At 71.7% G+C, this 56,220-nt stretch carries 57 protein-coding genes and 1 pseudogene; 22 read left to right on the top strand and 36 right to left on the bottom strand.

Annotated features, from left to right (window positions below):
• Positions 1-346: 346 nt before the first annotated feature.
• The 12 genes from tyrS to argC all read right to left on the bottom strand — a co-directional run bounded on the left by tyrS (position 347) and on the right by argC (position 13,300).
• Positions 347-1,618, bottom strand: coding sequence for a tyrosine--tRNA ligase (tyrS, locus tag ABEB12_RS40300; RefSeq protein WP_185060744.1), 1,272 nt, complete (start codon positions 1,616-1,618; stop codon positions 347-349).
• 30 nt (positions 1,619-1,648) lie between these two features.
• Positions 1,649-2,641, bottom strand: a complete 993-nt coding sequence (locus ABEB12_RS40295; RefSeq protein WP_185060743.1) for an ABC transporter substrate-binding protein — start codon at positions 2,639-2,641, stop codon at positions 1,649-1,651.
• 24 nt (positions 2,642-2,665) lie between these two features.
• Positions 2,666-3,325: a DNA-3-methyladenine glycosylase gene (locus ABEB12_RS40290; protein ID WP_185060742.1), complete on the bottom strand. Its 660-nt coding sequence runs from the start codon at positions 3,323-3,325 to the stop codon at positions 2,666-2,668.
• On the bottom strand, positions 3,322-4,602 hold the full coding sequence (locus tag ABEB12_RS40285) for an aminotransferase class I/II-fold pyridoxal phosphate-dependent enzyme (RefSeq protein ID WP_425572320.1): 1,281 nt from the start codon (positions 4,600-4,602) through the stop codon (positions 3,322-3,324). Before ABEB12_RS40285 ends, ABEB12_RS40290 begins: the two co-directional genes overlap by 4 nt.
• 6 nt (positions 4,603-4,608) lie before the next feature.
• Positions 4,609-6,063: an argininosuccinate lyase gene (argH, locus tag ABEB12_RS40280; protein ID WP_185060741.1), complete on the bottom strand. Its 1,455-nt coding sequence runs from the start codon at positions 6,061-6,063 to the stop codon at positions 4,609-4,611.
• Positions 6,063-7,502: an argininosuccinate synthase gene (gene argG / locus ABEB12_RS40275; protein ID WP_185060740.1), complete on the bottom strand. Its 1,440-nt coding sequence runs from the start codon at positions 7,500-7,502 to the stop codon at positions 6,063-6,065. Before argG ends, argH begins: the two co-directional genes overlap by 1 nt.
• Entirely contained in the window at positions 7,499-8,014 is a 516-nt protein-coding gene (locus ABEB12_RS40270) for an arginine repressor (RefSeq protein ID WP_185060739.1), read from the bottom strand. The genes argG and ABEB12_RS40270 overlap by 4 nt, the downstream gene beginning before the upstream one ends.
• Entirely contained in the window at positions 8,011-8,994 is a 984-nt protein-coding gene (argF, locus tag ABEB12_RS40265) for an ornithine carbamoyltransferase (RefSeq protein ID WP_185060738.1), read from the bottom strand. Before argF ends, ABEB12_RS40270 begins: the two co-directional genes overlap by 4 nt.
• Positions 8,987-10,168, bottom strand: a complete 1,182-nt coding sequence (locus ABEB12_RS40260) for an acetylornithine transaminase (RefSeq protein ID WP_185060737.1) — start codon at positions 10,166-10,168, stop codon at positions 8,987-8,989. Before ABEB12_RS40260 ends, argF begins: the two co-directional genes overlap by 8 nt.
• Entirely contained in the window at positions 10,165-11,034 is an 870-nt protein-coding gene (gene argB, locus ABEB12_RS40255) for an acetylglutamate kinase (protein WP_221498113.1), read from the bottom strand. Before argB ends, ABEB12_RS40260 begins: the two co-directional genes overlap by 4 nt.
• An 83-nt stretch (positions 11,035-11,117) precedes the next feature.
• Positions 11,118-12,278, bottom strand: a complete 1,161-nt coding sequence (gene argJ / locus ABEB12_RS40250) for a bifunctional glutamate N-acetyltransferase/amino-acid acetyltransferase ArgJ (protein WP_185060736.1) — start codon at positions 12,276-12,278, stop codon at positions 11,118-11,120.
• Positions 12,275-13,300: an N-acetyl-gamma-glutamyl-phosphate reductase gene (gene argC / locus ABEB12_RS40245; RefSeq protein ID WP_185060735.1), complete on the bottom strand. Its 1,026-nt coding sequence runs from the start codon at positions 13,298-13,300 to the stop codon at positions 12,275-12,277. The genes argJ and argC overlap by 4 nt, the downstream gene beginning before the upstream one ends.
• Positions 13,301-13,391: 91 nt before the next feature.
• Between argC and ABEB12_RS40240 the strand changes: the two genes are divergently transcribed.
• Positions 13,392-14,099: a DNA alkylation repair protein gene (locus ABEB12_RS40240; protein ID WP_425572321.1), complete on the top strand. Its 708-nt coding sequence runs from the start codon at positions 13,392-13,394 to the stop codon at positions 14,097-14,099.
• A gap of 249 nt (positions 14,100-14,348) precedes the next feature.
• Here the strand turns inward: ABEB12_RS40240 and ABEB12_RS40235 are convergent, their stop codons facing one another.
• The 4 genes from ABEB12_RS40235 to ABEB12_RS40220 are packed head-to-tail and all read right to left on the bottom strand — an operon-like array spanning position 14,349 to position 19,078.
• Entirely contained in the window at positions 14,349-15,926 is a 1,578-nt protein-coding gene (locus ABEB12_RS40235; RefSeq protein ID WP_185060734.1) for an AMP-binding protein, read from the bottom strand.
• The gene (locus ABEB12_RS40230) at positions 15,923-16,789 is read right to left on the bottom strand and encodes an amidohydrolase family protein (RefSeq protein WP_185060733.1); all 867 of its coding nucleotides are present in this window, start codon (positions 16,787-16,789) and stop codon (positions 15,923-15,925) included. Before ABEB12_RS40230 ends, ABEB12_RS40235 begins: the two co-directional genes overlap by 4 nt.
• On the bottom strand, positions 16,782-18,065 hold the full coding sequence (locus tag ABEB12_RS40225) for an MFS transporter (protein ID WP_185060732.1): 1,284 nt from the start codon (positions 18,063-18,065) through the stop codon (positions 16,782-16,784). The genes ABEB12_RS40230 and ABEB12_RS40225 overlap by 8 nt, the downstream gene beginning before the upstream one ends.
• A complete protein-coding gene (locus tag ABEB12_RS40220) occupies positions 18,062-19,078 on the bottom strand; it encodes a phosphotriesterase family protein (RefSeq protein ID WP_185060731.1) in 1,017 nt (338 codons plus the stop codon). Before ABEB12_RS40220 ends, ABEB12_RS40225 begins: the two co-directional genes overlap by 4 nt.
• Before the next feature lie 88 nt (positions 19,079-19,166).
• On the opposite strand from ABEB12_RS40220, the gene ABEB12_RS40215 reads away from it, so the two are divergent.
• From ABEB12_RS40215 to ABEB12_RS40200, 4 genes are read left to right on the top strand one after another with little or no spacing between them, the layout of a single operon-like run.
• Positions 19,167-19,799 (top strand): TetR family transcriptional regulator, encoded by a 633-nt coding sequence (locus ABEB12_RS40215; RefSeq protein ID WP_185060730.1) that lies wholly within the window; start codon positions 19,167-19,169, stop codon positions 19,797-19,799.
• Positions 19,800-19,834: 35 nt separating this feature from the next.
• Complete coding sequence (locus ABEB12_RS40210; RefSeq protein ID WP_185060729.1) at positions 19,835-20,587, top strand: SDR family oxidoreductase; 753 nt, start codon at positions 19,835-19,837, stop codon at positions 20,585-20,587.
• Positions 20,588-20,645: 58 nt separating this feature from the next.
• Entirely contained in the window at positions 20,646-21,233 is a 588-nt protein-coding gene (locus ABEB12_RS40205; RefSeq protein ID WP_185060728.1) for a hypothetical protein, read from the top strand.
• A 4-nt stretch (positions 21,234-21,237) separates the two neighbouring features.
• Positions 21,238-21,597, top strand: a complete 360-nt coding sequence (locus tag ABEB12_RS40200; RefSeq protein WP_185060727.1) for a MerR family transcriptional regulator — start codon at positions 21,238-21,240, stop codon at positions 21,595-21,597.
• Positions 21,598-21,610: 13 nt separating this feature from the next.
• Here the strand turns inward: ABEB12_RS40200 and coaA are convergent, their stop codons facing one another.
• The 3 genes from coaA to ABEB12_RS40185 are packed head-to-tail and all read right to left on the bottom strand — an operon-like array spanning position 21,611 to position 24,774.
• Complete coding sequence (gene coaA / locus ABEB12_RS40195; protein WP_185060726.1) at positions 21,611-22,630, bottom strand: type I pantothenate kinase; 1,020 nt, start codon at positions 22,628-22,630, stop codon at positions 21,611-21,613.
• Entirely contained in the window at positions 22,627-23,364 is a 738-nt protein-coding gene (locus tag ABEB12_RS40190; RefSeq protein WP_185060725.1) for an SDR family NAD(P)-dependent oxidoreductase, read from the bottom strand. The genes coaA and ABEB12_RS40190 overlap by 4 nt, the downstream gene beginning before the upstream one ends.
• A 9-nt stretch (positions 23,365-23,373) precedes the next feature.
• Positions 23,374-24,774, bottom strand: a complete 1,401-nt coding sequence (locus tag ABEB12_RS40185) for an MFS transporter (protein WP_221497684.1) — start codon at positions 24,772-24,774, stop codon at positions 23,374-23,376.
• A gap of 91 nt (positions 24,775-24,865) precedes the next feature.
• Here ABEB12_RS40185 and ABEB12_RS40180 point away from each other — a divergent pair, with 91 nt between their 5' ends.
• Genes ABEB12_RS40180 through ABEB12_RS40170 form a run of 3 tightly spaced genes read left to right on the top strand, consistent with a single transcriptional unit; the run spans position 24,866 to position 26,361 of the window.
• Positions 24,866-25,126 (top strand): type II toxin-antitoxin system prevent-host-death family antitoxin, encoded by a 261-nt coding sequence (locus tag ABEB12_RS40180; RefSeq protein ID WP_185060724.1) that lies wholly within the window; start codon positions 24,866-24,868, stop codon positions 25,124-25,126.
• Complete coding sequence (locus ABEB12_RS40175; protein WP_221497683.1) at positions 25,123-25,545, top strand: PIN domain-containing protein; 423 nt, start codon at positions 25,123-25,125, stop codon at positions 25,543-25,545. The genes ABEB12_RS40180 and ABEB12_RS40175 overlap by 4 nt, the downstream gene beginning before the upstream one ends.
• Positions 25,546-25,593: 48 nt before the next feature.
• The gene (locus ABEB12_RS40170) at positions 25,594-26,361 is read left to right on the top strand and encodes an ArsR/SmtB family transcription factor (RefSeq protein WP_345703567.1); all 768 of its coding nucleotides are present in this window, start codon (positions 25,594-25,596) and stop codon (positions 26,359-26,361) included.
• Here the strand turns inward: ABEB12_RS40170 and ABEB12_RS40165 are convergent.
• The 4 genes from ABEB12_RS40165 to ABEB12_RS40150 form a co-directional block, all read right to left on the bottom strand.
• Entirely contained in the window at positions 26,358-26,738 is a 381-nt protein-coding gene (locus ABEB12_RS40165) for a hypothetical protein (RefSeq protein ID WP_185060722.1), read from the bottom strand. The two genes, ABEB12_RS40170 and ABEB12_RS40165, sit on opposite strands and share 4 nt — an antisense overlap.
• Positions 26,735-26,980, bottom strand: coding sequence for a ribbon-helix-helix domain-containing protein (locus ABEB12_RS40160; protein WP_345703566.1), 246 nt, complete (start codon positions 26,978-26,980; stop codon positions 26,735-26,737). The genes ABEB12_RS40165 and ABEB12_RS40160 overlap by 4 nt, the downstream gene beginning before the upstream one ends.
• Positions 26,981-27,191: 211 nt before the next feature.
• On the bottom strand, positions 27,192-27,365 hold the full coding sequence (locus tag ABEB12_RS40155) for a hypothetical protein (RefSeq protein WP_185060721.1): 174 nt from the start codon (positions 27,363-27,365) through the stop codon (positions 27,192-27,194).
• On the bottom strand, positions 27,362-27,619 hold the full coding sequence (locus ABEB12_RS40150) for a hypothetical protein (RefSeq protein ID WP_185061418.1): 258 nt from the start codon (positions 27,617-27,619) through the stop codon (positions 27,362-27,364). The genes ABEB12_RS40155 and ABEB12_RS40150 overlap by 4 nt, the downstream gene beginning before the upstream one ends.
• 4 nt (positions 27,620-27,623) lie before the next feature.
• On the opposite strand from ABEB12_RS40150, the pseudogene ABEB12_RS40145 reads away from it, so the two are divergent.
• From ABEB12_RS40145 to ABEB12_RS40130, 4 genes and pseudogenes are all read left to right on the top strand, one after another.
• Positions 27,624-28,085 (top strand): annotated as a pseudogene (locus tag ABEB12_RS40145) (LuxR C-terminal-related transcriptional regulator); the annotation flags it as partial.
• Between the two features lie 164 nt (positions 28,086-28,249).
• Positions 28,250-29,587, top strand: a complete 1,338-nt coding sequence (locus ABEB12_RS40140; RefSeq protein WP_185060719.1) for a CNNM domain-containing protein — start codon at positions 28,250-28,252, stop codon at positions 29,585-29,587.
• Positions 29,587-30,618 (top strand): CNNM domain-containing protein, encoded by a 1,032-nt coding sequence (locus tag ABEB12_RS40135; RefSeq protein ID WP_185060718.1) that lies wholly within the window; start codon positions 29,587-29,589, stop codon positions 30,616-30,618. The genes ABEB12_RS40140 and ABEB12_RS40135 overlap by 1 nt, the downstream gene beginning before the upstream one ends.
• Before the next feature lie 70 nt (positions 30,619-30,688).
• Positions 30,689-31,552 carry a 3-methyladenine DNA glycosylase gene (locus ABEB12_RS40130; RefSeq protein WP_425572319.1) on the top strand — a complete coding sequence of 288 codons (864 nt, stop codon included), beginning with the start codon at positions 30,689-30,691 and terminating at the stop codon, positions 31,550-31,552.
• Here the strand turns inward: ABEB12_RS40130 and ABEB12_RS40125 are convergent.
• From ABEB12_RS40125 to ABEB12_RS40110, 4 genes are all read right to left on the bottom strand, one after another.
• Positions 31,542-33,044 carry an Nramp family divalent metal transporter gene (locus ABEB12_RS40125; protein WP_185060717.1) on the bottom strand — a complete coding sequence of 501 codons (1,503 nt, stop codon included), beginning with the start codon at positions 33,042-33,044 and terminating at the stop codon, positions 31,542-31,544. The genes ABEB12_RS40130 and ABEB12_RS40125 overlap by 11 nt on opposite strands.
• A gap of 98 nt (positions 33,045-33,142) precedes the next feature.
• Entirely contained in the window at positions 33,143-33,679 is a 537-nt protein-coding gene (locus ABEB12_RS40120) for a Uma2 family endonuclease (protein ID WP_185060716.1), read from the bottom strand.
• Between the two features lie 31 nt (positions 33,680-33,710).
• Positions 33,711-34,382, bottom strand: coding sequence for a dihydrofolate reductase family protein (locus tag ABEB12_RS40115; protein WP_185060715.1), 672 nt, complete (start codon positions 34,380-34,382; stop codon positions 33,711-33,713).
• A 10-nt stretch (positions 34,383-34,392) separates the two neighbouring features.
• A complete protein-coding gene (locus tag ABEB12_RS40110) occupies positions 34,393-34,734 on the bottom strand; it encodes a MerR family transcriptional regulator (RefSeq protein ID WP_185060714.1) in 342 nt (113 codons plus the stop codon).
• A gap of 58 nt (positions 34,735-34,792) precedes the next feature.
• On the opposite strand from ABEB12_RS40110, the gene ABEB12_RS40105 reads away from it, so the two are divergent.
• Entirely contained in the window at positions 34,793-35,566 is a 774-nt protein-coding gene (locus tag ABEB12_RS40105) for an alpha/beta fold hydrolase (protein ID WP_185060713.1), read from the top strand.
• Between the two features lies 1 nt (position 35,567).
• A complete protein-coding gene (locus tag ABEB12_RS40100; protein WP_185060712.1) occupies positions 35,568-36,386 on the top strand; it encodes a TIGR03619 family F420-dependent LLM class oxidoreductase in 819 nt (272 codons plus the stop codon).
• 23 nt (positions 36,387-36,409) lie between these two features.
• Here ABEB12_RS40100 and ABEB12_RS40095 read toward each other — a convergent pair whose 3' ends face one another.
• The 8 genes from ABEB12_RS40095 to ABEB12_RS40060 form a co-directional block, all read right to left on the bottom strand.
• Complete coding sequence (locus ABEB12_RS40095; RefSeq protein ID WP_185060711.1) at positions 36,410-37,141, bottom strand: oxygen-binding di-iron domain-containing protein; 732 nt, start codon at positions 37,139-37,141, stop codon at positions 36,410-36,412.
• Positions 37,142-37,152: 11 nt separating this feature from the next.
• A complete protein-coding gene (locus ABEB12_RS40090) occupies positions 37,153-38,109 on the bottom strand; it encodes a hypothetical protein (RefSeq protein ID WP_185060710.1) in 957 nt (318 codons plus the stop codon).
• A gap of 125 nt (positions 38,110-38,234) precedes the next feature.
• Positions 38,235-38,816: a MerR family transcriptional regulator gene (locus tag ABEB12_RS40085; RefSeq protein WP_185060709.1), complete on the bottom strand. Its 582-nt coding sequence runs from the start codon at positions 38,814-38,816 to the stop codon at positions 38,235-38,237.
• 66 nt (positions 38,817-38,882) lie between these two features.
• Entirely contained in the window at positions 38,883-39,356 is a 474-nt protein-coding gene (locus ABEB12_RS40080; protein WP_028921066.1) for a bifunctional nuclease family protein, read from the bottom strand.
• A gap of 163 nt (positions 39,357-39,519) precedes the next feature.
• The gene (gene ftsR, locus ABEB12_RS40075; RefSeq protein ID WP_185060708.1) at positions 39,520-40,242 is read right to left on the bottom strand and encodes a transcriptional regulator FtsR; all 723 of its coding nucleotides are present in this window, start codon (positions 40,240-40,242) and stop codon (positions 39,520-39,522) included.
• Positions 40,239-40,706, bottom strand: a complete 468-nt coding sequence (gene garA, locus ABEB12_RS40070; RefSeq protein WP_185060707.1) for a glycogen accumulation regulator GarA — start codon at positions 40,704-40,706, stop codon at positions 40,239-40,241. The genes ftsR and garA overlap by 4 nt, the downstream gene beginning before the upstream one ends.
• A gap of 83 nt (positions 40,707-40,789) precedes the next feature.
• Positions 40,790-41,179, bottom strand: a complete 390-nt coding sequence (gene gcvH, locus ABEB12_RS40065; RefSeq protein WP_185060706.1) for a glycine cleavage system protein GcvH — start codon at positions 41,177-41,179, stop codon at positions 40,790-40,792.
• Positions 41,176-41,790 carry a CDP-alcohol phosphatidyltransferase family protein gene (locus tag ABEB12_RS40060; protein ID WP_185061374.1) on the bottom strand — a complete coding sequence of 205 codons (615 nt, stop codon included), beginning with the start codon at positions 41,788-41,790 and terminating at the stop codon, positions 41,176-41,178. The genes gcvH and ABEB12_RS40060 overlap by 4 nt, the downstream gene beginning before the upstream one ends.
• A 93-nt stretch (positions 41,791-41,883) precedes the next feature.
• Between ABEB12_RS40060 and ABEB12_RS40055 the strand changes: the two genes are divergently transcribed.
• The 3 genes from ABEB12_RS40055 (at position 41,884) to ABEB12_RS40045 (ending at position 45,403) form a co-directional block, all read left to right on the top strand.
• The gene (locus ABEB12_RS40055; protein WP_185060705.1) at positions 41,884-42,387 is read left to right on the top strand and encodes an OsmC family protein; all 504 of its coding nucleotides are present in this window, start codon (positions 41,884-41,886) and stop codon (positions 42,385-42,387) included.
• A complete protein-coding gene (locus ABEB12_RS40050) occupies positions 42,384-43,763 on the top strand; it encodes an FAD-linked oxidase C-terminal domain-containing protein (protein WP_185060704.1) in 1,380 nt (459 codons plus the stop codon). The genes ABEB12_RS40055 and ABEB12_RS40050 overlap by 4 nt, the downstream gene beginning before the upstream one ends.
• Positions 43,764-43,825: 62 nt before the next feature.
• On the top strand, positions 43,826-45,403 hold the full coding sequence (locus ABEB12_RS40045) for an acetolactate synthase large subunit (protein WP_185060703.1): 1,578 nt from the start codon (positions 43,826-43,828) through the stop codon (positions 45,401-45,403).
• Positions 45,404-45,760: 357 nt separating this feature from the next.
• Here ABEB12_RS40045 and ABEB12_RS40040 read toward each other — a convergent pair whose 3' ends face one another.
• Positions 45,761-48,106 carry a glycoside hydrolase family 65 protein gene (locus tag ABEB12_RS40040; RefSeq protein ID WP_345703565.1) on the bottom strand — a complete coding sequence of 782 codons (2,346 nt, stop codon included), beginning with the start codon at positions 48,104-48,106 and terminating at the stop codon, positions 45,761-45,763.
• 422 nt (positions 48,107-48,528) lie between these two features.
• Here ABEB12_RS40040 and ABEB12_RS40035 point away from each other — a divergent pair, with 422 nt between their 5' ends.
• The 5 genes from ABEB12_RS40035 (at position 48,529) to ABEB12_RS40015 (ending at position 55,747) form a co-directional block, all read left to right on the top strand.
• Positions 48,529-49,479 carry an MEDS domain-containing protein gene (locus tag ABEB12_RS40035; RefSeq protein ID WP_345703564.1) on the top strand — a complete coding sequence of 317 codons (951 nt, stop codon included), beginning with the start codon at positions 48,529-48,531 and terminating at the stop codon, positions 49,477-49,479.
• Entirely contained in the window at positions 49,476-50,444 is a 969-nt protein-coding gene (locus tag ABEB12_RS40030; protein WP_185060701.1) for an ATP-binding protein, read from the top strand. The genes ABEB12_RS40035 and ABEB12_RS40030 overlap by 4 nt, the downstream gene beginning before the upstream one ends.
• 372 nt (positions 50,445-50,816) lie before the next feature.
• On the top strand, positions 50,817-51,530 hold the full coding sequence (locus tag ABEB12_RS40025) for a BTAD domain-containing putative transcriptional regulator (RefSeq protein WP_185060700.1): 714 nt from the start codon (positions 50,817-50,819) through the stop codon (positions 51,528-51,530).
• Between the two features lie 64 nt (positions 51,531-51,594).
• Positions 51,595-53,205, top strand: a complete 1,611-nt coding sequence (locus ABEB12_RS40020; RefSeq protein ID WP_221497681.1) for an adenylate/guanylate cyclase domain-containing protein — start codon at positions 51,595-51,597, stop codon at positions 53,203-53,205.
• Positions 53,206-53,233: 28 nt separating this feature from the next.
• On the top strand, positions 53,234-55,747 hold the full coding sequence (locus ABEB12_RS40015) for a DUF3516 domain-containing protein (protein ID WP_185060699.1): 2,514 nt from the start codon (positions 53,234-53,236) through the stop codon (positions 55,745-55,747).
• Positions 55,748-56,220: the final 473 nt, after the last annotated feature.

Raw genomic sequence — 56,220 nt, 5'->3', positions numbered from 1 at the left:
CACCACAAAAGATGCGTCAAAAAGTTCAGCACACTGTTGAGTTCTCAAAAGACATCCACACACCAGACCGGTTAGCCGCCAGGCTACCTGTTCCGGGGCAACTCCCCAACCTTACACAGTCCGGGTCTCGGTCGCAACCGATCGTCCTGAGTTTTTCTTCGGGGTTTTGTCTCCTACTGCGGTTCGCGGCTGGAGGACCGGGTCTTTCTGGTCTTCCGTGCGCCCCGCTCGGCGACGAGGAGAAAGTTACAGACCGCGCCAAGCCAAAGTCAAATCGCCTCGCCACTAACTCGCCGAACGGCAAAACCGCAGGTCACGGATGCGACGAACGGTCGGTCGGGCGTGTCTAGCCGATCTCCACCGCGGCGGTGTGACGCTTGCCTCTCCGCACAACCAGCCAGCGTCCGTGCAAAAGGTCGGCGGCGGAGGGGGTCCAGTCTTCATCCGCGACCTTCACGTTGTTCACGTAAGCGCCACCCTCGCCCACGGTCCGCCGGGCGGCGGAGTTGCTCGGCGCCAATCCGGTCTCCACCAGCAACCGCACGATCGTCGGCCCGTCGGCCAGCGACGCGGAGGCCGACGGGATCTCGGCCAGCGCGGCCCGCAACGTGCCGGCGTCCAGGGATCCCAGCTCGGCCCGGCCGAACAAGGCCCGGCTGGCCTGCACCACCCGCTCCGTCTCCGTCGCGCCGTGCACCAGGGTGGTCAGCTCCTCGGCCAGCCGTTGTTGCGCGGCGCGGGCCTGTGGCCGGGTCGCGGTCAGCTGATCCAGCTCATCCAGCTCCGGGCGGCTCAGGAAGGTGAAAAGCCGCAGGTACCGGCCCACGTCGGCGTCCGCGACGTTCACGAAGTACTGGTACCAGGCGTAGGGCGAGGTCATCTCCGGATCCAGCCAGACACTGCCGCCGCCGGTGGACTTGCCGAACTTGCGCCCCTCGGCGTCGGTGACCAGCGGCGTGGTGAGCGCGTGCACCGACTCGGCCTCCACCCGGCGCACCAGGTCGACCCCGCCGACGATGTTGCCCCACTGGTCGGACCCGCCGATCTGCAACCGGCAGCCGTGCTTGCGGAACAGCTGCAGGTAGTCGTGCGACTGCAGCAGCAGGTAGCTGAACTCGGTGTAGGACATGCCGTCGCCGTCCAGGCGGCGTTTCACCGTCTCCCGGCCCAGCATGGTGTTCACCGAGAAGTGCTTGCCCACGTCGCGCAGGAAGTCCAGCACGCCCATCGGGCCGGTCCAGTCCAGGTTGTTCACCACGACCGCGCCGGTCGGGGAATCCTCGAAGTGCACGAACCGCTCCAGCTGGCCCCGGATCCGGTCGGCCCACTCGCCCACCGTGCCGGCCGCGTTCAGCGTGCGCTCACCGGTGTCCCGGGGGTCGCCGATCATCCCGGTGGCCCCGCCGGCCAGCACGATCGGCCGGTGCCCGGCGCGCTGGAAACGGCTGAGCGTGAGCAGCGGGACCAGGTTCCCGGCGTGCAGACTGGGCGCGGTCGGGTCGAACCCGCAGTACAGGGTCACCGGACCCGCGTCCAGGTCGCGGCGCAGCGCCTCCGCGTCCGTGCTCTGCGCGATCAGTCCGCGCCAGGCCAACTCGTCAAGAATGTGCTCAACCACGCCCCCGATCATCCCGCACCGGGCGACCCGTTATCCGGGCAGGCGCGCGGCGAGCTCCGCCGGGAGCACGTCCAACGCCCTCGGCAGGCTCAGCACGCTGGAGAACGACAGCGCACCGGACATCTCGTCCCCGACGAACATCGACCGGCCGTCGCGCACCGTCCGTAGCGCGGCGTACCCCGGCAGCCCGGCGATGCTCGCCCGCTCCGCCTCCCCGCTGGTGATCCACACGACCAGGTCGGCGGTGTCCAGCAGGCTGAGCAGCTCGACGCTGATGTCCGCGTAGAAGCGGCTGCCGGCGCGCTGGTCGAAGTCCGGTATCGGCACGAAACCGAGCGCGGAGAAGAACCGCGCCCTCGGGTCCTGCGAGCTCCAGACCATGTACTGCCCTCGGTCGCCGACGTACACCCGCCCGGTGGCGAGGTGTTTGCCGGCGAACGCGGGATGCCGGGAACGCACCTCGGCGAACCGCGCCTCCAGCCCCGTGACCAGCCGCTCGGCCTCCGCGCCCCGGCCCAGCGCCGCACCCACGATGCGGGTGGTCTCCTGCCACGGCGTGCCGTGGTCGACGTAGCCCGCCGGTTGGACGATGGTCGGCGCGATCCGGGAATAGGTCTGGTAGCGCTCGCGGGTGAGGCCGGCGGATACCGCGACGATCAGGTCCGGCCGCAGCGCGGCGACCTTCTCCACGCTCACCTCGGCCAGCGGCAGCACCTCCGGTGTCGCGCCGCGCAGCAGCGGTCGCGCCCACGGCCAGGTCGCCGAGGGCTGGCCGCCGAAGAACTCCCGGACCGCCACCGGCACCACGCCCAGCGCCAGGATCGCGTCCTGGTCGGTGTAGCCGAGCGACACCACCCGGCGCGGCGGCGCGGGCACCGTGGTCACCCCGAACTTGTGCGCGACCGTGGCGGGAAAACCCGGTGCCGAGGTCGGCGGCGCATCCCCGCGAGGCGCCTGGGCGCAGGCGGTCAGGACGGCCAGCAGCACCACTACGCCCGCAACGACCCGTCTCGCCACACTCATCGAGGCTGAGGTTAGGCTCAGCTATCAATCGGGTCCAGCTGGGGCGCCTGAGACCCTGGCCACCCGGTTCCGGCGGTTGCGTGGCACGGCGGCCCGGTACTGGCTCACCGCCGGCGAACCGTCCAGCCAGAACCGCCACGGCAGGTCCTTGGCGGCGGCCACCCCGACCCTCGGCCCCGACCGGATCGACGACGCCGGCACCGGGTCCCCAGCACACAGCCGCACCGGGGACGCCGGGTCCGTCAGGTCCACGCCGTTCCGCTCGCGGTCGAAGCCGAGCAGGGCGGCCAGCCGGGCCGGCCCCATGGCCAGCTCGGCGTCCCGGCGCGCCTTCGGCCGGCGGGCCCGGGCCAGCCCCGGGTCGCTGACCACCTCACCGGCCCGCAGCAGCACCGCCCCGGCCACCCCTTCGCCCATGCACACCACGTTCGCGCAGAAGTGCATGCCGTAGACGAAGTAGACGTACAGGTGGCCGGCCGGGCCCCACATCACCGCGTTGCGCGGGGTGCGGCCCCGGTAGCTGTGCGAAGCGGGGTCGTCCGCGCCCCGGTAGGCCTCGACCTCGACCAGCCGGACCGCGACCGGTCCGTCCGGGGTGTCCGCCTCGAGCGTGCAGCCGAGCAGCCGGTGGGCCGCCGGCAGCACGTCGACGGCGAGATCCTCCCGCGTGAGGAGGTCGGTCACGCCCCGACCGGCAGCCCGGAGCTGGCCAGCGCCAGGCGCAGGCACACCGCGACCCCGGCGATGGCCCCTTCCACCTGGGCCAGCGGCGGGAACGTCGGGGCCAGCCGGATCACCGCGTCCTGCGGGTCCTTGCCGTACGGGTGGGTGGCCCCGGCCGGGGTGAGCGCGATGCCGGCCGCCTTGGCCAGCCGCACCACCTCGGAGGCCAGGCCGTCCGGCACGATCAGCGTGATGAAGTAGCCGCCGGTCGGCTCCGACCAGGTCACCCCGGGGGTGTCGGCGAAGTTCTCCGCGAGCACCCGCTGCACGGCGGCGAACTTGGGCGCGATCAGCCGGCGGTGCTTCTCCATGTGCGCGGCCAGGCCGGCGGCGTCGCCCAGGAACCGGGCGTGCCGCAGCTGGTTGACCTTGTCCGGGCCGATGGTCCGGGCTTCCAGCCGCTTCAGCCACCAGGCCAGGTTGGCCTCCGAGGCGCCGAGGAACCCGACGCCGCCACCGGCGACGGTGATCTTCGAGGTGGAGCCGAACACCAGCGGGCGGTCCGCGTTCCCGGCCTCGGCGGCCAGCGGCAGGATGTCCGCGATGCGCGCCGGGGTCTCGGTCAGGTGGTGCACCGCGTACGCGTTGTCCCACATGATCCGGAAGTCGGGCGCGGCGGTGGGCATGGTGGCCAGCCGGCGGACCGTCTCGTCCGAGTAGACCGCGCCGGTCGGGTTGGAGTACTTGGGCACGCACCAGATGCCCTTCACCGAGGCGTCCTCGGCGACCAGCCGCTCCACCACGTCCATGTCCGGGCCGTCCGGTGTGATCGGCACCGGGACCAGCTCGACGCCCAACCGCTCACAGACGGTGAAGTGCCGGTCGTAGCCGGGCACCGGAGCGAGGAAGGCCACCCTCGGCTCGTCCAGCCAGCGGCGCGACGCCCCCGGGACCGGGCTGAGCAGCGCGTTCACCACCGTGTCGTGCATCAGCTCGAGGCTGGAGTTGCCGGCGGCGATCAGCTGGTCGACCGGCACGCCCAGCTCGCCGGCGAAGATCTCCCGCAGTTCGGGGAGGCCGCGCAGCCCGCCGTAGTTGCGGGTGTCCGTGCCGTCGGCGGCCTTGAAGTCCGCCCCGGGCAGGCTGAGCAGCTCAACCGAGAGGTCGAGCTGTTCGCTGGAGGGCTTGCCCCGGGTCAGGTTCAGGGTGATGCCCTGGGCGACCAGGGCGTCGTAGTCGGCCTTTGCGCTAGCTAGGTCGGGCGGGGGTGGGAGGGTGGACATAGGGACAGCACTCATCTCTGTTCAGACTTCTCCGATGGGGGGCTGCTGGGCTATCCAGCGGCGCGCGTCCTCGACCGCCGAGCGCATCTCGACCAGCTGCTCGGCGACCCGGCCGGGAGCGGTTCCACCCCGGCCGTCACGGGACGCGATCGATCCGGCCACGGTCAGCACCTCTCGAACCTTAGGACCCAGCGACGGGGAGGCCGAAGCGAGTTCCGCGTCGGTCAGCTCGTCCAGCCCGACACCGCGCTCCTCGGCGATCCGCACGCACGCGCCGGCGGCCTCGTGCGCCACCCGGAACGGTACTCCGGCCCGGACCAACCACTCGGCCACGTCGGTGGCCAGGGTGAAGCCGGCCGGGGCCAGCTCGGCCAGCCGGGGCGCGTGGAAAACCAGCGTGCCGACCATGCCGGCCATCGCGGGCAGCACCAGGGCCAGCTGGTCGGCGGAGTCGAACAGCGGCTCCTTGTCCTCCTGCAGGTCGCGGTTGTAGGCCAGCGGCTGGGCCTTCAGCGTGGCCAGCAGGCCGGTCAGGTTGCCGATCAGCCGGCCGGCCTTGCCCCGGGCCAGCTCGGCCACGTCCGGGTTCTTCTTCTGCGGCATGATCGAGCTACCCGTTGAGTAAGCATCGTGGAGCGTGACGTAACCGAACTCCACGGTGGCCCAGATGATCACTTCCTCGGCCAGCCGGGACAGGTCCACCCCGATCATGGCCAGCACGAACGCCGCCTCGGCCGCGATGTCCCGGGAGGCCGTGCCGTCGATCGAGTTGGCCACCGACCCGGCGAAGCCGAGCTCGGCGGCCACCGCCTCCGGGTCCAGTCCCAGCGAGCTGCCGGCCAGCGCGCCGGAGCCGTACGGGGAGACCGAGGCGCGGCGGTCCGCGTCGCGCAGCCGGTCCACGTCCCGCAGCAGCGCGTGCCCGTGCGCGGCCAGGTGGTGCGCGAGCAGCACCGGTTGCGCGTGCTGCAGGTGGGTGCGGCCGGGCATCGCGGTGTCCAGGTGCCGGGACGCCTGGGCGCGCAGCGCGTCCACCACGTCCAGCACCCCGTCGGCCACCGAGCGCGCGGTGTCCCGCCACCACAGCCGCAGCAGGGTGGCGATCTGGTCGTTGCGGGACCGACCGGCGCGCAGCTTCCCGCCCAGCTCCGGGCCGACCCGCTCGATCAGGCCGCGTTCCAGCGCGGAGTGCACGTCCTCGTCCCCCGGTGCGGCGACGAAGGTGGCCGAGACGACGTCCGCGTCCAGCTTGTCCAGCCCGGCCAGCATGCCGGCCAGCTCGTCGCCGGTGAGCAGGCCGGCCCGGTGCAGCACCCGGGCGTGCGCCCGGGAGCCGGCGATGTCGTAGCGGGCCAGCCGCCAGTCGAAATGGGTGGATTTGGACAGCGCCGCCAGCGCGTCCGAAGGACCACCCTCGAACCGGCCACCCCACAGCGCCGAGCCAATGCTCGTTCCGGCAAGCCTTCTCTCGGCCATCAGTCGTTACCCGATTCCAGGGCGGCCTCGTCGAGTGCCCGGTGATCCTCGCCGCCGGCCTCGCCGCCCTCGCGGGCCGCCGCGATCCGGTCGAACCCGCCCGCCGGCAGCTCGCCGAAGAGCGTGCCGTGCTCCACCAGCACCATCCCCTGTTCCTGGGACTGCCCGGCGTAGGACTCCAGCTTGGCCCGGGAGTCGGCGATGTCCAGGTTGCGCATGGTGAGCTGACCGATCCGGTCGCCCGGCCCGAAGGCCGGGTTCTCGACCCGCTCCATGGAGAGCCTTTCCGGGTGGTACGAGAAGTTCGGTCCCTGGGTGTCGAGGATCGTGTAGTCGTCACCCCGGCGCAGGCGCAGCGTCACGGTGCCGGTGACCAGCGAGGCGATCCACCGCTGGATCGACTCGCGCACCATCAACGCCTGCGGGTCCAGCCAACGCCCCTCGTAGAGCAGCCGGCCGAGTTTGCGCCCCTCGTTGTGGTAGTTGGCGACGGTGTCCTCGTTGTGGATGGCGTTGAGCAGCCGCTCGTAGGCGGCGAACAGCAGCGCCATGCCCGGCGCCTCGTAGATGCCGCGCGACTTGGCCTCGATGATCCGGTTCTCGATCTGGTCGGACATGCCCAGGCCGTGGCGCCCGCCGATCGCGTTGGCCGCGCGGACCAGGGCGACGTTGTCGGCGAACCGCTGGCCGTTGATCTCCACCGGGTAGCCGCCCTCGAACGCGATCGTGACGTCCTCGGTGGCGATATCCACGGACGGGTCCCAGAACCGCACGCCCATGATCGGCTGGACGGTCTCCAGGGACACGTCCAGGTGCTCGAGCGTCTTGGCCTCGTGCGTCGCCCCCCAGATGTTGGCGTCGGTCGAGTACGCCTTCTCGGCCGAGTCCCGGTACGGCAGCCCGTGCGCGGCCAGCCACCGGCTCATCTCGTCCCGCCCGCCCAGCTCCTCGACGAACTCCGCGTCCAGCCACGGCTTGTAGATGCGCAGCTCGGGGTTGGCCAGCAGGCCGTAGCGGTAGAACCGCTCGATGTCGTTGCCCTTGAAGGTCGAGCCGTCGCCCCAGATGTTGACGTCGTCGGCCTGCATGGCCCGGACCAGCAGCGTCCCGGTGACGGCGCGGCCCAGCGGCGTGGTGTTGAAGTACACCCGGCCCCCGGACCGGATGTGGAAGGCGCCGCAGGCCAGCGCGGCCAGGCCCTCCTCGACCAGTTGCGGCTTGATGTCGACGGCCCGCGCGATCTCGGCGCCGTACTGCTTCGCCCGGGCCGGGACGCCCGAGACGTCCGGCTCGTCGTACTGGCCGAGGTCGGCGGTATAGGTGCACGGGATCCCGCCCTTGTCGCGCATCCAGGCCACCGCGACGGAGGTGTCGAGGCCTCCGGAGAAGGCGATGCCGATGCGCTCACCCTTGGGCAGGGAGGTCAGGACCTTGCTCACGAGAGGGATGCTCCTTCATCAGGGTTCGGGTCGGAGCGCGAGTCGCCCAGGGCGGCGATCCGCCGTGCCAGTTCGGAACCGGTGAGCGGCTCGCGGGCCACCACCAGGATCGTGTCGTCGCCGGCGATGGTGCCGACGACGTCGTGCAGCGCCGCCCGGTCCAGCGCGCTGGCCAGGAACTGGGCCGCCCCGGGCGGGGTGCGCAGCACCGCGAGGTTGCCGCTGGCGTCGGTGGACACCAGTAGCTCGCCGAGTACCCGGGCCAGCCGGGGTACTCCGGCCGACCGCATCGGGTGGCCGTCCTCGGGCAGCACGTACACCGGGGCCCCGCCGTCCGGGCCGCGCAGCTTGACCGCGCCCAGCTCGTCCAGGTCCCGCGACAGCGTGGCCTGGGTGACCTCGACGCCCTCGGCGGCGAGCAGCGTGGCCAGCTCGGCCTGGCTGCGCACCGCCCGCTGGGTGATCAGTTCGACGATCCGGGCCTGCCGGGCCACCCGGGTCGGCGCGGTCATGGTCCGCTCTGCCGGAGCAACCACGTGAGCACGGCCTTCTGCGCGTGCAGGCGGTTCTCCGCCTCGTCCCAGATGGCGCTGGCCGGGCCGTCCATCACATCGTCGGTGATCTCGTCGCCCCGGTGGGCCGGCAGGCAGTGCAGCACGATCACCCCCGGGTTGGCGTGCCCGAGCAGGTTGGTGTCCAGCCGGTAGGGCAGGAACGGCGCGCGCCGGTCCAGCCCGTCCGCCTCCTGGCCCATGGACACCCAGGTGTCGGTGACCACCACGTCGGCCCCGGTCACCGCCTCGGCCGGGTTCTCGACCAGCGAGGCCGAGCCACCGGTCTCCTCGGCCCGCTTGACGGCGGCGCGCAGCACGTCCGGGTCGGGGGCGAACCCGGCCGGCCCGGACACCCGCACGTGCATGCCGGCGGTGGCCCCGCCGAGCAGCAGCGAGTGCGCCATGTTGTTCGCCCCGTCGCCGAGGAAGGTCATGGTCAGCCCCTTGAGCCGGCCGAACCGCTCGCGGACGGTCTGCAGGTCGGCCAGCACCTGGCAGGGGTGGAACGAGTCGGTCAGCGCGTTCACCACGGGGACCGTGGCGGCGGCGGCCATCTGCTCCAGGCGATCTTGTGTGGTGGTCCGCCACACCACCGCGTCCACGTACCGGGACAGCACCTTGGCGGTGTCGGAGATGGTCTCGCCCCGGCCCAGCTGGCTCTGCTGGGCGTCGATGATCAGTGGTTGGCCGCCCAGCTGGGAGATGCCCACCTCGAAGGAGACCCTGGTCCTGGTGGAGTTCTTGTCGAAGATCACGGCGATCGGCCTCGGGCCGGCCAGGGTGCGGTGGGCGTAGCGGTCCCGCTTCATCTCGGCGGCCAGGTCCAGCACCTCGAGCTGCTCGGCCGGGCTGAAGTCGTCGTCGCGCAGCAGGTGCCTCGTTGTCCCGCGCCCGCCTAACTGGGCGGGCGCTCGGCGCGCGCGTTCCGCGCTAGACATTCGTCACCCCGGCATCCAGGAACCCCGGCAGCGCGGCCAGGAACTCGGCCGCCTGCTCGTGGCTGAGGATCAGCGGCGGGGCCAGCCGGATCCGGTCCGGCACGGCGTTGTTGATGAGGAATCCGGCATCCCGGGCGGCGCTCGCGACGTTCGCCGAAACCGCTTCGCGCAGTCCGATGCCGATCAGCAGGCCGGCCCCGGACACCTCGCCGACCAGCGGGTGGGCCAGGGCGTCGATGCCGGTGGCCAGTTCCTTGCCCACCCGGTCCACGTGGCCGAGCAGGCCGTCCGACTCGATCGTGCGCAGCACCGCCAGCGCGGCCGCGCAGCACACCGGGTTGCCGCCGAAGGTGGTGCCGTGGTGGCCGGGCTCCAGCAGCTCGGAGGCCGCGCCGATGCCGATGCAGGCGCCGATCGGCATGCCGCCGGCCAGGCCCTTGGCCAGGGTGATCACGTCCGGGGTGACGCCGACCGCCTGGTGCGCGAACCAGCCGCCGGTGCGGCCGATGCCGGTCTGCACCTCGTCCAGCACCAGCAGGGCGCCGTGCTGGGTGGTGATCTCCCGTGCGGCCTGGAGATAACCCTCCGGCGGGACGATCACGCCGGCCTCGCCGAGCATGGGCTCCAGCACCACGGCCGCGGTATCTCCGTCGACGGCCGCGCGCAGCGCGTCCACGTCGCCGTAGGGCACGTGCGTGACCTCGGCCGGCAGCGGCTCGAACGGGGCCCGCTTCGGCTGCTGGCCGGTCAGCGCCAGTGCGCCCATGGTGCGGCCGTGGAAGGCGTTCAGCGCGGCGACCAGCTTGGTCCGGCCGGTCCGGCGGGAGATCTTGAACGCGGCCTCCAGCGCCTCCGCGCCGGAGTTGCAGAACAGCACCCGGGCGCTGCCGACCCCGAGCAGGTCGATCAGCCGCTCGGCCAGCTCCACCGACGGCTCGGTGAGGTAGAGGTTGGAGGTGTGGCCGAGCGTGTTCAGCTGCCGGGTGACCGCCTCCACGATGGCCGGGTGGGCGTGGCCGAGCGCGTTGACCGCGATGCCGGCCAGCAGGTCCAGGTAGCGGCGGCCGTCGGCGTCCCACACCTCGGCGCCGCTGCCGCGCACCAGGGCCAGCGGCGGCGTGCCGTAGTTGTTCATCATCGCGGCCTGCCACCGCTGCGTGAGGTCGCTGCTCATGACGGCACCACCATCGTTCCCACTCCTTCGCTGGTGAAGACCTCCAGCAGCACCGAGTGCGCCAGCCGGCCATCGATCACGTGTGCCTGGGAGACGCCGCCGCGCACCGCGCGCAGGCAGGCCTCCATCTTGGGGGCCATGCCGGACTCCAGGCTGGGCAGCATCGCCGCCAGCTGGGCCTCGGTCAGCTCGCTGATCAGCGAGTCCGGGTCCGGGTAGTTGGCGTAGAGGCCCTCCACGTCGGTGAGCACCACCAGCTTGGCGGCGCCCAGCGCCTCGGCCAACGCGGCGGCCGCGCTGTCCGCGTTGATGTTGTAGACCACGCCCTCGGCGTCCGGGGCGACGCCGGCCACCACCGGGATCCGGCCGGCGGCCACGATGTCGCGCACCGCCGCCGGGTTGACCTGGGTGACGTCCCCGACCAGGCCGATGTCCACCTGTTCCCCGCCGACCAGCGCGGTGCGGCGCTCGGCCGTGAACAGCCCGGCGTCCTCCCCCGACATGCCGACCGCGTAGGGGCCGTGCGCGTTGATCAGGCCGACCAGCTCCCGCCCGACCTGCCCGACCAGCACCATGCGCACCACGTCGATGGTCTCCGGCGTGGTCACCCGCAGCCCGCCCCGGAACTCCCCCGGCAGGTTCAGCCGCTTCAGCATCGCGGTGATCTGCGGCCCGCCGCCGTGCACCACCACCGGGTGGATGCCGGCCAGCCGGAGGAACACCATGTCCTGCGCGAACGCCTGTTTCAGCTGGTCATCGATCATGGCGTTGCCGCCGTACTTGATCACCACGATCTTGCCGTGGAAGTTCTGCAGCCAGGGCAGCGCCTCGGCCAGCACGCCGGCCTTCTCCCCGGCGCGCGCCAGCCGCTCGCTAGATCTCCCGCTCGCGCCTAACTGGGCGCGTGCTCGGCCAGCGCCTTCGGCGCTGGTGCTCGGCTTCACCCCGGTCACGACGAGTACGCGCTGTTCTCTTCGACGTACGCGTAGGACAGGTCGGTGGTGCGCACCTCGGCCGACGCGTCACCCACGTGCAGGTCGATCTCGACCAGGATGTCCCGGCCGGTCAGGTCGGCGGTCTTCCGGTCACCGTAGGCGGCGCCGTCCTGGCAGACGGTGACCCCGTTCATCCGGATGTCCAGCCGCTGCGCGTCGATGATCGCGTCCGCGTTGCCCACCGCCATGGCCACCCGGCCCCAGTTGGCGTCGGAGCCGAACAACGCCGTCTTGACCAGGTTGTCCCGGGCCACCGAGCGGGCCACGGTCACCGCCTCGCCCTCCGTGAGCGCGCCCCGCACCGCGATCACCACCTGCTTGGTGGCGCCCTCCGCGTCGGCCTGCAGCAGCTCGACCAGGTCGCCGCAGATGCTGGTCAACCCCTCGGTCAGCTCGTCGGTGGAGACGCTCACCACGGACGCCCCGTTGGCCAGCACCAGCACGGTGTCGTTGGTGGAGGTGCAGCCGTCGATGTCCAGGCGGTCGAAGGTGCGCGAGGTGGCGGCGCGCAGCGCCTTGTCCAGCTCGCCCGGGTCCACCACGGCGTCGGTGGTGAGCACGGCCAGCATGGTGGCCATGGCCGGGGCGATCATGCCGGCGCCCTTGGCGAACCCGCCGATCCGCCAGCCGCCCTCGCCCCGGTACTCGGCCTGCTTGGGGCGGGTGTCGGTGGTGAGGATGGCGGTGGCCGCGTCGGTGGCGGCCCGGCCCACGTCGGAGAGTGCGGCGTGCGCGGCGTCCACCCCGGCCAGCACCGCGTCCCGGGGCAGCTGCGAACCGATCAGGCCGGTGGAGCACACGGCGACCTCGCCGGCCCCGCAGCCCAGCCGGGCGGCCACTCGCTCGGCGGTGGCGTGCGTGGTCTGGAAGCCCTGCGGCCCGGTGCACGCGTTCGCGCCGCCGGAGTTGAGCACCACCGCGCGCAGCCGCCCGGTGGTGAGCACCTGCCGGGACCAGAGCACCGGCGCGGCCTGGATCCGGTTGCGGGTGAACACGCCGGCCGCGTGGTGGTCCGGCCCGTCGTTCACCACCAGCGCCAGGTCCAGGGCGCCGGAGGCCTTGATGCCGGCGGCCACGCCGGCGGCGCGGAAACCATGGGGTGCGGTGATCGTCACGGGGCGACTCCGGTGAGCGGAAGGCCGGTGGTTTCCGGCAGGCCGACGGCGAGGTTCATGCACTGCACCGCGCCTCCGGCGGTGCCCTTGGTGAGGTTGTCGATCGCCGCGACGACGACCAGCCGGCCGGCGTCGGGGTCCACGGTGAGCTGGAGGGCCAGCGTGTTCGCCCCCAGCGTCATGGCGGTGCTGGGCCAGCTCCCTTCCGGCAACAGGTGGATGAACGGCTCGTTCGCGTACGCCTTCTGGTAGGCCTCGAGGATCTCCTCGGCGCTCGCCTCGGTGCGCGCCGTGCAGTTGGCCAGGATGCCCCGGGGCATCGGGGCGAGCAGCGGGGTGAAGCTCACGGTTATGGGGCGGCCGGCCGCCTGGGACAGGTTCTGCGCGATCTCCGGGGTGTGCCGGTGCGCCCCGCCGACGCCGTAGGCGCTCACCGCGCCCATCACCTCGGAGCCGAGCAGGTGCGGTTTGAGGGCCTTGCCTGCCCCCGAGGTGCCGCTGACCGCTGTAACCACCACGTCCGGCTCGACCAGGCCGGCGGCCAGGGCCGGGGCCAGGGCCAGGCTGGCCACCGTGGGGTAGCAGCCGGGCACCGCGACGCGCTTCGCGGCGGTGAGCTTCGCGCGCTGGCCGGGCAGCTCGGGCAGCCCGTACGGCCAGCTGCCGGCGTGCTCGCCGCCGTACCAGCGCCGCCAGGCCTCCGGGTCGGTCAGCCGGTGGTCCGCGCCGCAGTCGATGACCACCGTGTCCGTGCCGAGTTGGGCGGCCAGCGCGGCCGAGTGCCCGTGCGGCAGCGCCAGGAAGACCACGTCGTGCCCGGCGAAGGCCTCGGCCCCGGTCTCCTCGAGCACCCGGTCGGCCAGTGGCAGCAGGTGCGGCTGCAACCCGCCGAGGGTGTTCCCCGCGTTTCCCCCGGCGGTGAGCGCGCCGATCTCGGCTTCCGGGTGGGCGAGCAGCAGGCGCAGCAGCTCACCCCCGGCATACCCGCTCGCACCGGCAACTCCGATCCGCACCATACGCATGATTATTCATTGAAGCGCAGATCTATGCAAGACCCTCGAATGGATCTACCCTCGCCGAGGCCGGACGTGTACGCAAGGGGCCCGCCGTAGGCTGCACGGCGTGTCGACCACGGACGAGGCAACCGCACTGGTCGGGGCCGCGCGGGAGGGGCTGCGCCGGCTGGCGGACCCGACGGCGGCACCCCAGATGCAGCGGTACATGCGCTCGGAGATGCCGTTCCTGGGCGTGCCGACGCCGCCCCGGCGGACGCTGCTGCGCGAGCTGGTGGCCGACCACCCGGTCGGCTCGCCCGACGCGCTGGACCGGGCGGTGCGCACGCTGTGGGACGAGGCGACCTACCGCGAGGAGCGCTACGTCGCGCTGGCCCTCACCGGGCACCGCCGGTACGCCCGGTGGCTCGTCCCGCCCTGGCTGCCGCTCTACCAGCACTGGATCGTCGCCGGCGCCTGGTGGGACTACGTGGACGAGATCGCCAGCCGGCGCATCGGCCCGCTGCTGCGCGAACACCCGGCGACCGTCGAACCGGTGATCCGGGGCTGGGTGGCGGGCGACGACATCTGGCTGCGCCGCACCGCGATCATCTGCCAGCTCCTCTCCAAGGAGCGGACCGACCTGGCGCTGCTTGCCGACTCGATCGAGGCGGCCATCGACGAGCCGGAGTTCTTCCTGCGCAAGGGCATCGGCTGGGCGTTGCGCCAGCACGCGCGCATAGACCCGGACTGGGTGCGCGCGTTCGTCGCCGCACACCCGCGGCTTTCCCCGCTGTCCCGCCGCGAAGCCCTCAAGCACATCGCCTGACACCCCTCAGTGAGCTGTCCTCCGCCGGCTCAAACCTCGCGCGGTCCGAGGCCTCACCGCGGCACTCGCAAGGTCAACATGACACCAGGGTCGCTCCAGGGTGTGGAGGTCGCTGGGTGGCAGGCAGGGTGATCGTCGTTTGTGGCGGATCAGCGTCGAAAACCGACGCTAAAGCGCCAGAGCCGGCGATCATGCTCGGTGGAACGGGCGGGCGCTAACCGCTTCGACCCACTGGTGAGCCCGCGCACCTCATGTGCCGCGTGGGCGCACCCGGTCGAGCCACACCCCCGCGACCGTGTCGTAGCATCGGCCCAGCGCCGAGTCCGGCTCGCCGCGCAGCCGCGCCTTGGCGATCTTCTCCGACGGGGTGAGCGGCAGGCGGTCGCGGAACTCCCAGTAGCGCGGGACCTTGAACGCCGCGAGCCGCTCGCGCGCATGGGAAAGCAGCTCGGCCGGCGAGACCGGGCCGTCCTCGCACACCAGATACGCCTTGATCTCCTCGCCGCGCACCTCGTCGGCCACCGGCAGGCAGGCGCAGAGCCGTACCCCCGGGTGGGCCTGGATCGCCTCCTCCACCTGGGCCGCCGAGATGTTCTCCCCGCTGCGCCGGATGATGTCCTTGACCCGACCGGCGAACCGGACCATCCCGTCGGGCCGCCGGATGGCCAGGTCTCCGGTGACGTACCAGCCGTTCCCGACGGTGGCCGATGAGCCGTCCAGATAGCCGTCACTCATCGCCACCCCGCGCACCAGCAGCCGCCCCACAACCCCGCGCGGCACCGGGAGATCCTCGTCGTCCACCACCCGGATCTCCCGGTTCGGCAGCGGCCGGCCGAGCAGCCCGCCGGCCAGCGCGAGATCGTGGTCGGCCGGCTCGACCAGGATGTCCACCCCGGTCTCGGTGCTGCCGTACAGCTCGTGCCACGGCGCGCCGAACCGCCGCTCCAGCTCCGCGTGCCGCCCCTCGGGGATCGCCGAGCAGCCGATGTAGCGGACCCGGTTCTCGCGTTCCCCCGGCGCGACCGGCGTGCGCAGCAGCATCGCCGGCATCACGCCGAGGCAGTAGAAGAAGGTCACCCGGTGCTCCCGCACCGACGCCCAGAAGGTCGCCGAGGAAAACCGCTCCAGCACCACCAGCTCGGCCCCGGTGAGCAGCGCGGCGACCAGGTTCCACTGCGGATCCATGTAGTAGAAGGGCTGCGCGGTGAGCAACACGTCGTCGCCGCGCAGCCTCGGCCCGTGGTCACGCATGGCCGAGCCGATGGTCAGCCAGTAGCGGTGCGAGAGCAGGCAGCCCTTGGACCGGCCGGTGCTGCCCGAGGTGAACTGGATGTTCGCCAGCGTCTCCGGCACCGGTCCGGCGGCGGCCTCCACCCCGCGCGACCCCGGCACCGGCAACCCGGCCAACGCCGCGGCCAGATCGGACCCGTCGGCCGGCAGCAGCAGCGCGCGAGAACCGGCCGGCAGCACCCCTGCCAGCAGCGGGCCGAAATCCTCGGCGGCGAGCACCAGCGCGGGTGCCGCCTCGGCCAGGAGAGCGGCCAGCTCCGGCCCGGTGAGCCGCACGTTCAGCGGCACCATCGCGGCGCCCGCGCGCAGCACGCCCAGCCAGCAGACCGGGAACTCCAGGTCGTTGTGGAACATCACGGCCACCCGGTCGCCGGGCCCGATGCCCCGGTCTCGCAGCGCATCGGCCACCGCGCCGGCCAACGCGTCCAGCTCGGCGAAGCTGGCCCGCTGATCCAGCCGCGCACAGCGCAGCACGACCTTGTCGGGCCACCGGCGCGCGGCCTCGGCCAGCGCCGAGGACACCGTCGGTTCGGTCACCGAGCCAGCCCGAACAGCTCCGCCGCGTTTCCGCCCAGCAACCGGTGCAGGGCCTCCTCGCGCACCCCGGCGGCCCGCCACTCGCGCAGCGCCCGGCCGTGGTCGAAGATCGGCCAGTCGGTGCCGAACAGCACCCGGTCGGCGAGCAGGTTGTTCAGGTAACCGGCGAGCACGTCCCAACCGGTGCCGGGGCGCATCACGTACTTCGGGGAGAGCCCGCCCAGCTCCAGGTACACGGTCGGGTGCCGGCGCGCCACCGCACAGTACTCGGTCACCCACGGCCAGCCCCCGTGGCAGGCGATCAGCCGCAGGTCGGGGAAGTCGCAGGCCACCTGGTCCAGGAACTCGGCCCGCTCGTGCGCGATCGGGTACACCCGCGAGTAGCTCACCCCGGTGTGCAGCGCCACGATCAGCCCCAACTCCTCGGCGCGCGCGTAGCCCGAGTAGAGCCGCCGGTCGTGGATGTCCATGCCGGCGAACGCCGGCTGGATGTTCACCCCGATCAGCCCGGCGTCGGCACACGCCCGCACCTCGCGCGCGGCCGAACCCGCGGTGGGCGGCGGCATGGTCAGCGTGCCGAACCCCGAGAACAGGTCCGGGTGCTCGCCGACCAGCGCGGCGGTCGCCTCGGTGAGCGCGGCGGCGTCCTCGGCTCCCTCGTACTCGGCGTGCACCACCGCCCGGTGCACCCCCTGCTCGCGCAGCGCGGCCAGCAGCGCGGGGGTGGTGCCCGCCGCCACCTTCTCCGACATGTTCAGCAGCTGGTCGTAGCGCTGCCGGCGCAGCGCGGGCGGCGGGCCGTCCAGCGGTTTGCGCCGGTCGACCGGCAGCCGCACCCTGGCGTCCACGACGAACTCAGTCACTGATGTCCACCTCTCTGGTCTCCGGCATCGAACGGGTGCCCACCAGCACCAGCAGCGCAACCGCACTGAGGTAGAAGCCGGGGGCGAAAGGACTGTGGAAGGCCGCGACCAGCGCGCTGGCCAGCAGCGGCGCCGTGCCGCCGAGCAGCGCGTAGCCGAGGTTGTAGCCGATCGCCGCGCCGGTCAGCCGGGTCCGGGTGGGGAACACCTCGAGCAGTGCCACGTAGCTGCCACCCCCGAACACCGCCAGGGCCAACGCCAGCAGCACCTGGCCGGCCACCGCCGAGGCGAAAGAGCCCTGCCCGGCGAGCAGGTAAGCCGGCACCCCGGTCAGCACCAGCAGCACCGCGCCGGCGCGGACGGCGGGCCGGCGGCCCCAGCGGTCGGCCAGCGCCCCGCAGCCGGGCAGCGCAACCGCGAAGACCAGCAGCGCCACACCGTTGGCGGCCAGCGCCGAAGCGCGGGACAGACCGGCGGTGACCTGCAGGTACGTCGGGAAGTAGCCGGCCAGGTAGTAGAAGCCGAGACCGGTCATCGCGGCCAGGGCAAAAGCGGTACCCACCGCCGGGCGGTGCCGGGCCAAGACCTCCCGCACCGGTGCCGCGCTGAGCCCCTCGGTGCGGCGGGCCCGCTGGTAGGCCGGGCTCTCCTCGGTGCGCATCCGCACGTACAGGCCGATCAGGCTGAGCGGCAGGGCAAGCAGGAAGCAGATCCGCCAGCCCCATTCGGTGAACGCCGCCTCGCCGAGGGCCGCGTTCAGCGCCAGCACCACGAGCAGCCCGACCACCGAGGACACCGCCGAGGTCGCCACCACCACGGTGATCCACAGCGACCGCTGGCGCTCCGGCGCGTGCTCCAGGGCGAAGGAGGTGGCGCTGGTCACCTCGCCACCGGCGGAAAGCCCCTGTAGCAGGCGCAGTCCGACCAGCAGGGCCGGCGCGAGCAGCCCGGCGTCCGCGTAGCCGGGCAGCACCCCGATCAGTGCGGTGGCCACGCCGATCAGCGTGAGCACGGTGACCAGCACGCCCCGCCGGCCGTAGCGGTCGCCCAGCACTCCGAACACCACCCCGCCCAGCGGCCGGATCACGAAGGCCACCCCGTACACGGCGAACGCCGAGATCAGCGCGGCACCCGAGTCCCCGGCCGGAAAGAACCGGGCGGCGATGATCGGCACGCTCAGCGCGTAGATGGCGAAGTCGTAGAACTCGATGAAGGTGCCCACCCCGGCGCCGACCAGCGGCCGCCGGGACACGGCCGTCCGTTCGCCGGCGGTCATGCCGCGAACGCCAGTGCTTCGCGGGGGTTGGCCACCGTCAGCTCGCCGATCGCGGCGTCGTCCAGGCCCTTGCGGCGCATCAGCGGCAGCACGTTGCGGATCAGGTGCGCGTAGCCCTCGCCGCCGTAGCGCCGCAGGTGGGTCTTGCTGCAGATGTCCTGCGCGACCAACAGCCGGCGGCCGAAGCCGCGCCCGCGCAGGGCGACCAGGTGGTCCACCCGGGTGGCGTCGTTGGGCATGTCGATGTCGGCGAACGGGTAGTAGCTGGACTCCTGGCCGAACAGGTCGAACTCCAGGTAGCAGCCGGTCTCCGCGAGCTCGACCATCGCCGGAAGATCGAACAGCGTCCGGTCGATGTGGCTCATGATCACCCGGTCCTGGTCGCCACCGACCGCACGGATGATCCGCATGGCGTCCAGCGGCGCGTCCGCGTGCCGTCCCGGGTGGACCAGCAGCGCGGCGCCGGTGTCCCGCTGGGCGTCGCAGGCCGCCTCCAGCACCCGCCGTTCGACCGGGTGCACCGGCCAGCTCAACCCGATCTCACCGATCACCCCGGACCTGATCCGCCGCTCCCCCACGCCCTCGGTGACGTCCCGGCTCATCTCGGCGGCCAGGTCGGCCCGCGACCGGTCGTCCAGCCCGGCCGGGTGGAACTCGCGCTGGTAGTAGCCGGCGCCCATGACGATGTGCACGCCGGTGCGCTCGGCCACCGCGAGCAGTCCCTCCGGGTCGCGGCCGATGCCGATGCTGGTCGCGTCCACCATGGCGGAGCCGCCGTGCGCGGCGTACTCGCCGAGCTCGGCGACGGCGTCCTCGACGTCGTTCACCGTCAGGTCGAACACCGAGTGGTGCCGGCGCACCTCGTAGTAGTTGTCCAGCCGGATCGCCTCGGCCGAGTCCAGCATGCTGCCCTGCCGCACGGAGGCCAGCTTGGACAGCACGTGCTCGTGCGTCTGGGTGTGGCCGATCCGTTCCGGCGGCACGTCGGCGCGCACCGTGCGAACCACCCGCATGCCCGTCTCCCTTCGGGATGACCTCGACTAATCACTTGATTAGTGACGGTACTAATCAAGTGATTAGTGAGTCAAGTAGGCTGAACGGGTGACCAGCTACGCGGAGATCCAGCGCGCCGCCGTGCGGACCTTCTCCGCCGCCGGCTACGCGGCCACCGGCATCCGGGACATCGCGGCCGCCGCCGGGGTCACCTCGGGCGCGCTGTACCTGCACGCGGCGAACAAGCTGGCCATCCTCGAGTCGGTGATGCACTTCGCGCTGGACGAGCTGATGCGGGTGGCGGCACTGGCCACCGAGGGCCACGCCCCGGCGTCCCAGCTGGAACGGCTGGTGCGGGCGCTGGTCTCGGTCCAGGCCACCAACCCGCGCACGGTCTCCGTGGTGGACGGCGAGCTGCGCTTCCTGCCGCCGGAACGCCGCGCGGAGATCGTCGCCAAGCGGGACCGCTACGAGCGGTACTGGACCGACGCGCTCGCCGCCGGGGTGGCCGACGGCGACTTCAACCTGGACGAGGTGACGCTCACCAGGCTGGCCCTGCTGGAGATGTGCAACGGCGTGGCGCACTGGTACCAGCCGGCCGGCCCGCTCGGCCTGGACCGCATCGAGGACGTGTTCGTCCAGCTCGCCCTCAACCTGGTCGGCTACGCGGGGCCGCCGGTCGGCCCCGACCCCGCGCTCCGGTCCCGCCTGCTCACCTGCGAGCCGGCCGAGCAGATTTGACCTTGACGCCGGCGGCAAGGTTTAGCGTCGCCGGCATGAGCGAATCATTGCTGGACAAGGCCGTTGTGATCACCGGCGGCGGCACCGGGATCGGCCGGGTCGCGGCCCACAAGTTCGCCGACGAGGGCGCCAGGGTGCTGGTGGTCGGCCGCTCCGCCGGGTCGCTGAAGGAAACCGCCGAGGGCCGGGCCAACATCTCCGTGGCCACCGCCGACGTGGCCGCCCCGAGCGGCCCCGACGACATCGTGAGCGCCGCCGAGTCGGCGCTCGGCGGGATAGACGTGCTGGTCAACAACGCGGCCATCACCCGCCCCCAAGCGCTCGGCGAGATCGACCGGGACGTCGCGGTGACCCAGCTGCACACCAACCTGCTCGGCCCGCTGCTGCTCACCCAGCGCGCGCTGCCGCACCTGGTCGCCGCGCGCGGCACGGTGGTGAACGTGACCTCGGTGTCCGGAGCCCGGGGGTGGCCGGCGAACTCGGTCTACGGCGGCACCAAGGTCGCGCTGGACTTCATGACCCGCACCTGGGCGGTGGAACTGGGCTCGCGCGGAGTGCGCGTGGTCTCGGTGGCGCCCGGTGTCACGCAGACCCCGATGCTCGAGCACGCGGGGTTCACCCAGGAGCAGATGGAGACCAGCCGGGAGTTCTTCCTGTCCCGCATCCCGCTCGGCCGCATCGCCGACCCGGAGGAGATCGCCCGGTGGATCGTGCGGGTCGCCGACCCGGGGGCGAGCTACCTGACCGGGGCGGTGCTGCGGGTCGACGGCGGCATCAACGTCGCCTGAGCCCGAATGAGCCGTTTGCCGGCTTGGCCGGCCCACCGGAAGGCCCAATACTTCCCGGGTGACGATCCCGGCCCACCGTCGGGGTGGCCGGCGACGGGTGCCGGCCACGTTGATCGTCGCGATTCTGGTGGGCATCGCCCTCGGCTGGGCCGGCGCCATGCTCACCGCGTCCGCCGACTCGCCGGAGCCACCGGCCCGAGCCCCGGCGGCCGCGCCGGCGGCGCCCGCACCCGCGCCGGCGGGGTCCGCACCCGCTCCGGCCGCGCCGGAACCGGCCGCCCCGACCGCCGCTCAGGGGACGCCGCCGGGGGTGCGGCCGCTCGGCCTGGCCGAGCCGGCGCCGGCCCCGAACGGCCTGGTGGTGACCGCACTGGTCACCAAGATGAAGGGCGGCGTCGTGCTCACCCTGGTCGCCCAGAACAACGGCGACAAACCGGTACGGACCAGCACCGACGAGCTCGGCCCTGGCAAGGTGACCTTCCGGGGCGCCGCCGCGCCGATGGACATGCCGCACCAGGCCAAGCTGCTGGCCCCCGGCGAGTCGCTGGTCTACCCCTGCCGGGTCCGGCTGCCGGACATGGATACCGGCGAGATGTCCTTCACCTTCGCCGGGATCACCATCATCGGGAAAGTTGCTGGAGACTAGAAGCATGCTGATCGGGGAGCTGGCCAGGGCCGCGGGGACCACGCCGAGGGCGATCCGCTACTACGAGCAGCAGGGCCTGCTGGACGCCTGCCGGGCGTCCAACGGCTACCGCGCCTACGGCCCGGACGCGGTCCGCCAGGTGCGCAACATCCGCTGGCTGCTGGCCATGGGCTTCACCAGCGACGAGGTGCGCGACTTCGTCCCCTGCCTGAAGAACGACCTGGAGTCGGAGGGCCTGTGCGCCGAGGGCGCCGCCGCCGTGGTGAAAAAGATCGCCGCCCTCGACGAGGAGATCGCCGCCCGCACCGCCGTCCGCGACCGCCTGGCCGCCGCCCTCCGCGACACCACGGCCCGGGTCGGCTAGTCGCGCACCGGCGTCAGAGTTTGCGGAGGCGGATGCCGGTCACGGCGTGGTCGCGGCCTTTGGTGAGGACCAGGGTGGCGCGGCCCCGGGTGGGGGCGATGTTGTGGTGGAGGTTGGGGCCGTTGATCTCGTCCCAGAGGTGTTCGGCCCGGCGGATGGCGGCGGGGGTGTCCAGGTCGGCGTAGCGGCGGAAGTAGGACGCGGGGTCGCGGAACGCGGTCTCCCGCAGCCGCAGGAACCGGTCGATGTACCACTGCCGCACATCGTCCGGGGCCGCGTCCACGTACACCGAGAAGTCGATGAAGTCGCTGACCGCGAGGCCGCTGGCCCGCCCGTCCCGGCTCGGCGGCGCGGGCTGCAGCACGTTCAGCCCCTCCAGCAGCAGGATGTCCGGCCGGCGCACCACCACCGACTGCTCCGGCATGATGTCGTACACCAGGTGCGAGTAGACCGGCGCGCGCACCGCGTCCTTGCCGCCCTTGACCTCGGTGACGAACCGCAGCAGCGCGCGGCGGTCGTAGGACTCGGGGAAGCCCTTGCGGGTCATCAACCCGCGCGCCTCCAGCTCCGCGTTCGGGTAGAGGAAGCCGTCCGTGGTGATCAGCTCCACCCGGGGGTGGTGCGGCCAGCGGGCCAGCAGGGTGCGCAGCAGCCGGGCGGTGGTGGACTTGCCCACCGAGACCGAGCCGGCGATACCGATCACGAACGGGGTGCGCGCCGGCTGGTCGCCCAGGAAGGTCCGGTAGGCGCGGTAGAGCCGGCCCGCCTCCTGGACGTGCAGGTTGAGCAGCCGGGACAGCGGCAGGTACACCTCGCGCACCTCGGCCAGGTCCACCTCGTCGCCGAGGCTGCGGATCTGCTCCAGCTCGTCCGCGGTCAGCGGCAGCGCGATGGACTCGCCCAGCTTGGCCCAGGACGGCCGGTCGAAGTCCACGAACGGCGATCGCGACCCGCCGACCGTTGCCCGGGGCCGCCCGGTCTTCGGCTCGGCTAACCGGCCGTCGGCCGGGCCCGGGGGCGCCAGCCGGCTCATTGCTGCTTCGTCGACATGACGGCGTACTCCACCACGTTGACCTCCGGTCCGACGCCGAGCACGTGCACCACGGCGTCGGCCACCGCCTCGGCGGGCAGCCCGTCCGCCCGCAGCCGCTCACGGAACGCCGTCGAGTCCGGGTCGTCGGGCCACTCGGCGGCGATGTCGGTGTCCACCATTCCCGGTGCCACGGTGGTGACCCGGATGCCGTTCGGGCTCAGCTCCTGGCGCAGCCCTTCGCTGAGCGCGTGCACGGCGAACTTGGTCGCCGCGTAGACCCCGCTGGTGGGGCGGGGAACCCGGCGGCCGGACAGCGATGAGATGTTCACCACGCTGGCCCCCGGACGGTCACCCAGATGTGGGATGCACGCCCTGGTGACGTTCAAAAGGCCCAACACGTTCACCTCGAACATGGACCGCCAGGCGGCGGGATCCAGGTCCGCGACCCGTCCGGCGGTGAACAACCCGGCCGAGTTGACCAGGGCATCCAGGCCGCCGAGCCATTCGACCGCGACGTCCGCCGCGTCACGCACGGCGGCCTCGTCGGTGATATCGCAGGTCACGGCGGTGGCGTTCGGGGCGAGCCGGCTGGTCAGCTCGGCGAGGCGGTCGGTCCGCCGGGCGAGCAGGGCCACCCGGCCGCCGGCTTTCACCACCGCATCGGCCACCGAGGCACCGATACCGGAGGACCCCCCGGTCACCAGCACCCGCCTCTCGGCCAGTGTGCTCGCCATCTGCGAAACCTACCGCCGCGCGGCCCCTTCGGCTGGCCCCGAGCCAGTGGTCATCGCCACTATCACCAGCGCGGCCAGCCAGAGCGCCCCGCCGAGGAGACCCAGCTCACCCAGTCGGTGGGTGAACCCGGCCGGCCCGGACGCCCCGGCCAGCCGGGCGCCGAAGATCGCCACGCCGAGGGCCGTGCCGGTCTGCCGCGCGGTGTTGTTCACCCCGCTGGCCAGGCCGGCCCGCTCCGCCGGCACCGCGCGCACCGCCGCGCTCACCACCGGCGCGGTGAACAGCCCGGCGCCCACGCCCATGCCGAGCAGCGCGGGCAGTACCGCCGGGTACCCGCCGGCCGGCCCGACCCTGGCCAGCACCGCCAGCGCCGCCACCCCGGCGGCCGCGATCGCCGCCCCGGCGACCAGCACCGGCCGGGGGCCGAACCGGCCGGCACACCGACCGGCCAGCGGGGCCAGCAACGCCAACGGCAGGAACAGCGGCAGCAGGGACAGCCCGGCGACCGGCGCGGACCACCCCAGCACCCCCTGCAGGTAAAGGGTCAGCGCGTAGAGCACCCCGTTGAACGTCAGGTTCATCAGCAGTGCGGCCAGGTTGGGGCCGGTGAAGGCCGGCCGGGCGAGCAGCCCCAGCGGCAGCATCGGCGCCGCCGCGAGCCGCTGCCGGACCAGGAACCCGGCGCCGGCGCACAGGGCCACGACCGCCGCGACCACGGTCGCCGGGCCGAAGCCCCGGTGCCCCGCCTCGATCACCGCGTAGACCAACCCGGCCAGGGTGGCCGCGGCCAGCGCCATGCCGGCCAGGTCCGGCGACCGGCCGGGCCTGCGCACACCCCGGGCGGCGACCAGCGGCACGGCAACCAGCGCACCGGCCACCACCGGCAGGTTGATCAGGAACACCAGCCGCCACCCACCGGCGCCGACCAGCAGGCCACCCAGCAACGGCCCGGCCGGCAGGGCCAGCGAGGACACCCCGGCCCATATGCCCAGCGCCCTGGCCTGTGCGCCCCGGTCCGGGTAGGCGTCGGCGATCAGCGCCAGGCTGCCCGGCAACAGCAGCGCCGCGCCGATCCCCTGCACCACCCGGGCGGCGACCAGCACCGCCGCGTCCGGCGCCGCCGCCGCTCCGGCCGAGGCCAGCCCGAACAGGGCCAGCCCGAGCAGCACCACCCGCCGGTGGCCGATCCGGTCCCCCACCGAGCCGGCGCCGAGCAGCAGGCTGGCGATGGCCACCGCGTAACCGTCCACCACCCACTGCAACCGCTCCCGGCCGCCGGCGAGGCCGTCCGCGATCGCCGGCAGAGCCACGTTCACCACGGTCACGTCGAGCAACACCAGGAACATCCCGACGCACATCACCACCAGCAGCGGCCCCGGGCGGCCCGCTCTCTCCCGCACAACAACCATGACCGCAGGATCGCCCCGGAACACTTCGCCGGCGGCCGAAGCGTGGGGCCATCACGAGTTGTACACTTGAAATGTACAGTTAGGGAGGATCATGCGGATCGGCGTTGCCCAGGCCAGGGAGCAGCTCAAGGAGCTGCTCGATCGCGTACGCGCCGGCGAGACCGTAGAGATCACCCGGCGTGGCGAGGTCGTTGCGGTGCTCAGCCATCCGGGCACCGGGCGGGTCGCCGGACAGCCCTTTGGGTCGGTGTTGCACTCCTGGCGAACGGCCTGGCATGTCGACCAGTGGCCGGACGAGGATCCGTTCGACGATGTCCGAAGCCGGGAACCGGGCCGTGAGGCGCCGTGGTGAGTTCCTACCTGCTGGACACCAACGTCCTGTCGGAGGCCGCGCGACCCGCGCCTGATTCGCGGGTGCTGGCCCGTCTGGCCGAGGTCGAGGGCAACGCGGCGATCTCCGCGGTGACCTGGCACGAGCTCCGTTTCGGAGTTCGTCGCCTACCGCCGTGTCGGCGCCGCGATGCGCTCGAAGTCTTCGTCTCCGAAGTGTCGGCGCGCTTCCCGGTGATTCCGTACGACGAGCGGGCGGCAAGCTGGCATGCGGTCGAGCGCGCCCGTCTGGAACAAGCCGGGTTCTCGAGAGCGTTCGCGGACGGACAGATCGCCGCCACGGCGGCAACCAACGCGCTGGTCCTCGTGACCCGCAATACGGCGGACTTCGCCGGTTTCAGCGGGCTCATGACGGAGAACTGGTGGACCAACCAGCCCTGAGCGGACACTTCGCCGGCGGCCGAAGCGTGGTGCGCGCACACTGGGCTGGTGACCAGTGCCATTGAGCTGACGAGGGGCGATCCGGAGCTCGCCGGGCTGGCCGCCCTGTTCGCCGACCCGTCCAGGGCGCGCATCCTGCTCGCGTTGCTGGACGGCCGGTCGCTGCCGGCATCCGTGCTGGCCGGCGAGGCGGGCGTGTCCGCGCCGACGGCCAGCGCGCACCTGGCCAAGCTGCGCGAGGGCGGCCTGATCACGGTGGAGCAGTCCGGGCGGCACCGCTACCACCGGCTGGCCAACGAGCGGGTGGCCACCGCCATCGAGGCGCTGTCCGCGCTGGCGCCCGCCCAGCCGATCCGGTCCCTGCGCCAGCACACCAAGGCGGCCGCGCTGCGCGACGCGCGCAGCTGCTACGACCACCTGGCCGGCCGGCTCGGCGTCGCGGTCACCGCCTGGCTGGTGGAACGGGAGGCGCTGCAGCCGATCGACGGGGTGTGCGACACCCGCCGGCGGCCGGGCGAACCGTTCTCCTCGGTGCTGCCGGAACACCCCTACCGGCTCGGCCCGGACGCGGAGCGCCACCTCGCCACCCTGGGCGTCGACCTGCCGGACGTGGTTGACGCACCCAGCCGCCGCCCGCTGCTGAAGTTCTGCCTGGACTGGACCGAGCAGCGCCACCACCTGGGCGGTCGGCTGGGCGCCGCGCTGCTCACCGGGCTGCTGGACCGCGACTGGCTGCGCCCCACCCGCCGCCGCCGGGCACTGGAGCTCACCGAGCTCGGCGAACGCCAACTCCGCCAAGCCGGCCTGGAAGTTTAGGGAATCTCCTCGGCCGGGACCTCGACGTTGAACTCCTTGTACCGGGTGGCGTCCGTGGTGACCAGCGGCCACCCCCGGCGCTGAGCGCAGGCCACCGCATGCGCCGCCTCCAGGTCACCGGGTTCCAGCTGGCCGACCGCGCGGGCGCGGTCGGCGTCCAGGTCGTCGATCACCGTGTTGGGCAGCCGTAACAGGACCTCGAGCACCGGGTGGTACTTGGCCTCCAACTGGGACCAGGCCGCCGCGACGGCGGCGGACGGCAGGACTAACACCATATGTTCCTCGACCACAGTCCACACCAGGGCCGCCGCGTACACGGAGCGCTGGGAGGCGAAGGCCATCACCGCGGAGGCATCGAGGACGCGCCCGCCGATCACGCGACCTGCATACCTGCCGGGGGAAGACCCAAATCGCGCCGGACAGCGTCAAGAGCTTCTTGTGGCGGTCTTCCCCCGAGGACGCGCTCCAGCTCAATAAGTGCTTGATTCCGCTCGAGTTGACCGCGAAGTGCATCGGCAACGAAGGCGGATAAGCTCGCGGCGGCGCCGCTACGCACCGCTATGCGAGCGTTGGCCACCAGGTCTGGTGGCAACGTGACCGTGATCCGCTCGGATCCCATGTCGGGAGACTACCGAAGTTACCGACAACCAGTTAATCGGGTACTCACGTGAGTGACGCAGAATCACCTCAGCCAACCCCGACACGCCGGTCCGCCCTCCCCGACCAGCGCCTGGGCGCCTGATAGGCCCAGTGCATCGCCAGCTCCAACGGACCCCGGTCGAACCGCCCCAACCAGCGGGAAGCCAGCACGGTGAAGGCCAGCCAGATGATCAACCACGCCGCGAGCGTCCACCACGGTCGGTAGTCGGCCCATCGCTGGGCCCGGCGCCCTCGGACCGAGGGCCGTCCACCTTCGGGCCGTCCGGCTTCGAGCCGCCGAGCAGCTCGCGGGCGGTCACCCAGACCGGCCAGCCGACCAGCCAGATCACTCCGACGATGCTCATCCGGCCCATCCAGTGCCACAGCGCGCCGGGTTGTCCACCACACCGACCAGCAGCAGCGTGACCGCCAGGGTGATCGTCCAGGCCAGCGCGAACTTGCCCCATTCCCGCCACTCGTAGCGCACCTGGGCCAGGCCGGACTTCGGCGGCTTCACCGGCGGCGGGCCACCGGCGAACCGGTGGGCGAACCGCTGGTCCGCCCAGCGCACCATGCTGTGCCCGATGCCGGCGACCCCGCCGGACCGCAGGTCCAGCACGGTGGCCACCCGGACCCTGGTCGGCGACGGGGTGTGCGAGGTGCTGGTGCTCACCACGTTCGACCTGGACGAATACGTCTACGCGGCGATGCGGGCCGGCGCGGGCGGATTCCTGCTCAAGTCGGTGGAAGCGCCCCGGTTGATCGAGGCGGTACGCCAGGTGGTGGCCGGCGAAGGGGTGCTCGAGCCGAAGGTCACGCGGCGGCTGATGGCCGCGTTCGCGGCGTCCGCCCCGGTGGCACCCGCGCCGCCGGCCGGCCTGGACGACCTCACCGAACGGGAGTCGGAGGTGCTGTCCTGCCTCGGCGCCGGGCTGTCCAACGCGCAGATCGCCCGGCGGCTGTTCATCGGGGAGACGACGGTGAAGACGCACGTCTCGCGGGCGCTGACCAAGCTGGGGCTGCGGTCCCGCGTGCAGGCGGCGATCCTCGCCCAGGAGCAGGGACTGGTGCCGCCCGACCGGTGACCGGGCGGCCCGGAGCGCAGCCGTAGAATGGCGGCCTCCGAGGAGGTTCGCACTCTCGTGCCCAAGCAACGCCCCGCCGAACCGGGCTGCGATACCGGGCCGGGCTCATCGCCCGGCGTCCCGCCTGCCCACGCCCTGGGCGCCGCCGTCCGGCGAGGTCCCAGGTGAGCATCCTCTGGTCGGTACTCGGCGTGCTGTCCGTACTGGCCCTGACCCTGGCGGCGGCGCTGTTCGTGGCGGCCGAGTTCTCCCTCACCACGCTGGAACGCAGCCAGATCGACGCGCACGTCAACGCGGTCGGCGACCGGCGCGCGCACCAGGTGCGCCGGGCCCACCGCACGCTGTCCTTCCAGCTCTCCGGAGCGCAGCTGGGCATCACGCTGACCACCCTGGCCACCGGCTACATCGCCGAGCCCGCGTTGGGCCGGCTGATGGAGGGTCCGCTGGCCGCGCTCGGACTGCCCGAGGGGCTGGTGCCGGTGGTGGCGGTGACCCTCGCGCTCGCCGTGGCCACCGCCCTGTCCGTGGTGCTGGGTGAGCTGGTGCCGAAGAACCTGGCCATCGCCCGGCCGCTGCCGACCGCGCGCGCGGTCGCCGGGGCGCAGGCGATGTTCAGCCAGGTGTTCCGCTGGCTGATCAACTGGCTGAACAGCTCGGCCAACTGGATCGTCCGCTCGCTGGGCGTGGAGCCGGCCGAGGAACTGCGGTCGGCCCGCTCGCCCGACGAGCTGCGCTCACTGGTTTCCAGCAGCGCCGAGCACGGCACCCTGGACGCGGGCACCGCAACCCTGCTGGCCAGGGCCATCCGGTTCACCGACCGGGTGGCCGAGGACCTGATGACGCCCCGCGTGCAGGTCCAGGCGCTGCCCGCCGACGCCACCCTGCCGGACCTGATCGCCACCTCGCTGCGCACCGGCTTCTCCCGGTTCCCGGTCTACCACCGGGACCTGGACGAGATCCGGGGCGTGGTGCACGTGAAGCAGGCGTTCGCGGTGCCGGTGCCCGAGCGGCCGGACACCACGATGGCCCAGCTGGCCCGGCCGGTGCTGACCGTTCCCGACTCGCTGGACGGGGACGCGCTGCTCACCCGGCTGCGCGGGTCGGACTCGCAGCTGGCCGTGGTGGTGGACGAGTACGGCGGCACGGCCGGCATCGTGACTATGGAGGACATGGTCGAGGAGATCGTCGGCGACGTGCGCGACGAACACGACCCGGCCAGCCCGGCCCCGATCCGCCCGCTGGGCCAGGACAGCTGGCTGGTCTCCGGCCTGTTGCGCACCGACGAGCTGGCCGAGGCCACCGGCTTCGCCCCGCCGGAGGGCGACTACGAGACGCTGGCCGGGCTGGTGCTGGAGCGGCTCGGCCGCATCCCCGACGTCGGCGATGACGTCGAGGTGGACGGCTGGCGGCTCACCGTGATGCGGCGGGAGCGCAACCGGATCGCCGAGCTGCGCCTCTCCCACGCCGGCCCGCGCGCCGCCGACCGACCCGAGGTGGCCTGATGAGCGAGGTCGCCGGGCTGCTCGTCTCGGTGTTGCTGCTGGCCGGGAACGCATTTTTCGTGGGCGCCGAGTTCGCCATCATCACCGCGCGCAAGGACCGGCTCACCACGCTGGCCGAGCACGGCAGCCTCGCCGCCCAGGCCACGCTGCGCGCCGGGGAACACCTGCCGCTGCTCATCGCCGGCGCCCAGCTCGGCATCACGCTGTGCTCGCTCGGGCTGGGGCGGCTGGCCGAGCCGGCGGTGGCCGCCCTGCTGGAGCGGCCGTTCCGGTTGATCGGTGCGCCCCAGGAGATCTTGCACCCGGTTGCGTTCACCCTGGGGCTGGGCCTGGTCGCGGTGCTGCACACGGTGATCGGCGAAATGGTGCCGAAGAACCTGGCGATCGCCGGGCCGGAGCGGGTCGCGCTCATCCTGGTGCCCACCCACCACGCGTTCTGCCGCGCGGTGCGTCCGGTGCTCGCCCTGTTCACCCTCACCGCCACCGCCGTGCTGCGGCTGGTCCACGTGACCCCGAGGGACGAGTTCGACAGCGCCTACACCCGCGACGAGCTGGCCGAGATGATCGCCGACTCGCGGCGCGAGGGCCTGCTGGACGAGCAGGAGAGCAGCCGGCTGGCCCAGACCCTCGGCTCCGCCGGGCGCACCGTCGCGGACGTGGTGGTGCCGCTGGGGCGCGTCTTCACCCTGCCGGTCTCCCCCACGGTGGGGCAGATCGCGGCGGCCGTCGCCGAGCACGGCGTCTCCCGGTTCCCGCTGTGCGGCGAGTCCGGCCGGCTGGTCGGATACCTGCACGTCAAGGACGTGCTGGCGCAGGCCGACGACCCCGACGCGACGGTGCCGGCCAGCCAGGTGCGCGGCCTGCCGGAGATCCCCTGCGACGCCCGCCTGGACGAGGCCCTCACCGCGCTGCGCCGCTCCGCCTCCCACCTGGCCAAGGTGGTCGCCGACCGCGGCGGCGAAACGGTCGGCGTGGTCTCCATGGACGACCTCCTCCGCTACTACGTCGGCGCCGTCCACGCCGAACCCTGACCGCTCACCCGCATCGCGGCTCATGTGCGGGCGCCGAAGCGTGTGTGCCGGGCCTTAGAATCTGATACCCGTGCGGGTTTTGGCGGAGCGGGATTGGCGGGTGCGGTCGTCGGCGCACCTCGCCCGGGTCCGCCGCTGGACCGAGCCGCACCGCACGCGCCGCCGGGCCGGCCGGACCCACCCGGTGCTGGACTTCATGTTCACCTACTACTCGTTCCGGCCCGGCCGGTTGGAGCGCTGGCACCCTGGTACCGGCGTCGCGCTGGCCGGAGACGCGGCGGAGTTCCTCGAGGTGCCCGGCTACCGCCGGTGCGCGGAAGGGGTCCGCTTCGACCCCGCCGGGCTGCCCGAGTCCCGGTCGGCCAGCGCCGGGTTCATCCGGGACCTGCTCCTCGCCACCCGGGACCGGCCGCCTCGGCTGACCTGCTTCGGCCTGCACGAATGGGCCATGGTGTACCGGGAGCCCCGGCCCAGGCACGAACAGCTGCCCCTGCGGCTGGGCACCACCGAAACGGACCGGGTGGTGGAGTCCATGCCGCTGCGCTGCACCCACCACGACGCGTTCCGGTTCTTCACCGAGCCGGCGCGACCGCTGAACGCGCTGTGGCCGAACCGGGAGGACCAGCTGCGCAACGAGCAGCCCGGTTGCCTGCACGCCACCATGGACCTCTACAAATGGGCCTACAAGATGGCGCCGGCGACGCCGTCCGAGCTGGTCGCGGACTGTTTCGAGCTGGCCGTCGAGGTGCGCGAGCTGGACATGCGGGCCAGCCCCTACGACCTGGCCGAGTTCGGCTACTCACCGGTGCGGATCGAGACGCCGGCCGGCCGCGCCGAGTACACCAGGGAGCAGGCCGGGTTCGCCCGCCGCGCCGAGCCGCTCCGCCAGCGGCTGATCGAGGTGGCCGAGCAGGTGGCGACGGTCAGAACGTGACCAGCGGGTCGCCGAAGGTGTCCGCGATGAAGTTGACGAAGAAGAACCCGAAGAACAGGAAGTTGAGCACCAGGATCACCTTGTGCCACCAACGCGGCCGCGCCGCCTTCGGCAGCCGGCTGTTCAGGTACAGCAGCAGGAACGGGTAGATCAGGGCGCCCAGGTTGGACATGTTGGCCGACCACTGCACCAGCGCCACCGGCACCGCGAGGTGCAGGATCACCGCGATGACCACCAGCAGGACCAGCATGAACGGGTAGTAGAACCGGCGCGGGTCGTCCTCGATGAGCGCACGGATCCGGGGGCTGGTGGCGTGGGTGGCGTCGGTGACCACCCGGACCATGGCCTCGAAGATGCCCAGCTGGGTGCTGAACAGGATCAGCACGCCCATCACCAGCATCAGGTAGAACATCCCGGTGCCGTACTCGGGGCGCAGCGCGCCGGCCACGAAGGTGGGCACGTTCGCGGTGGTCGGCTTCTGCCCGGACAGCGCCACGGCGTGCGACATCAGGATGGTCGGCAGCAGCATGCCGAGCATCGCGCCAATGAAGAACACGCCCCACATGTCGACCATGAGCAGCCGGTACCAGCGGCGCCACCGGCCGGCGTTGGCCTCGTCGTCCGGGAAGGTCACCCCGGATGCCAGCAGCTCCCGCCGCTCGCCGCGCATGCCGGACAGGAACCCGGCGCGGTAGCCCATGCCGTAGCCCTTGTCCCGGTAGTGGCCCATCACGTACCAGTTCAGCCCGGAGGCGAGCGCGGTGAACCCGGCCAGCGCGCCGAGCTGGGTGGCGCTGATGCCGGCCGGCGGTGCGGCCGGGGTGATGAAGCCCCGGATGCCCTCCCACCACACGCTCCACGGCACCACGATCAGATCCACCACCAGCAGCACGCCGAGGATGGCGCCCACCATCACCCAGTTGGAGAGCTCCAGCGCACGGCTGATCTTGCGCGCGGCGGCCGTGATGAGGAAGACCACGACCAGCAGGCCGATCGCGTACCAGCGGGTCGCCTGGGCCTCCGCCGCCGTGGCCACCCGGCCGTTGACCAGCGCGAACAGCCCCTGCCCGGCGGACGCCGCCCAACCTCCGGCGATGAACGCGAAGATCACCACGAACACCGAGAGCGGGATCCACAGCAGCCGTCCGGGCGGCACCCGGCCCCAGCCGACCACCGGCACCTCTCCGGTGGCCATCACGTAGCGGGCGCACTCCACGTTGTAGAACGTCTGCAGCAGCGCGGAGACCACGATCACCCAGCCGACGCCGACGAAGCCGTACTGGCCGACCGCCTGCGGGCCGAGCAGCCACTCCCCGCTGCCGATGGAGATGCCGAGCGCGATCAGGCTGGGCCCGATGGCGAACATGAACAGTTCCTTCGGCCCGATCCGGCTGACCGAGAAGACCTCTTCCGGGGTGGGCAGGTCGGTGACCCGCAGCTCGGGCCGGCTGACGCCGAGCGGAACGGTTTGCGCTGGGGCTGCCTCGGTCATCACGACCTCCGGAACTGGTGCCGGCGATGCGGAATTCAGTATCCAGAATGAGCCCGATCGAGTGTGAACACAATCACACTCGGGTTACATTGTGCTGGTCAGACCACCAACGCGGCGGGGTCCAGTTCAACCGAGAAGGGCAGGACCGCCGTCCAGGTCTCCCCCGGCTTGACGATGCCGTACTGGGCCTCGTCCACCAGCGCGTGCACGGTGATCGTGCCGTCCCGGGCAACTCGCCAGTACGTCGGAATGCCCGCCTCGGCGTACTTCGCCGCTTTGTCCGTCCGGTCACGCAAGTCCGTGGTAGGTGACGCGACCTCGACCACAAGGGCCACGTTTTCGGTGTCCTGCCAGGTCGCGTCGAGGTCCGCGTTCGGCTTGAGCACCACTGCGTCCGGAACGTAGATCCCACCTGGCACCCGAATTCCGAGGTCTTGAAGCACCTCCCAACCCTCGGGCGCGGCCGACAGCAACCGCAGAACCAGCCTTTGCCCGGTCCTCTGGTGGCGTCCGTTCCGAGGCGGGCTCAGGTGCATTCCTCCGTGCAGGATCTCGTAACGGTGTCCGTTCTCGGGCAACGCATCGAGGTCAGCCTCGGTCCAGAACTCGGGGAACCGGTGAATCGGCTCTGTCACGGCTTCTCCTCGCGAGCAACGAAAACCGAGATCAACCCACCTGGAACCGAAGCACAGCGGTGCCGCCGACGTTTTCGGTGCTCACCAGGCGCATCGGGCGGGCGGGCGACTGGGGGAACCTCCCCGGGCCGACCAGCCGGGGCGCCGCCGGGTCACCCACGAAGAACCCGGCCACGGCCAGGCGCAGCTCGTCCACCACGTCGGCGGTGAGGAACAGCGTGTGCACTGTGCCGCCGCCCTCCACCAGCAGCCGTCGAACACCCCGCGAAGCCAGGTCGGCGAGCAACGCGTGCACGTCCAGCGGATCACCGGCACCGATCACCTCGGCGCGCCCGGCCAACCGTTCGGCGGCGGCTTCCACCGCACGGGTCGGCAGGTAGACCAGCCGCTCGGCCGGGCCGGCGGTGAAGAACGCGGCCTCCGGGTCCAGCGCGCCGGAACCGGAGATCACCACCTTGGCCGGCGACTCGGGCAGCCCGCGCGCCACCCGGGCCCGGCGCCGCTCCGCCGAGCGCACCAGCAGCCGAGGGTTGTCCGCGCGCAGCGTGCCAGCGCCGACCAGGATCGCGTCCACGCCGGCCCGCAACTCGTCCACCGCGTCGAAGTCCTCGGAAGAGGAGAGCAGCAGCCGCTCGGGGCTCGCGTCGTCGAGGTAACCGTCCACCGACATCGCCGCCGACAGCAGCACATATGGGCGCGCCATGATCCACAGGCTACCCAGGTAGATAACCGGCGAGCAGCCCACGGGCCCGGTTGAGCGCCTCGATCCGGCCGTCCAGCGCGGCAACCTCGGTGTGCAGGGTGCGCAGCAGCTCCGGGCAGGGTTCCAGCCGCATCGGGTCGCCGTAGGCGCAGGGCAGCAGCGACCTGATCACCTCGGTGGACAGCCCGGCGTCCAGCAGCGCACGGATCCGCCCCACGGCCGGCACCGCGTCCTCGCCGTAGCCCCGGTAGCTGTTGCCGGCCCGCTCCGGGGTGAGCAGGCCGCGTTCCTCGTAGTAGCGCAGCAGCCGGGGGCTCACCCCGGTCCGGCGGGACAGCTCTCCGATCAGCATGCGACCTCGCTCACCCAAGGTTGACCTTCACATCAATGTCAGCTCCTAACCTCGCCGCGTGACCAAACATTTCACCCGCACCGTGCGGGGCACCGGACCCGGCCTGCTGCTCGCCCACGGCGGCGGTGGCGGCGTGGCCGCCAACTTCGGTGCGCTCATCGACGACCTGGCCGGCACGCACACCGTGGTCGGCGTGGACTACCCCGGCTCCGGCGACACACCGCGCTCCGCCACCCCGCTCACCCTGGACCGGCTGGCCGACGAACTGGTGGCCGCCGCGGACGCGGCCGGCCTCGCCCGCTTCGCCGTGCTGGGCTACTCGCTGGGTACGGCGGTGGCGGTGCGCACGGCCACCCGGCATCCGGACCGGGTGACCGGGCTGGTGCTGACCGCCGGTTTTGCCCATCCGAACAACCGGATGCGCCTGGCCGTGGATGTGTGGCGCGCACTGCTGGAGGCCGACCGCACGCTGCTGGCCCGCTTCCTCACCCTGGTGGCCACCGGCGAGCGGCACCTCGAAGCACGGACCCCCGACGAGCTGTCGGACGCGGTCACGGCGCTGGCCGAGTTCATCCCGGCCGGCAGCCCGGAGCAGGTGGACCTGGTCGACTCGGTGGACACCCGCGCCGAGCTGCCCGGCATCCGGGTGCCCACGCAGGTCATCGCGGCCACGCTGGACCTGCTGGCCCCGCCGGCGCTGTCCCGGGAGCTGGCCGGCGCCATCCCGGGCGCGCGCCTGGTGGAGATCGACGCCGGCCATCTGGTCGGGGAGGAAGCGCCGGTCGAGTGGCTGGCCGCGATCCGGTCCTTCCTGCCCTCGGTGGCGGCCTGAGATGGCCGAGATCGAGGTGGTGCTGCCCAACGAGTCACCGGCGATGCCGCCGAAGACCCTGGTCGAGCTGGCCGGTCTGGCCGAGCGGCTCGGCTACCGGACCGCCTGGCTGCCCGACCACCTGCTGCCGCCCGGCGAGTACGGCGACACCTACGGCGGGGTGTACGAGCCGCTGGTCACGCTGTCCTACCTGGCGGCGGCGACCAACGACCTGCGACTGGGCACCTCGGTGCTGGTACTGCCCATGCGCAACCCGTTCGTGGTGGCCAAGCAGGTGGCCACGCTGGCCCGGCTGTCCGGCGACCGGGTCAACCTGGGCGTGGGCATCGGCTGGGACCGGGTGGAGTTCGACAATGTCGGCGCGGACTTCGCCACCCGGGGCGCGCGCACCGACGAGGCCATCGCCCTGCTCCGGCGCCTGTTCGCCGGGGACGGAAGCTTCGCCGGGCGGTTCCACGGGTTCGAGGCCGGGGTGTTTCAGCCGGTGCCGCACCGGCCGGTGCCGATCACCGTGGGCGGGGTCACCGACCGGGCGCTGGTCCGGGTGGCCGCGCTGGCCGACGAGTGGCAGGGCGTGGGCCTGTCCGCCTCGGCGTTCCGCGACCGGCTGGCCCACCTGCGCGGGCTGACCGACCGACCGATCCGGGTGGGCAGCCGGATCACCTGGACCGGCGACCAAGCCGGCCCCGAGACGGCGGTGCGCCAGGCGCACGGGCTGGCCGAGGCGGGCGCGGACTCGGTGGCCGTGTGGTTCGGCGACCACGGCGGCGCGGCGGAACGGATGACCCGGTTCGCCGACGCCTGGCGGCGCTCCGGCTGACCGACGCCTCGGGGGCGCGGGGCCTAGCCGGTGCCGGCCAGTGCGGCGGTGAGCCGGGCGTCGTAGCCGTCGGCCAGCCGCAGCAGGGCGGATCGCCCGTCCCCGGCGAACGAGGAGCCGTGCATCACGGCCAGCGTGCCGGGTTGCAGCTCGGCCAACTTGCGCAGTGTGGCCCCGGTGGTCGGGGTGAGGCAGGTGGCGCGGAAGATGTCCTCGGCCTGCTCGGCGTGGTCGACCAGGTCATCCTCGGTGACCGCCGGGCCGTCCCCGACGTGTGTGAACAGGTCGCCGCAGAACAGCACGCCGGTGGTCTCCTCGTAGAGCACCCGCGCCTCCCAACCGTGCGGGACGTGCGGGGTGTCCAGGTGGCGCACCCGCTTGCCGCCGAGGTCGAGCACCTCGCCGTCGGCCAGCGGACGCGGCGGCCGGTCCGCCATTTCGTTCAGCGAGACCATGCAGCCCAGCTCGCCGTGCGCCACCTGGGCCTCCGGCGCGGCGGCCAGGAACTCGTTCATCGAGCCGCACTCGTCCGACTCGATGTGCCCGAAGGTGATCCAGCGCAGCCGGGACACCGGCATGATCCGCTCGATCTGTTCGGTGACCAGCGGAAACATCGAGCGGTGCCCGGTGTGGAACAGCAACGGCTGCTCCGCGTCGACCAGGAACTGGTTGAAGGTGAACCCGGTCGGCCCGATACCCGGAACGTGCGTCGAAATCCGGTAGATCCCATCCGCAATCTCGTCGGTCCGCGTCATACCCGAAAACCTTAGCCCCGTCCCCCGACAAATCCACGAAATCGACCGGAGTCTGATTCGATCATGAAATCCACCAGACTCCTGTCGATCTCGATGCCGCCATACCGCTCCGGCGCCCGCGGGACGAGCAGCCGGTGAACCTCCTGAACGGTCCGCAAGATGCCGGTGCCCATGCCGTGCGCGTCGACCCGCAGGGTTTCCCAGCCGTGGATGGCCAGCAGCGAATCCCGATCACGGTCCCGCAGGTGCTGGAGCCGGTCGTAGTGCTTGGCCCCGTCGTACTCGATGTCCAGCCGCGCATCCGGATAGGCGAGATCGGCCCTGGCCAGCGGGAATCCGTGCTCATCGCGGATCACGTGCTGGGCTTTCGGCGCCGGCAACCGGCCCAGGACGAGCGCGACCCGCAACCTAGTCTCCATCGGTGACTCCGCCGCCGGATCGGCAAGCGCGACCGCCTCACCCAACTGCCGGACGCCACGAGCACGCGGCGCGGCCTTCCGGCGATCCAGCAGGACGGCCGGCGAAAACCCGCCGACCCGCGCCAGTGCATCGACCGCGACCACGGCCTCGACCAACGGCGGTCGGCGGGCCAGGTCCCACGCGGTACGTTCGGCGGCAGTAACCCGGCAACCGGCAGCGCTGGTCACGTCCGCAGGTTCGATCTTGCCCCGGCTGACCAGCAACCCTGGGTGCGGGCGGACGTCCCTGGGGACGAGGACTTCCGCTGGCGCGTCGCGGGGCGCACAACTCGCGCCCAGTAGTTCGGCGGCCGAGTACCCGGCGAGCGCCCCACCCCGGTCCGCGACCAGCACGAAGGCCGCCCGGGAACGCAGCGCAAGGTCGGGCAAGCGATCCGCACGGACGTAAACATCCGGGTAGAGCCGCCGATAGCGCGGCCCGAACAGCTGGTTCCGGGTCAGCAGCCCGCTCCGGACAGCGTCACTGCCCCGGAAGGGTTCGTCGAACACCCGAACAGCATGATCCAGGCCCTACCGAGCCCGTGGGCTTTCGGAGAATCTCATCGAGACCGACGACAGTCTGGTTCGATCATGAAATCCGGCAGACTCACGTCGATGTCGACGAGTCCGCCCGATCAGGAGATTTGTTTGGCCTTGCGGCGGCGGCTCAGCTCGTCGGTCGGCGAGTCGGGGGCGATCATGCCGTCGGCCCGTTCGGCGGGAAACTCCCGGATGGTGCCGGTGATCTCCCGCATGGCGCCGCCGATGGCGATGCCGAACACCCCCTGGCCGCCCTGCAGCAGGTCGACCACCTCCTCGGGGGAGGCGCACTCGTAAACCGTGGTGCCGTCGGAGAGCAGGGTGATCCCGGCCAGGTCGCGGATGCCGCGCGCCCGCAGGTGGTCCACCGCGAGCCGGATGTTCTGCAGGGACACCCCGGCGTCCAGCAGCCGCTTGACCACCTTCAGCACCAGCACGTCCTTAAACGAGTACAGCCGCTGGCTGCCCGAGCCGCTGGCGCTCCGGATCGTCGGCACGACCAGTCCGGTGCGCGCCCAGTAGTCCAACTGCCGGTAGGTGATCCCGACAACCTGACAGGCGGTTGGGCCCCGGTATCCGGACAGCTGATCGGGCAGGCCGTCGTCCAGAACCGAGTCGGGAAAGAGCTCGCCCTGTGCAGCTGACGCAGCGTCGGGACCGGGCTGCTCCTCATCCATACCTGAGACCGTAAGCCGAGGTCACCAGGTGGTCAACGCGACGCGCGGCAACCTTCGAGTTCGGCTTCAGGGTTGCGCACCCCGAAAGTCCTCCGGCGAGACCGAGTCGAGGAACTCGCGGAACTTCTCCACCTCGTCCTCCTGCTCGTCCGGAATGATCAATCCCGCCTCGGAGAGGACGTTCTCCTCGGCGTGGATCGGCACCCCCACCCGCAGCGCCAGCGCCACCGAGTCGCTCGGCCGGGCGGACACCCTGGTGCCCCCGTCGAACACGAGCTCGGCGAAGAAGGTGCCCTCCTGCAGATCGGTGATCCGAACCTGCTCCAGCCGGCGGCCCAGCGACTTGATCACGTCCTTCAACAGGTCGTGGGTCAGCGGGCGGGCCGGTTTCACCCCCTGCTGCTCCAGCGCGATCGCGGTGGCCTCCACCGAACCGATCCAGATCGGCAGGTAACGGTCTCCATTGGTCTCCCGCAGCAAGAGAATCGGTTGGTTCGCGGGTAGCTCAACTCGCACACCCACCACGCGCATCTCGCTCACGCGTCTCGCCTCCCTCCCCGACGGGGACTCGCACCACCTGATCGCCCCTGCGTGCAATTCTGTTGTCGGGTTTGGATCCGGTGGACCCTGGTACTTAGACGCTACACGGGCGCGCGGCCATTCGCGCGCTTCGTGACGAAGCGATCCGCGTATCCGGACCGATTCACCGGGGCAGCCCCTCCCGCAGGCCCACCCGGATCAGCAGGGCATGCAGCCGCACGGACAGCCCGGCCATCTCCCGCAGCAGATCCTCGGCGCGCGCGGCGGCGTCCGGGTCACGCTGACGGGCAACCGGCCCGACCACCTGCTGCAGCAGACCGGTCTCCCGGTCGGCGGCCGCCCGGAACGCGCGCAGGTGCCTCGGCTCGATCCCGAACTCGGTCAGCGCGCTGGCCGTGCGGGCCAACTCCACCGCGTCGGTGTCGTAGAACCCGGCGGGGCCGGGCCGCACGATGCCGTACTGCTCCAACGCGGCCAGCGTGGCGACGTCGATACCCGCCTCGCTGAGCAAGTCTTCCCTGGTCAGTCGCACTTTACTGGGAGCCACCGATGCGTCCGGAGCACCGCTCGGCACGGCCACCAGCGGGCGCGCCTCGCCGGACGCCTCCTGGTCGCGCTCGTCGAGCTGCTGCTTGATGACCTTCAGGGGCAGGTAGTGGTCGCGCTGCGCGGCCAGCACGAACCGCAGTCGCTCCAGGTCCTCGCCGGAGAACTGCCGGTATCCGGAGGCGCTGCGAGCTGGTGAGACCAGGCCTTCGGACTCTAAGAATCGGATCTTGGAAATGGTCACGTCCGGGAACTCGCCGCGCAGACGGTCGAGCACCGCGCCGATGCTCCACCGGCCCTCCTCGGCGCCACGCCCCCGGGACCACTGCGGCGCGGTCACCCGTGCCCCTGAGCGGCCCCCTGACCGGCGTCCCTCGGGCCGGTCAGGAAGACCAGCCGAAACTTGCCGATCTGCACCTCGTCGCCATTGGCGAGCACGGCGGTGTCCACCGGCTCGCGGTTCACGTACGTGCCGTTCAGGCTCCCGACATCCACAACCACGAAATCTCCGCTATCCCGACGGAACTCGGCGTGCCGCCGTGACACGGTGACGTCATCCAGGAAAATGTCACTGTCCGGATGCCGCCCCGCGCTGGTGGTCGCCTGGTCGAGCAGGAAGCGAGAACCCGCGTTGGGACCACGTTTGACCACAAGCAGTGCCGACCCCGGAGGCAGGGCGTCGATGCCGGAGACGGGTTGATCCGCCGCCGGGGCTTCGTGCTCGCTGAGGAAGTCGGCCCGGAAAACCGAGGTCGTCTCGGGGGAACGCTCTGGTGGCACACCGGGCCCGTTGCTGCTGGTCACCTCGGGGTCTCCTCCTGCGCGGTGTCGGGTGGGCCGCGATCGGCGGTGCTGGGTATAACCCAAACTACCGCGCGGCCGAATGGTCAGGACTGGTTGGTCAGGGAGCGGTACGCGGACGCGTCGAGCAATCCTTCCAGGCTGCCGGGGGCCGGCTCATCGGGGCGAATCTCAAGCATCCAGCCGTCGCCGTATGGTTCCGCGTTCACAAGTTCGGGCTGGTCGGCGAGCGTATCGTTGGCCCCCACGACCTCGCCGGTGACCGGCGAGAACAGTTCGGAAACCGACTTCGTGGACTCGACCTCACCGATCGCCACGCCCACGACGACTCGCTGACCGATCTCAGGGAGCTGCACGAACACCACATCACCGAGCTGACGCTGGGCGTAGTCGGTCACTCCGACCCGCACCGTGCCGTCTGACGTGGCACGGACCCATTCGTGAGCGTCGGTGTATCGCAGGTCCTCTGGGATCACCCGGATAGCCTATCGGTTCCCCCGCTCGGGGACGCCACCGGAGGGCGCATCGCGCGGGCAAACTGGATGATGTATACGACACCCGACCACAGATATAGCGCGGTGCCCCAGGCGGTGAACGCGTAGCCGAAGGCCCTGGCCACCGTCGCCAGCTCGGAGGTTCCCTGCGCGAACAGCAGCAGCGGGAACGCGTAGAGCAGGTTGAAAGTGGCGGCTTTGCCCAGGTAGGTGACCGGGAACGGGCCATAGCCCCGCCGCCTCATCAGTCCCACGCACACCGTCAGCACCAGATCCCGGCCGACCAGTGCGGCGACCACCCACCACGGCACGATGTCCCGGATGAGGAACGCGGCCAGCGTCGCCAGGATGTAGAGACGGTCGACGGCGGGGTCGAGCAGTTCACCCAGTCGGCTGTACTGGTTGAGCCAGCGGGCCAGCTTGCCGTCCAGCCAGTCGGTGAGACCGCTCACCACCAGCACCAGCACCGCCAGGCCGTCCCAGTGCGGGCCGAGCAGCAGCCACAGGAACACCGGCACGCCGGCCAGCCGGAGCAGGCTGAGCACGTTGGGCACGGTGAGCACCCGCCCGGTGACATCGGGGCCTCCGGACACCGGCGGTGCCGACGCCTCGGCCCTCTCCGCATCCACACCGGAAGGGTCCCACAGCCGATGCGGACCCGGCCGGGGTTGGGGCAGACTCACGGTATGGATGCGCACACGCTCAGGGAGGCCCAGGCTCCACTCAAGGCCCGGTACCGGGAGGAACCGGAATCGGCGGTGGTCACGCTGACCGCCGACGGCGAGCTGGACGGCACCGGCGTCGCCTGTCGGGTGCGCACCGCGACCGCGCTGGCCGAGGCGGGGCTGCACCCGGCGACCGGCGGCGACGGCACCCAGCTGTGCTCCGGGGACATGCTGCTGGAAGCCCTGGTCGCGTGCGCCGGGGTGACCATGCGCGCGGTGGCCACCTCGATCGGCATCGACGTGGCCGGCAAGGTGCACGCCGAGGGCGACCTGGACTTCCGGGGGACGCTGGGCGTGGCGAAGGACGCGCCGGTCGGCTTCCGGGAGATCCGGCTCGCCTTCGACCTGGACACCCAGGCCACCGACGACGAGCTGGCCACGCTGATCAAGCTGACCGAGCGGTACTGCGTGGTGCTGCAGACCATCCGGTCCGCGCCCCAGACCGAGGTGCGGGTCCAGCGGTGAACCGGCCGCTGGCCGCCCTGGCGGAGCTGGTCGGCGCCGAGCACGTGCTCACCGGTGAGCGGATCGCCCCCGAGTACGGCCACGACGAGGCGCTCACCGTCGCCGCCCGCCCGCCGGCCGCCGTGGTGCGCCCCGCCGACGCGGCCGAGGTGGCGCAGATCCTGCGCCTGGCCACCGAGCACCGGATGCCGGTGACCGCGCGGGGCAGCGGCAGCGGGCTTTCCGGGGCAGCCGTGCCGCACCCGGACGGGCTGCTCGTCTCCTTCGAGCGGATGAACCGGATCCTGGAGATCGACACGGAGAACCACGTCGCCGTGGTCCAGCCCGGCGTGACGCTGAGCCAGCTGGACGAGGCGACGGCCGCCCACGGGCTGGTGTACCCGGTCTCCCCCGGCGAGCTGAGCGCCAGCCTGGGCGGGAACGTGGCCACCAACGCGGGCGGCATGCGCGCGGTGCGCTACGGGGTGACCCGCACCCAGGTGCTCGGCCTCGAGGCGGCCCTGCCCACCGGGGAGGTGATCCGCACCGGCGGCAAGCTGACCAAGAGCAGCTCCGGTTACGACCTCACCCAGCTGATCATCGGCTCCGAGGGCACCCTGGCCCTGGTCACCGAGGCAACCGTGCGGCTCTACCCCAGGCCCCCGCACCAGTCCACCGTGCTGGCCCCGTTCCGCACGGTGGACGAGGTCGCGCGGGTGGTGCCGAAGGTGGTGGCCAGCGGGCTGGCGCCGGTCATCCTGGAGTACATCGACGCCTTCACCATGGCCGCGATCACCCACACGCAACAGCTGGAGCTGGGTATCCCCGCCGAGGTCCGGGACTCCGCGCAGGCCTACCTGCTGGTGCTGCTGGACAGCCGGCACGCGGACCGGCTGGACGAGGACACCGAGCAGCTGGGTGAGCTGCTCACCGGCCTCGGGGCGGTGGACCTCTACGTGCTGCCCGGGGCGGCGGCGCGCAAGCTGGTGGAAGCCCGGGAGAAGGCCTTCTGGACGGCCAAGGCGGCCGGGGCCAACGACATCATCGACGTGGTGATCCCGCGCGCGACCATCCCGGAGTACATACGGATCACCGCCGAGATCGCCAAGCGGCACGGCTCGCACGTGCTCGGCTGCGGGCACGCCGGCGACGGGAACGTGCACCTCGCGGTGTTCCAGGCCGACGGCGAGGTGCGCTCCGCGCTGCTGCGGGAGCTGTTCGAGGCCAGCATGAAGCTGGGCGGCCTGATCTCCGGCGAACACGGCATCGGCCGGGCCAAGGCCCGCTACTTCCTGGAGCTCACCGACCCGGCGACGGTCGCCCTGATGCGCAGGATCAAGGCCGCCTTCGACCCCGAAGGCATTCTCAACCCCGATGTGCTGCTGCGCAGCCCGTGAGTGGCGAGTAACGCCATAGCGCTACTCGCCACTCACGAGCTCCGACGAAGGAGGAGCAAGAAATGAACGGCGCCCAGGCGTTGATCAACACCTTGGTGGACGGCGGCGTGGACGTGTGCTTCGCCAACCCGGGCACCTCGGAGATGCACTTCGTCGCGGCGCTGGACACCGTGCCCGCGATGCGCGGGGTGCTCGCGCTGTTCGAGGGCGTGGCCACCGGGGCGGCCGACGGCTATGCGCGGATGGCCGGCAAACCGGCCGCCGTGCTGCTCCACCTCGGTCCCGGCCTGGGCAACGGGCTGGCCAACCTGCACAACGCCCGCCGGGCGGGAACTCCGGTCGTGAACGTGGTCGGCGACCACGCGCTCTACCACAAGCAGTACGACGCGCCGCTGGAGTCGGACATCGACGCGCTGGCCGGGGCGGTCTCCGGCTGGGTGCGGCGCACCCAGCGGGTGGAGGACGTGGCCGCCGACACCCGCGCGGCGATCGCCGCCGCGAGCGGCCCACCCGGCCAGGTGGCCACGCTGATCCTGCCCGCCGACGTGTCCTGGACTTCGGGTGCACCGAATGTTGCAAATTCCCACGCAGAGCAAGGGGTGGCGCGCGCGGACGTCAGCGAGGCCGTGGCGGCGGCCGCCAAGGCACTGCGCTCGGGCGATCCCGGCGTGTTGCTGATCGGCGGCGAGGCTACCCGCGAGCCGGGTCTGTCCGCCGCCGCGCGGATCGCCGAGGCGACCGGGGCCAAGCTGCTCTGCGAGACGTTCCCGACCCGGTTGGAGCGGGGCGCCGGGGTGCCGGTGGTCGGCCGGCTGGGCTACCTGGCCGAGATGGCCACCTACCAGCTGGGCGGGGCGAAGCACCTGGTCCTGGCCGGCGCCAAGTCCCCGGTCACCTTCTTCGCCTACCCGGGCAAGCCCAGCGACCTGGTGCCGGACGGCTGCCAGGTGCACACCCTCGCCGGCCAAAGCGGCCCGGCCACCGACGCACTGATCGCGCTGGCCGACGAGGTCGCCCCCGGCACCACCGCCCCGCTCGCCCCGCTGAACCGCCCGGCCGCGCCGACCGGCGCACTCACCGCCGAGACCGCCGCCGCCGCGATCGGCGCGCTGCTGCCGGAACACGCGATCGTGGTGGACGAGTCGGTCACCAGCAGTTTCTTCCTACCCGCCGCCACCGAGGGCGCGCCGAGGCACGACTGGCTCACCCTGACCGGCGGCGCGATCGGCTACGGGCTGCCGGCGGCCACCGGCGCGGCGGTGGCCGCGCCCGACCGCCCGGTGTGGTGCCTGCAGGCGGACGGTTCGGCGATGTACACCATCTCCGCGCTCTGGACGCACGCCCGGGAGAGCCTGGACATCACCACGGTGATCTACAACAACAGCGCGTACGCGATCCTGCGCATGGAGCTGGAGCGGGTCGGCGCGGAAACCCCCGGCGCGAGCAACGGCCCCGGGCCGAAGGCCAGCAAGCTGCTCGACATCGGCAGCCCGAACCTGGACTTCGTGGCCATCGCCACCGGCATGGGCGTATCGGCCACGAGGGCGACCACCGCCGAGGAGCTGACCGCCGCTCTGGCCCGGGCGCGGTCCGAACCCGGCCCTCACTTGATCGATGCGGTGCTCACCCCGATGGGCTGAGTCGTTCGGTTCGGCGGCGGTTTAAAGATCAGCTTGGACGGGCGCGGCTCAGGATCTGGCTCGGTTCGGGTCCGGCCCGTTGCGTTTTCGGCGCTCGATCTCACTCCCTGTAGTCGCCAAGCGGGGCCGCAGCGGGCGCCCGTTCATCGAGCGCAAGCTGAGTCCGGTTTCGATCAAGAAAACACCGGACTCAGCCAGCACTCGGCGCGGCAGGCCCTCGCCGACCCCCACCAACCGACCACGGTGAGTAACGAAGCCGCACCGCCCCAACCGCCGGCCGGCAGCCGGAGGCGAGCCGCCCCCCACCGTCCCCGTCCAAGCCGTCCCTAGAACCCGCCCCGCACCAAACGCGCAGGTCTAAGCGTTCGACCAGGGGAAGACTGGATTCCCCGTCAGAGGTGGGCGCCCGGGCGGCTGGTGCACCGGTGCGGGAGTGAGCACCGGCGGGATCGGGTGCCGGACCGCCTTGCCCACGCGTGCGGTGACCTTCTGCCCGTGGTGGCGCAGGGTCAGCGGCTCGCCGTCCTGCAGCTTGTAACTCGCCTCGGAGGGACTGATGTCGACCCGCAGCTGCCGGCCCCGGAAGGTCATGCCGAACTTCAGCCGGGTCCAGCCGGCCGGCAGGCGCGGCGCGAAGGTGAGCGCCCCGTCGTGGTCGCGCATCCCGCCGAACCCGGCGACCAGGCCCAGCCAGACGCCGGCCAGGTTGGCCATGTGCAGGCCACTGCCGGTGTTGTGGTGCAGGTCGTCCAGGTCGGTCAGCGCCACCTCGCGCAGGTAGTCCTGGGCCAGCCGCATGTGCCCGATCTCCGCCGCGATCACCGCCTGGGTGCACGCGGACAGTGAGGAGTCCCGCACGGTGAGCGCCTCGTAGTAGGCGAAGTTGCGCGCCTTCTGCTCCGGGGTGAAGTAGTCGCCGCGCAGGTGCAGGGCCAGCACCAGGTCGGCCTGCTTGATCACCTGGCTGCGGTAGATGTCCCCGTACGGATAGTTCAGCAGCAGCGGGTACTTCTCCTTCGGCGTGTTGTCGAAGTCCCAGCGCTCGTGGTCGGTGAACCCGGTGGCCTGCGGGTGCACCCCCAGCCGCTCGTCGAACGGCACGTACATCGACTCGGCGGCCCGGCTCCACTGGTCCAGCTCGGCGCCGGTCACGGAGAACTCGCCGGCCTTGTCCGGGTACGCCTTGGCCACCCGGGCGGCACCGCGCAGGTTCCGCTGCGCCATCAGGTTGGTGTAGACGTTGTTGTCGGCCAGCGCGCTGTACTCGTCCGGGCCGGTGACCCCGTCGATCCGGAACCGGCCGGCCGCGTCGAAGTGCCCGAGCGAGATCCACATCCGTGCGGTCTCCACCAGGATCTCCAGGCCGTAGTCCCGCTCGAAGTCCAGGTCCTCGGTGGCGTTCACATACCGGAGCACGGCGTCCGAGACATCCGCGTTGATGTGGTACGCGGCGGTGCCGGCCGGCCAGTAGCCCGAGCACTCCTGCCCCCGGATGGTCCGCCAGGGGAAGGTGGCACCGGTGTGGCCGAGCTGCGTGGCCCGTTCCCGGGCCAGGTCCAGCGTGCTGTGCCGCCAGCGCAGCGAGTCCTTCGCCGCCTGCGGCGCGGTGTAGGTGAGCACCGGCAGAAGGAAGGTCTCGGTGTCCCAGAAGGTGTGGCCGTCGTAGCCCGAGCCGGTCAGCCCCTTCGCCGGGATGGCCCGCTGCTCGGCTCGCGCCCCCGCCTGCAGCACGTGGAACAGGGAGAACCGGATGGCCTGCTGCATCCGCTCGTCGCCGTCCAGCCGGACGTCGGCCCGCGCCCAGAACTCGTCCAGGTACCTGCGCTGCTCGGCCAGCAGCCCGTCCCAGCCGCTGTGCTTGGCCGCCGTCACCGCCGCCATCACCTGGCTGCGCACCGCCGGCCGGGACCGCTGGCTGGACCAGCCGTACCCGATCAGCTTGACCAGCCGGAACCGCTGCCCCGGCTCCAGCGTGGTGCTCAGCGTGACGCTGCCGGCGTCCGGGTGCGCATCGGTGGTGACCAGTACGTCGTCGTCACCGTCCCAGATGTGCTCCATCATCGAAGCCATGCGCAGCGCGCTGTGCCGGGTGCGGTGCACCAGCAGCACCCCGGTGTGGTTGGGGTACGTCTCCTCCGGCTCCAGCGGCGCCTCCATCAGCGCGGCCAGCCGGGGGTCGTTGCCGGGCGGGGGCAGCTGCTCGTTGGCCACCAGCTCGGACTGCAGCACGATCCGCGCCGGCGCGTCCACCGGGGTCACCTCGTACTGGATGGCCACGATCGAGCGCTGCACGAACGACACCATCCGGGTGCTGCACACCCGCACGCGTTGCCCCGCGGGGCTGGTCCACTCCAGGTCGCGGCGCAGCACGCCGTCCCGGAAGTCCAGGGTGCGCTCGTGCCGGTGCAGCTCGCCGTAGCGCACGTCGAACGGCTCGTCGTCCACCAGCAGCCGGATCAGCTTGCCGTTGGTCACGTTGATCACGCTCTGCCCGGACTCCGGATAGCCGTAACCGGCCTCCGCGTAGGGCAACGGGCGCAGCTCGTACAGCGAGTTCAGGTAGGTCCCGGGCAACGAGTGCGGCTCACCCTCGTCGAGGTTGCCGCGTAACCCGATGTGCCCGTTCGACAGGGCGAACAGAGACTCGGTCTGGGCCAAGAGGTCGATGTCCAACGTTGGTTCGACCAACCGCCATGAATCCACGCGGAGACCATCGCATGGACATCGCCGGCCACACATTCGGGCCATCGAACACACTGTGAATCGCTGTGCGAGCCACTCGGTGCGCCAACCGGTCGAGATTCACCCGGTCAATCGTCCAATCACCGCATCTGGCCCGCATCCGAACTCGATCAGCGCCGTTGAGCCTCTCATGTGTGCTAGAACACCCTCCGGACGCACGACTGACTAATGGCACTTGCTAGCACCGGGAACCAGGAGAAAACTGCCCCATGCGGTGGCTCTGGTGAACCACACGAGGCCCAACGGGCACGGAGAAGCGCTCGCCCGCTGGGCGACGCAAAACCGCCGTCCGGCCCGCGTGGGAGCCTGAGTGGGCCGATGATCACATACAGTTGATCCAACAGCAGCGCAATGTGATGAACACGGGTGGGTGAAGGTTGTTCGTGGCCAAGACGCTCAGCGAGATCGCGCCAGGCGATCACGCATGCGTTGTCATGGACAGCGACGAGCAGCACTGGGAGGTCGCGGCCGGCTATGTGGCCGGAGGCCTCGCACACGGTGAGAAGATCTTCTACTACGACGGCGGTCGCAGCACCGAGCCGTTGATGCGCCGGCTGCGCGAGGACAACGTCGACGTGGCCAGGCACATCCGCACCCGCCAGCTGACCGTGGTCCCGCCGGAGGTGACCAACCGGCTCTGGACGCTGCGGGTGGACGAGCTGAGCGCCATGGTCTCGCAGAAGGTGGGCGAGGCGCTGCGCGAGGGCTACTCCGGTGTCCGCATCGCCGAGGAGCCCACCGGCACCAAGCACCTGCCGAACGGCCACACGGTGGCGGAGTACGACCGCGCGCTGCAGTACAGCCTGCGCGGGCGTCCGATCACCCTGCTGTGTCAGTACGAGCGCGCCGACTGGTCGGCCCGCGCGCTGGACGAGCTGTGCGCCAACCACCACATCAAGCTGATCACCCCGGCGATCTACGACGACGGGTTGCTGCGGGTCACCCGGCAGGGCACGTTCCGGACCCGGGTGGCCGGCGAGGTGGACTTCAGCAACCGGCACCTGATCCGGGGTGTGATCGAGCGGGAGCTGGACGCCGCACTGCGCGCCGCCGAGACGAGCAGGGAGATCTCCGTACACCTGGAGTCCCTGCGGTTCGCCGACGTGACCGCGGTGGTGCAGTTCGTGCAGGCCGCCGAGGCATTCCCGGAGAGCCACAAGCTGGTGCTCTACGACGCGCACCCGCAGCTGCGCCGGGTGATGGACAAGTGCGGCGCCGCGTTCACCACGCAGTTGAGCCTGCGCGACCGGCGTGACCACGACGACCGGGACGAGATCGACGACGACGATGCCGACCAGGAGGACTGGGCAGAGCCGCTCGAGGGGACGTTGTGAGGTTCGAGAACACTCGCGCCGCGCAGCCCAGCAGCTTCGCGCACCGGGCCGCCTACTACTCGTCCGCCGAGGAGTTGGTCTCGATCGCCGCGCCCATCGCGGAGGCCGGCCTGCGCGGCGGCACCCCGGTCGCGCTGATCGCGTCCTCGGACACCGAACGGCGGCTGCGCGAGGCGCTGGTCGAGCCGGTCGGCCTGATCCACCTGCCGCCGCCGAAGCCGTGGATGCGCCGCTCCGGCCAGACCCTGGCCACCCGCCGGGCGCACGAGCTGCGCGACCTGGTCGACTGGGCCGGCCCGGTCACCGTGATCGCCGAGCACCGCGCGGACAACCCGGACGAGGACCCCAGCTCCTGGGTGGAGACGGACGTGGCGCTGAACCTGGCGCTCTCCTCCGCGCCGATCACCATGACCTGCCTTTATCCGGCTTCCCTTGCCGAGGGCCCGAAGCACCGGGCGGTGTTGTGGAGCCACCCGTGGCTGATCGACCCGGACGGCGCCATCCGGCGGAACACCGAGGTGCGGCAGCCGGCCGAGGTGCTCGCCGCCCACCCGGTGCCGGCGGCCTCCCGCCTGGGCACCCCGGACCACGAAATGACTTTCACCCCGTGGCAGCTGATCGAGCTGCGCACCTCGGTCGGCCGGGCGACCGACAAGCTGGGCATGGAGAAGGCCAAGGCCGACGACTTCATCATCGCGGTGAACGAGGTGGCGAGCAACGCGGTGGAGCACGGCCGGGGCCTCGGCACGCTGCAGATCTGGCAGCGACACGACCGTCTGGTGTGTGAAGTTCACGACACCGGCGCGCTCGCCGAACCGCTGCCCGGCCTGCGCCTGCCGCACCCGAGCGCGAGCCGAGGGCGGGGCGTCTGGATGGCCCGGCAGCTCTGTGACCTGCTACATGTCTGGTCGGACGGCAAGGGGACGCACGTCCAGTTGCAGGCGGTACTCAGCGGAAGCGGCTGATCCACGGCCGCGCCGGGGCGAACGAGACCCCGGCGGCGCCCGCATGTCACGAATGGGCGAAGATGATTCCCGGAACGGACCTAGGCAGCGCCGCGAACAGGGGGAAGACTACGGGGGCCGACCGCGCGCCCGCAGTGCCCGTACGCGTCGGCCGAAAAGCATGCGCCGGGGGATTTCCGCACTTCTGTGCGGCCCGCCGAACAAAAACGTGGGGAAAAAGAAATGCCTGATGGAAAGTCGGGCTGTGCCGCGCCGGCACGCCCGTCGAAGCTGCGTCTTCTCGGTTCTTTCGAGCTGAGGATCCCCCACGGCGCTGATACCACGGCATCCCCTCTGGAGCCGGACGAGCGCCGGCTGCTCGCCCTGCTCGCCATGAGCACCTCGCCGCGCCCGGCCGGCGAGCTGGCCGCGCTGCTCTGGCCCGGCCGGGACCGGGACACCGCCCTCGGCACGCTGGCCGGGGTCTGCGACTCCCTGGGTGACCTGGTCACCGAGGTGACCGTCGGTCCCGTCACCGGGCTGCGGCTGGCCGAAGGGCTGGACGTGGACGTACAGCGGGCGTTCGCACTGCTGCGCGCCTGGGAGCAGCAGCGGTGCGCGGCCACCTTCCCCGCCGCCGACGAGCTGATCGGCCTGCTCAGCCAGGACCTGCTGCCGGGCTGGACCGACGAGTGGGTGCAGCCGGAGCGGGAGCGGTTCCGCCAGGTCCGGATGCACGCGCTGGAGTCGCTGTGCCGCCGCCTGACCGACGTCGGAAGGCACGAGCCGGCCATCCGGGCCGGGCAGCTGGTGGTCACCACGGACCCGCTGCGGGAGAGCGCCCGGCGCGCGCTGATCGAGGCGCACCTGGCCGCCGGCAGCGTTTCCGAGGCGATGCACCAGTACGAGGCGTTCCTGGAGAACTGCGCCAAGCTGGGCATCGTGCCGGCCGAGTTCAACACCTTCTTCCCGCCCTCGCCGGCCTGGCCGGTGCTGCACGTCCGGCGGCCCATCCACCCGGGCGGCGGCCCGATCGGCCGGGGCATGCGGATGGACCCGGCGCCGCGGCGCGCGCAGGTCGGCATGGGCGCCGGAGTCCGCGGCTGAACCGCGTGCGATAACTGACCGGGCAACACCTTCCGGCCCTTCTCAGCGTAGAGTTCGACCAATCATGGTCAGGAAGGGGCGGGTGGCCCGACGCCGGACGGTCATCGACCTGCCGGCGCGCTTGTTGCTGGTCGCGGTCATCCTCGCGGCGAACGTCGCGGGCACCATCGGCACCATCGGGTACTCGCTGTGGGTGCTGCCCAAGTCACCCGGCGAGCTGTCCGACCCCCAGCGCGTGTTGATGCTGAACCTCACGGTGACCCTCGCCTACCTGGCGGTGAGCATCGTGATCGGCCTGATCACGCTGAAGTTGATGTTCCGCGCGCGGGTCGACGACCCCCGGCACGAACGCCAGCTGGTGCTCCACGGCCCGCTGCGCGTCTCGCTGATGCTGATGATCAGCTGGTTGGTCGGGGCGGTGGTGTTCGGCGTGCTGAACGGCATGTTCTCGCTCCGCCTGGGCCTCGGGGTCGCGGAGACCGTGCTGGTCGGCGGCATCACCACCTGCACACTCTGCTACCTGCTGGCCGAGCGCATCCTGCGCCGCGCGGCGTCACGGGTGCTGGAGGGCAACCCGCCCCGCCCCCGGTTCCGGGCCAGCGTGCTGGCCCGGCCGGTGTTGTTCTGGGCGCTGGGCACCGGGGTGCCGGTGAGCGGGCTGGCGCTGACCGGCCTGCAGGTGCTGATCTACCGGGACGTGCCGGCCGAGCAGCTGGCCGTGGTGGTGCTGGCCGGCTGCGTGGCCGTGCTCCTGATGGGCTTCCTGACCACGGTGGGCTCGGCGCGCGCGGTGGCCGACCCGGTGCGCACCGTGCGGCTGGGCATGCAGAAGATCGAGCGTGGCGAGCTGGACGTCTCGGTGCCGGTGTACGACGCCACCGAGCTCGGCCAGCTGCAGGCCGGGTTCAACACCATGGCCGGCGGGCTGCGCGAGCGGGAGCGGATCCGCGAGCTGTTCGGCCGCCAGGTGGGCCAGGACGTCGCGCACGCCACCACGAGCAGCGAGGAGGTGCGGCTGGGCGGCGAGGTGCGCACGGTCGCCGTGCTGTTCGTGGACCTGGTCGGCTCCACCACGCTGGCCCACGAACAGTCCCCCACCGAGGTGGTCGCGCTGCTCAACCAGTTCTTCGGGGTCGTCGTCGACGTGGTGGAGAAGTGCGGCGGCTGGATCAACAAGTTCGAGGGCGACGCGGCGCTGGCCATCTTCGGCGCGCCCAACGACCTGGACAACCCGGCCGGGCGCGCCCTGAACGCCGCCCGCGAGCTGGCCAAACAGCTCAGCATCGAGGTGCCGCAGCTGTTCGCCGGGGTCGGCGTCTCCGCCGGCGAGGCGGTGGCCGGTTACGTCGGCGGGGTGAACCGCTACGAGTACACCGTGATCGGCGACCCGGTGAACGAGGCCGCGCGCCTCACCGAGCTGGCCAAGAACGTGCCCGGCCGGGTGCTGGCCGCGCGCGGCGCGGTGGTCATGGCCAACGCCACCGAGGCCCGCCGCTGGGAGCTGGGCGACGCGGTCACCCTGCGCGGCCGTTCCTCCCCGACCCGCCTGGCCACCCCGGTGCAGCGGCGCCGCCGACCGCCCCGGGCGACGGCCGAGCCGACCGAGAGCAGCGTCAGCGGAACGGGCATCGACGCCGTCACCCGACTCGACCCCGAAGGCGCCACCGCGTCCTGACCGGGGATCGGGCACCATCGAAAGCGACATGAACCTCACCGAGAAGCTTCCCGACACCGCCGACGCGGACGCGCTCTACGACGCCTTCACCCTCTGGACCACCGAGCAGGGCATCACGCTCTACCCGGCGCAGGAGGAGGCGCTGATCGAGATCGTGTCCGGCTCCAACGTCATCCTGGCCACGCCCACCGGATCCGGGAAGAGCCTGGTGGCCACCGGGGCGCACTTCGCCGCGCTGGCCCAGGGGATCCGCAGCTTCTACACCGCGCCGATCAAGGCGCTGGTCTCGGAGAAGTTCTTCGCGCTGTGCGAGGTCTTCGGCGCCGAGCAGGTCGGCATGATGACCGGCGACTCCAGCATCAACCCCGGCGCACCGATCATCTGCTGCACCGCCGAGGTGCTGGCCAACATCGCGCTGCGGCACGGCGGCGAGGCCGACGCGGAGGTCGCCGTCGGCCAGGTGGTGATGGACGAGTTCCACTTCTACGCCGATCCGGAACGGGGCTGGGCCTGGCAGGTCCCGCTGATCGAGCTGCCGCACACCCAGTTCCTGCTCATGTCGGCCACGCTGGGCGACGTCACCCGGTTCAAGGAGGACCTGACCCGGCGCACCGGCCAGCCGACCACCGTGGTCAGCTCCGGCGAGCGGCCGGTGCCGCTGATGTTCTCCTACGCCTCCACGCCGCTGCACGAGACGGTGGAGGAGCTGCTGTACACCAAGCAGGCGCCGGTCTACGTCGTGCACTTCACCCAGGTCGCGGCGATCGAGCACGCCCAGGCGCTGATGAGCATCAACGTGTGCAGCCGGGAGGAGAAGGACCAGATCGCCGAGCTGATCGGCGGTTTCCGGTTCGCCGCCGGGTTCGGCCGCACGCTGTCCCGGCTGGTCCGGCACGGCATCGGCGTGCACCACGCCGGCATGCTGCCCAAGTACCGCCGGCTGGTGGAGCGGCTCACCCAGTCCGGCCTGCTCAAGGTGGTGTGCGGCACGGACACCCTGGGCGTCGGCATCAACGTGCCGATCCGCACCGTGGTATTCACCGGGCTGGTGAAGTACGACGGCACCCGCAGCCGGATGCTCAACGCCCGCGAGTTCCACCAGATCGCCGGGCGGGCCGGCCGGGCCGGATACGACACCGTGGGCACCGTGGTGGTGCAGGCCCCGGAACACGTGGTGCAGAACCAGAAGGCGCTGGCCAAGGCCGGCCAGGACCCGAAGAAGCGGCGCAAGGTGGTGCGCAAGCAGCCACGCGAGGGCGAGATCTCCTGGAGCGAGGCCGCCTACGAGCGGTTGGTCGCGGCGCAGCCCGAGCCGCTGCGGTCCAGCTTCCGGGTCAGCCACGCGATGCTGCTGAACGTGATCAACCGGCCCGGGGACACCCTGGCCCACATGCGCCACCTGCTGGAGGACAACCACGAGGACCGGCCGGCCCAGCGCAAGCACATCCTGCGCGCAATCGCCATCTACCGCGCGCTGCTGGCCGGCGGCGTGGTGGAGCAGCTGCCCGAGCCGGACACCGACGGCCGGCGGGCCAAGGTCACCGTGGACCTGCAGATGGACTTCGCGCTGAACCAACCGCTGTCCCCGTTCGCGCTGGCCGCCGTCGAGCTGCTGGACCGGGAGTCGCCGGACTACCCGCTGGACGTGCTGTCCGTCCTCGAGGCCACCCTGGACGACCCGAAGCAGGTGCTGCTCGCTCAGCGCTCGGCGGCCCGGCGGGCCGCGATAGCCGAGATGAAGGCGGACGGGCTGGACTACGACGAGCGCACCGCCGCCCTGGAGGAGATCAGCTGGCCCCAGCCGCTGGCCGAGGAGCTGGACGCGGCCTACCAGACCTACCGGCGCGGCCACCCGTGGGTGGCGGACTTCGAGCTCTCCCCCAAGTCCGTGTCCCGCGACCTCTACGAGCGGTCCATGACCTTCGTCGAGTACATCGGGCACTACCAGCTGGCCCGCTCGGAGGGCCTGGTCCTGCGCTACCTGACGAACTCCTACAAGGCACTGCGCCAGACAGTGCCCGAGGAGGCCCGCACCGAGGGCCTCGCCGACCTGATCGAGCTGCTCGGCGAGCTGGTCCGCGAGGTCGACTCCAGCCTGCTCGACGAGTGGGAGAAGCTGGCCAACCCGGACGCCTCGAAGGAGGCCGCCCCGGGCGCGGCACAGCCCCGACCGGTCACCGTCGACCCCCGGGCACTGCGGGTGCTGGTGCGCAACGCGATGTTCCGCCGCGTGCAGTTGGCCGCCCGGAAGCAGTGGTACGAGCTGGGCGAACTGGACCCGTCCCGCACCTGGGACGCCGACCAGTGGCAGCTCGCCCTGGAGCCCTACTTCGAGCAGTTCGACGAGATCCGCACCGACGCGCACGCAAGAGGCCCGGACCTCTTCCGCATCACCGAAGCGGACGGCCGCTGGGAAATCCACCAGGTCCTGGACGACCCCGACGGCTACCACGAATGGTTCATCTCCGCCGACCTAGACCTGGAAACCTCCCACACCACCGGCACCCCCGCCCTAAAAGTCACCGGCGTCCAACGCTTCTAGCCGCTGCCCACCCACTCGGCGAGTCGGGGATCTAGGTACGGCGAGTCGGGGATCTGAGTACGGCGAGTCGGGGATTCGTGCCCAGTGCGTCAGGAACTCGAGTTGGTTGCTGCCTGCCTCAATGTCCGAGCGTGCGACTACCTAGAGTCGAAGTCCGGCCGGTTCGCCTGGCTGCCTTCATCGAGATGGACACCATGGTCGGCTGCTCTCACTTGCCACGACCACAACGTCCATCTCGACGTGGCGGGCGGTTCGGCGAGCGAGCAGGCGCAGGAATCGACGTCAGCACCCAGCTCCGCCGGCCGACCGGGTCAAACCCGCACCGCGGTCGAACACCCCGCGCGGTACCCACCAACACCGTACCCAAATCCCCGACTCACCGTACCCAAATCCCCGACTCGCCAGGTGGGGGTCTATCCCGTGATCGGTGTTTCCGGCGGTTCGGTTAGTAGCTCTCAGCTGCCGGCCAGCGG

It is taken from the genome of Actinospineispora eucalypti, assembly GCF_039543365.1.
GTDB classification, from domain to species: domain Bacteria; phylum Actinomycetota; class Actinomycetes; order Mycobacteriales; family Pseudonocardiaceae; genus Pseudonocardia; species Pseudonocardia eucalypti.
The sequence above is the reverse complement of the archived record's forward strand: the minus strand, read 5'-3'. Positions and strand labels throughout refer to the sequence as shown.

Excerpts from the sequence above, each read along its gene's own strand:
- ABEB12_RS40110 (WP_185060714.1), bottom strand. The coding sequence starts at position 34,734 with ATGCTGATCGGAGAGCTGTCCCGCCGGACCGGGGTGAGCCCCCGGCTG.
- ABEB12_RS40295 (WP_185060743.1), bottom strand. The coding sequence starts at position 2,641 with ATGAGTGTGGCGAGACGGGTCGTTGCGGGCGTAGTGGTGCTGCTGGCC.
- ABEB12_RS40210 (WP_185060729.1), top strand. The coding sequence starts at position 19,835 with ATGAGCGAATCATTGCTGGACAAGGCCGTTGTGATCACCGGCGGCGGC.
- ABEB12_RS40135 (WP_185060718.1), top strand. The coding sequence starts at position 29,587 with ATGAGCGAGGTCGCCGGGCTGCTCGTCTCGGTGTTGCTGCTGGCCGGG.
- ABEB12_RS40285 (WP_425572320.1), bottom strand. The coding sequence starts at position 4,602 with ATGAGTGCTGTCCCTATGTCCACCCTCCCACCCCCGCCCGACCTAGCT.
- ABEB12_RS40025 (WP_185060700.1), top strand. The coding sequence starts at position 50,817 with ATGAGCACCTCGCCGCGCCCGGCCGGCGAGCTGGCCGCGCTGCTCTGG.
- ABEB12_RS40190 (WP_185060725.1), bottom strand. The coding sequence starts at position 23,364 with ATGGCGAGCACACTGGCCGAGAGGCGGGTGCTGGTGACCGGGGGGTCC.
- ABEB12_RS40115 (WP_185060715.1), bottom strand. The coding sequence starts at position 34,382 with ATGGCGCGCCCATATGTGCTGCTGTCGGCGGCGATGTCGGTGGACGGT.
- ABEB12_RS40095 (WP_185060711.1), bottom strand. The coding sequence starts at position 37,141 with ATGACGCGGACCGACGAGATTGCGGATGGGATCTACCGGATTTCGACG.
- ABEB12_RS40220 (WP_185060731.1), bottom strand. The coding sequence starts at position 19,078 with ATGCGGGTGGTTCGCACGGTGCGCGCCGACGTGCCGCCGGAACGGATC.
- ABEB12_RS40200 (WP_185060727.1), top strand. The coding sequence starts at position 21,238 with ATGCTGATCGGGGAGCTGGCCAGGGCCGCGGGGACCACGCCGAGGGCG.
- ABEB12_RS40015 (WP_185060699.1), top strand. The coding sequence starts at position 53,234 with ATGAACCTCACCGAGAAGCTTCCCGACACCGCCGACGCGGACGCGCTC.
- ABEB12_RS40045 (WP_185060703.1), top strand. The coding sequence starts at position 43,826 with ATGAACGGCGCCCAGGCGTTGATCAACACCTTGGTGGACGGCGGCGTG.
- argH (WP_185060741.1), bottom strand. The coding sequence starts at position 6,063 with ATGGCCGAGAGAAGGCTTGCCGGAACGAGCATTGGCTCGGCGCTGTGG.
- ABEB12_RS40225 (WP_185060732.1), bottom strand. The coding sequence starts at position 18,065 with ATGACCGCCGGCGAACGGACGGCCGTGTCCCGGCGGCCGCTGGTCGGC.
- ABEB12_RS40055 (WP_185060705.1), top strand. The coding sequence starts at position 41,884 with ATGGATGCGCACACGCTCAGGGAGGCCCAGGCTCCACTCAAGGCCCGG.
- coaA (WP_185060726.1), bottom strand. The coding sequence starts at position 22,630 with ATGAGCCGGCTGGCGCCCCCGGGCCCGGCCGACGGCCGGTTAGCCGAG.
- argF (WP_185060738.1), bottom strand. The coding sequence starts at position 8,994 with ATGTCTAGCGCGGAACGCGCGCGCCGAGCGCCCGCCCAGTTAGGCGGG.
- ABEB12_RS40100 (WP_185060712.1), top strand. The coding sequence starts at position 35,568 with ATGGCCGAGATCGAGGTGGTGCTGCCCAACGAGTCACCGGCGATGCCG.
- ABEB12_RS40085 (WP_185060709.1), bottom strand. The coding sequence starts at position 38,816 with ATGGATGAGGAGCAGCCCGGTCCCGACGCTGCGTCAGCTGCACAGGGC.
- ABEB12_RS40185 (WP_221497684.1), bottom strand. The coding sequence starts at position 24,774 with ATGGTTGTTGTGCGGGAGAGAGCGGGCCGCCCGGGGCCGCTGCTGGTG.
- ABEB12_RS40125 (WP_185060717.1), bottom strand. The coding sequence starts at position 33,044 with ATGACCGAGGCAGCCCCAGCGCAAACCGTTCCGCTCGGCGTCAGCCGG.
- ABEB12_RS40260 (WP_185060737.1), bottom strand. The coding sequence starts at position 10,168 with ATGAGCAGCGACCTCACGCAGCGGTGGCAGGCCGCGATGATGAACAAC.
- ABEB12_RS40160 (WP_345703566.1), bottom strand. The coding sequence starts at position 26,980 with ATGGGATCCGAGCGGATCACGGTCACGTTGCCACCAGACCTGGTGGCC.
- ABEB12_RS40020 (WP_221497681.1), top strand. The coding sequence starts at position 51,595 with ATGGTCAGGAAGGGGCGGGTGGCCCGACGCCGGACGGTCATCGACCTG.
- argC (WP_185060735.1), bottom strand. The coding sequence starts at position 13,300 with ATGCGTATGGTGCGGATCGGAGTTGCCGGTGCGAGCGGGTATGCCGGG.
- ABEB12_RS40155 (WP_185060721.1), bottom strand. The coding sequence starts at position 27,365 with ATGAGCATCGTCGGAGTGATCTGGCTGGTCGGCTGGCCGGTCTGGGTG.
- ABEB12_RS40180 (WP_185060724.1), top strand. The coding sequence starts at position 24,866 with ATGCGGATCGGCGTTGCCCAGGCCAGGGAGCAGCTCAAGGAGCTGCTC.
- ABEB12_RS40270 (WP_185060739.1), bottom strand. The coding sequence starts at position 8,014 with ATGACCGCGCCGACCCGGGTGGCCCGGCAGGCCCGGATCGTCGAACTG.